This is a genomic window from Nonomuraea sp. NPDC049400, from assembly GCF_044466425.1.
Lineage (GTDB): Bacteria > Actinomycetota > Actinomycetes > Streptosporangiales > Streptosporangiaceae > Nonomuraea.
Genome location: NZ_JBITMP010000005.1, coordinates 1 through 56319, shown reverse-complemented (window position 1 = coordinate 56319; position 56319 = coordinate 1). Strand labels below are relative to the sequence as shown.

The window sequence follows — 56319 nt, the reverse complement described above, 5'->3', positions numbered from 1 at the left end:
CCCCATTGACACGACCGAGCGCCAGCGAGGACCGCGCCCTTGCGGGGTCGAAGGGGCGGAGCCCTTGGGGGGCAGGGCCCGAGTGCTCGCATGGCGCGTAGCGCCCCCTGGTGCGAGGACCATGCTTTCCGCCCCGGAGCCCCCCCGGAAGCCCCTAGGAGCCCCGGGAGCCTCCGGGGCTCGGGGAGTTCTGGGTCAGCGGGTGTCGGAGTCGGTTTCGGTCAGGGCGGCGCGGCCGGCTTCCAGGCGGGCGACCGGGATGCGGAAGGGTGAGCAGGAGACGTAGTCCAGGCCGACCTCGTGGCAGAAGTGCACCGAGTCCGGGTCTCCGCCGTGCTCGCCGCAGATGCCCAGGTGCAGGTCGGGCCGGGCCGACCGGCCCTCCTCCACCGCGATCCTGATCAGGCGGCCCACGCCCTCCCTGTCCAGGGTCTCGAACGGGGAGACGCCGAAGATGCCCAGGTCCAGGTAGCGCGAGAAGAACGCCGACTCCACGTCGTCCCGGGAGAAGCCCCACGCCATCTGGGTGAGGTCGTTGGTGCCGAACGAGAAGAACTCCGCCGCCTCCGCTATCTGGGCCGCCGTCAGGGCTGCCCGCGGGACCTCGATCATGGTGCCGATCAGGGCTTCCACGCCGGTCTCCGCGAGGATCTTCTCCGCCTCCTCGCGTACCGACTCCAACTCCTGTACGGCCGCCACCAGCGGGATCATGATCTCCGGCCGGGCGCCGGGCACCTCCTTGGCCGCCTGGGCGATCGCCCTCACCTGCATCGCGAACAGGCCCGGGATCACCAGGCCCAGGCGCACGCCCCTGAGGCCCAGCATCGGGTTCTGCTCGTGGAGGCGCTTCACCGCGGCCAGGAGCCGGCGGTCCTTCTCGGTGGCCGCGTCCGTGGCGGCCTTGACCGAAAGGTCCACGATGTCGGGGAGGAATTCATGGAGGGGCGGGTCGATGAGACGGATCGTCACGGGAGCGCCGTCCATCGCCTGAAATATCTGGACGAAGTCGGCCTTCTGGAGCGGCTCCAGCGCGTCCAGCGCCGTCTGGCGCTCCTCGTCCGTCGCGGCCAGGACCAGGTCCTCCACCAGCTGCCTGCGCTCGCCCAGGAACATGTGCTCGGTGCGGCACAGCCCGATGCCCTCCGCGCCGAAGCGGCGAGCGCGGGCCGCGTCCTCCGGGGTGTCGGCGTTCGCCCGCACGCCCAGCCGCCGCATCGAGTCCGCGTGGCGCATGATCCGGTCCACGGCCTTGACCAGCTCGTCCTCCGGCGGCGCGCCCTCGAAGTACTCGACCACCGCCGAGTCCACGACCGGCACCTCACCGAGGAAGATCTCCCCGGAGGTCCCGTCGATGGAGATGACGTCCCCCTCGGACACCACCACCCCGCCGGGCGCGGTGAAGCGGCGCTCGCGGGTGGAGACCTCCAGCTCCTCCGCCCCGCACACGCACGTCTTGCCCATCCCCCTGGCAACCACGGCGGCGTGGGAGGTCTTGCCGCCACGGCTGGTCAGGATGCCCTTGGCGGCGATCATGCCGGCCAGGTCGTCGGGGTTGGTCTCGCGGCGGACCAGGATGACGTCCTCGCCCTGCTCCGACAGCTCCACCGCCCGCTCGGAGGAGAAGACGGCCTTGCCCACGGCGGCGCCGGGGGAGGCGTTCATGCCCTTGGCGATCTTCTTCTTGTCGGCGCCGCCGTCGAAGCGGGGGAACATGAGCTGCGCCAGCTGACCCCCGGTGACCCGGGTGACGGCCTCGTCGAGCGTGATCAGGCCCTGGTCCACGAGCTGCGTGGCGATGCAGAACGCGGCCGCCGCCGTGCGCTTGCCGACCCGCGTCTGCAGCATCCAGAGCTTGCCGCGCTCGATCGTGAACTCGATGTCGCACAAGTCCTTGTAGTGGTTCTCGAGGGTCTCCATGATCCCGAGCAGCTCGTCGTACGAGGTCTTGTCGAGGCGTTCGAGCTCCTCCAGCGGGATCGTGTTGCGGATGCCGGCCACCACGTCCTCGCCCTGGGCGTTCTGCAGGTAGTCGCCGTAGATGCCCTGCCTGCCGCTGCCCGGGTCGCGGGTGAAGGCGACGCCGGTGCCGGAGTCGTTGCCGAGGTTGCCGAAGACCATGGCCACGATGTTGACGGCGGTGCCGAGGTCGGCGGGGATGCGTTCCTGGCGGCGGTAGAGGATGGCTCGGGGAGCGTTCCACGAGTCGAAGACCGCCATGACGGCCAGGCGCATCTGCTCACGCGGGTCGGTGGGGAAGTCCTTGCCGGTCTGCTCGCGCACGATGCCCTTGAACGTCTCCACGAGCCGCTGCAGCTCGCCCGCGTCGAGGTCGGTGTCCTGACGCCTGCCCTTCAGCTCGTCGAGCGCGTGCTCGAACAGCTCGCCGTCGATCCCGAGCACCGTCTTGCCGAACATCTGGATGAGCCTGCGGTACGAGTCCCACGCGAAGCGGTCGTTGCCCCCCGCCTGCTTGGCCAGGCCCCGCACCGACTCGTCGTTGAGCCCGATGTTGAGGACGGTCTCCATCATGCCCGGCATGGAGAACTTCGCCCCCGACCGCACGCTCACGAGCAGCGGGTCGTCGGCCTGCCCGAGCCGCCGGCCCATCCGCTTCTCGAGCGCCTCGAGGTGCTCGGCGACCTCGTGATCCAGGCCGTCCGGTACGACGCCCGCCGCCAGGTAGTGGCGGCAGGCGTCGGTGGTGATCGTGAATCCGGGGGGAACGGGGAGCCCGAGGTTGGTCATTTCGGCAAGATTCGCACCCTTGCCGCCGAGAAGATCCTTGAGATTCCGGTTGCCCTCGGTGAAGTCGTAAACGTACTTGGCCACCACACGCTCCAATCAACGCCTCTGCCCGGACTCTACCGGCGAAATTGATGATGAAACTGCACTCCTCGGATAAGTTGTCGTTTGTGCAGGTAAACGGCCTGGGAGAGGTCTAATCCAATTATAGTTCTGGAAGTGGCAAAATTGGATTAGACCAATTGGTTTACACCAATTCTTGGGAAAAGTGGAAGGCGGGTGCAGAATCAGATCACCCGCCATCAGGAGGCGCCCATGGCCACTTCTGCCAAGCCCAAGTCGCCCGCGCCGTCTGCCGCGGACGCGCAGGCTAGAGCCGTGCCCTCACAGGGGGTTGGTCTCGGGCGGCGAGCCGGGCACGCCGTCCCGCGGCGGCAGCCAGAGCACGAACGTGGCCCCCTCCCCGAGGCGCGAGAACACCGCCACCCGGCCCCCGTGCGACTCCACGATCTGGCGCACGATGGCCAGGCCGAGGCCCGTGTGGCGGTCGCGGCGGCTGGACTCGCCGCGCCAGAAACGGTCGAACACCCGCGCCTGGTCGGCCGCCTCGATCCCGGGGCCGTCGTCGCGGACCGCCGCCCACAACCAGCCCTCCGACCTGCCTGCCGCGACCCGGATCGTGCCGCCGGGCGGCGAGAGGCGTACGGCGTTGGAGAGCAGATTGGCCACGGAGCGGCGCAGCGCGTCGGCGTCGCCGGTCATCTCCAGGCCCCGCCCCAGAGCACGGGTGATCGTCAGGTCGCGGGCGGCGGCCGGGGTCGCGTACTCCTCGCACGCCTCACCCACCACCCTGGCGAGGTCGAGGTCGGCGTCGGCGAACGCGCCCCCCTGCCGCCTGGCGCTGGCCAGCAGGTCCTCGACGAGCCTGGTCATGCGCGTGGTCGCGCGGTCCACGATGGCCACGGCCCTGGCCCGCTCCTCGTCGCTGGCCTCGGGCGCGGCGAGCACGGCGTCCACGTTCGCCCGGATGATCGTCAGCGGGCTGCGCAGCTCGTGCGAGGCGTCGTCGATGAGCTGGCGCTGCGCGCTGAACGCCTCCTCCAGCCGGTCCAGCATGGTGTCGATGGTGTCGGCCAGGTCCTTGAGCTCGTCGCGCGGGCCGTTCAGCTTGATGCGCCGCTTGAGGTCGGTGGCCTGGATCTCCTCCGTCGTACGCGTGATCGACCTCACCGGGCGCAGCACGCGGCCCGCGAGCACCCACCCGATGCCCAGGCTGGCCACGTAGAGGCCGGCCAGCGTGATCAACGAGTAGTCGCGCAGCGTCGCCATCGTCCGGACGTTGACCGCGTTCTCGACCTCCTCGGCGAAGACCACCTCGCGTTTGCCGAGGTACGTGGTGCCGCTGTAGGTCTTGGCGTACTCCGTGGTGATCGGGCGCTGCTCGGTGGTCTTCGAGACGGCGAAGTAGATGCCGCCGAGCACGAGAGCGGCCAGGACGAAGAGCAGCCCCGAGTAGAGCACCGTGAGCCGGAAGCGGATGGTGTGGATCACGTGGGCTCCTTGAGCCGGTAACCCCGGCTGATCACGGTCTCGATCAGGCCCTCCTCCTGGAGCTTGCGGCGCAGGTTGCCGACCGTGACGCGTACGGTGCTGGTGAACGGGTCGGCGTGCTCGTCCCAGACGTGCTCGAGCAGCTCCTCGGAGGAGACCACGTGGCCGGGGCGGCGCATGAGGTAGTGCAGCACGCCGTACTCCTTGGGGGTGAGCGCCAGTGACCTGCCGTGCAGCGACACCTCCAGCCTGGCCGTGTCGATCCGCAGCCCACCCACCTCGAGCACGGACGTGCCGCTGCCGGAGTCCCTGCGCAGCAGCGCCCGCACCCTCGCCAGCAGCTCAGGGAACGCGAACGGCTTGACCAGGTAGTCGTCGGCCCCCTCGTCGAGCCCGCGCACCCGGTCGTCCAGCCGGTCGCGGGCGGTCACCATGATGATCCGCACGCCCTGCCCGGCGGCCCGCACGCTGCGGCACAGCTGGAAGCCGTCCCCGCCGGGCAGGTTCAGGTCGAGCAGAACCAGGTCGTACGCGTTGACCTGCAACTTCTCGTGCGCGGAAGGCGCGTCGAAAGCGACGTCCACCGCGTACCCCGCGCGAACGAGGCCCACGCGCAACGCGTCGACCAGGTCCTCCTCGTCCTCCACCACAAGCAGCCGCATGCCCTGCACCCTAATTCGGGACCCTAGTTCCGGATGATTCGTTCCGCGATCGGCGCGGCCCTGTCGATGGGGATGGCGAAGCCGATGCCGATGTTGCCGCCGCCCCGGCCCGCCGCGATCGCGGTGTTCACCCCCACGACCTCGCCCCGGGCATTGACCAGCGGGCCGCCCGAGTTGCCGGGGTTGATGGACGCGTCCGTCTGCACGGCCGTGCGCCTCGACCCGCCCAGGCGGACCTCCCGGTCCAGGGCGCTGACGATGCCGGCGGTGACCGTGCCCGACAGGCCGAGCGGCGAGCCGATCGCCAGCACCTGGTCGCCGACGGCCAGGTCGCCGGACCTGCCGAGGGTGGCGGGCGTCAGGTCCCCAGGGTAGTCCACCTCCAGCACGGCCAGATCCTCGCCGTCGTCCTCGCCGATCACGCGGGCGCTGATCCTGCGGCCGTCGTTCAGCACCACGGTCACCTGGTCGTTGCCGCTGATGACGTGCGCGTTGGTGACGATGTGGCCGCGGCCGTCCACCACGAACCCCGAGCCGCCCCCGCGGTCCGTCTCCACCGAGACCACGCTGGGCAGCACGCGGGCCGCCGTCGCGCTGAGCCCGGTGAGGCCCGCGGGCGGCGCGGGCGCCACCCGGGGGAGGGCCGTGGCGGGGGCCGGCCCTTCGTCAAGCCGCGCCGCCGCCACGCCCGCCGCCGCCCCGGTGAGCGCCGCGACGAGCGCGGCGGTCACCAGCAGGCGTGCCTTCGGCGCTTTCCGCGGCGCATGCACGGTCTTCGGCGGCACGGCCTGCGAGGCCGGGGCAGTGGCGCCGAGCGGCGGCGTGACGAACTCGGGGCCGCGCGGGCCGAGCGGCGGCGTGACGAACTCCGGGCCGCGCGGGCTGCCCAGGCCCCTCATGGCAGCCTCGAGAACCACAACATCGACGTCACCGCCGCGATCAGCGCGAAGACCAGCCCCGCCGCCACGAACCACTGCCATACCTCCTGCCGCTCGGTCCGGTAGCCGACCGACGTGCCGATGTCCTCGTAGACCGCCTGCAGCTCGTCGCCGCTGGCCGCCTCGTAGAAGCCGCCTCCCGCCGTCTCGGCCAGGCCGCGCAGCGCCGGGCCGTCCACCGGCACAGGCACCTCGCGCCCGGAGATGTCGATCGTGCCGCCCGGCGTGCCGTACGCGATGGTCGTGACCGGGACGCCACGGGCGGACGCCTGCCTGGCCGCGTCGTCCACCGTGCGGCCCGTGGTGCTGGAGCCGTCGGAGAGCAGCACGATGTGCGCGGGCGGCGCCTCCTCCTGCGTGTCGAGCGCGGCGATGGCCTCCAGCGAGGAGTAGACGGCCTCGCCGATGGCGGTGCCCGAGGCGGTGCTGAGCCGGTCGATCGCGCTCAGCACCGCCTGCCGGTCGGTGGTGGGCGGCACGGCCACGGACGCCGTCGAGGAGAACGACACCAGGCCCAGGTTGAACCGCTCCGGCAGGCCCGCAACGAACTGCCTGGCCGCCTGCTTGGCCGCCTCGAAGCGGTTGGGCTGGACGTCGGTGGCGCCCATGGACGCGGACACGTCGAACGCCACCATGATCGTCGCCCGCTCCCTCGGCACCTGGACCTCGGCCGTCGGCCTGGCGAAGCCGATCACGAGCAGCGCGAACATCAGCAGCAGCGCCGCCGCGGGAACGTGCCTGCGCCAGCCCGGTCGCCTTGGTGCGACCTTGTCGAGCAGGTCGAGGTTGGTGAACCTGACGGCGTACGCGGTCCTGCTCCGCAATGCCATGACCACGTACGTGAGGGCGAGCAGGGCCACGGGGACGAGCAGCAGCAACCACAGGGGCGCGATCAGCGTCACGCCGCATCACCTCCTCCCGCAGGGGGACGGACCGGGCCGGCCAGGGCGGCCAGGCGGCGCTGTCTCATGACGTGCTGGACCAGGTCGCGTACCCAGTCCCGGTCCGTACGCAGCCGCAGGTGGGTGACCCCCGCCCGGCGCAGCGCCCGCCCGATCGCCTCGCGCTGCCCGGCGGCCGCCTCCGCGTACCTGCGGCGCAGCCGCGCGCTCCCCGTGGCGACCTCGCGCCGCCGCCCCGTCTCGGGGTCGACCAGCGTCAGGATCCCCACGTCGGGCAGCGTCAGCTCACGTGGGTCGACCACCTCCACGGCCAGCACCTGGTGCCTGGCGGTGAGCTTGCGCAGCGGCAGCTCCCAGGTCTCGGGCGTGTCGAGGAAGTCCGACACGACCACGACCAGGCCGCGGCGCCGCACCACCCGGCCGAGCTGCTCGGCCGCCACGCCCAGCAGCGGCTCCGCCACCCCCGGCGGGGTGCGGGGCAGCGCGAACGCCGCCTGCAGCAGCGCCATCAGGTGCGGCCGGCCCGTCCTGGCGGGCAGCGTCCTGACGCCGCCGCCGTGCAGCAGGTGGACGCCGATCCTGTTGCCGGTGCGCTGCGTGAGGAAACCGGCCGCCGCCAGCGCGGACAGGGCCAGCTCCCGCTTCTCCATCGCGGCGGTGCCGAAGTCCATGCTGGCGGTGGCGTCGAGCAGCGCCCAGATCTCCAGCTCCCGGTCGGCGACCAGGTCCCGGACGTGCGGCTCGTTGGTGCGGGCCGTGACGTTCCAGTCCATCCGCCGCACGTCGTCGCCCACCTGGTACGGCCTGGTCTCCGCCGGTTCGCTCCCCGGACCCGGCACCAGTCCCAGGTGTTCCCCCTGCAACAGTCCATCCAGTCTCCTGGTGATCGTCAGCTCGAGCCTGCGCAGCGCGGGCTCGGCGATCAGGTACGGCCTCATGCCACGGCCTCGTTCTGCTGCGCCTGCTGCTGGGGAGCGATGGCGGGCAGCGGCACGGCCGCCAGCACCCTGTCCACGATCTGCCTGGGCGCCACCCCGTCGGCCAGCGCGTCGAAGGAGAGCACCAGCCGGTGCGCCATGACGTCGTGCGCCAGGTCCCGTACGTCCTCCGGCAGCACGTAGTCGCGCCCCCGCATGAGAGCCAGCGCCCGCCCGGCCGCAAGCAGGCCGAGCGTCGCCCTCGGGCTCGCGCCGAACGCCAGCAGCCGCCGCACGTCCGCCACCCCGAACCGCTCCGGGTCGCGGGTGGCGTACACGAGGCGGACCGCGTACTCGGCGACCGAGTGGTGCACGAACACCTGCTCGGCCCGCCGCTGGAGCGCGACGACCTGAGCGGGGTCCAGAACGGCTCGGGGCGCGGGCGGGTCCACGCTCATGCGGTAGACGATCGCCAGCTCCTCCGATTCGCTGGGATAGTCCACGTCGATCTTCATGAGGAAGCGGTCGCGCTGCGCCTCGGGCAGGTGGTAGACGCCTTCGGACTCGATCGGGTTCTGCGTGGCCAGCACCAGGAACGGCCTCGGCACGTCATGCGAGACGCCGCCGATGCTGACCTGCCGCTCGGCCATGATCTCCAACAGCGCCGACTGCACCTTCGCCGGCGCCCTGTTGATCTCGTCGGCGAGCAGCAAGTTGACCATGACAGGGCCGAGCTCGATGTCGAAGCTCTCGGTCGACGGCCGGTAGATCCTGGTGCCGACGATGTCGGACGGCACCAGGTCGGGCGTGAACTGGATGCGGGCGAACGTACCGCCGACCACGGTGGCCATGGTCTCGGCGGCCAGCGTCTTGGCGATGCCCGGCACGCCTTCCAAGAGGCAGTGGCCCTTGGCGAGCACCGCCACGAGCAGCCGCTCGACCATGTGATCCTGGCCGACGATCACCCGCTTGACCTCGAACAACGCGCGTTCGAGCAGTGCGGGTTCCGTCATGGCTGCACGACCTTGTGCTCGCAGTCGTCCACGACCACCCGCAGCTCCAGCGCGGTCGGCTCGGGATCGGCGAACGCGGCACTCCCTGTCATGAGCACGGCGCCCGCGGCCAGCAGCACAAGAGCGAAACGTGATGTACGCATTGGTCCCCTCGTCCCATCGGGTCGGCCTTCCTAGCGGCCTGGGACGCATGTCATCAAGGGACCGCGAAAACCCGCGTAACTCCCGCCTTTACACGATTTTTCGGTCTCACCCCTCTGGCTAGTCAGCCTCCTCCGGATCGGTGCTCTTGGACTCCAGGAGGTCCAGGTCCGGGGGCACGAGAGTCGTCGACTCCACCAGGCCTCTGAGGAGGTTGTGCAGCAGGTTGTTGTCGTAGGGGCGGCCTTCCGCCTTGTCGTGGCGCAGCGGATACGGGAACCCGGCGGCGTGGAGCCGGTAGCGGACGGCCTCGACCCGGTCCTCGATGATGCTCGGCCGCCAGTCGTCATCCTTGCGGAGGTAGGCCAGCCGGGCCGCCGCCTGCTTGTAGGTCAGCGGCCGAGGGGCCTCCTCGTACAGCAGGTAGCGTTCGCCCAGGACCACCAGAAGCAGCCGCTCCGTCTCGTTGATCTCCCAGATCTTGGGCGGGATGGTCTCGGCCTCGTGCCGGTCCGCCTGGATGTCGCCGTAGGGGCCGGTGACGAAGAGCTCCACCAGGTGCTGCCGGTAGCCCGAGCCCCTGATGAACAGCGGGGTGTAGCCCGCCGCCAGCGGTATGGGGTCGGATGACTGGTGCATCAGCTGGCCGTGTGGCAGGCGCATGAGCTGCTGGCCCAGGTTGCGCAGCCACCAATAGTTGTCCTCGTACTTCACCTCGGCGTGCAGGCGGCTCACCGACTGGTCGTCCCCGCCCACAGTCAGGTCGACGGTCGGACGCTTTTCCCGGCCGAAGCGGACTTGGCGGCCTGGCTGTGGCCGGACCCTGATGCCCCCGGTGATGGTGCGGGCGTGGAGTGTGCCGGGAACGGCCGCCTCCACTCCATGCGCGAGGCTGTTGGCGACGCTCATCTACTCGCCTCCTTCGTGCTAGTCGTACGCGCGCCCTCGTATGGTGCCCCAACCTCTCCGGGACCCTTCCCGGCCCGCTCGGCGAAGGGTCACGGGCCGCGTAGCCGGGTGGTGGCGGAGCGGGCGAGATCGGTGGCCATCTGGCACTTCTGGCGCATCGGACGCGAGCCCTCGACCACGACGCGCACCGTCTCGATCGCCGTGCGCCCGTCCTGGTCGGTGTACGAGCGATAGACCACCTGGACCAGGCAGGACCATTCGTTGTCCTCCTTCGGCTGCACGAAGGCGCGGTAGCCGTTGAGCATGGTAACCGTTCCGTCGTCCTCCGCGTTCGGCCGCTGGTCGCGGTCGAACCTCAGCCGCACGTACGTCTTACTGGTGGTGCTGCGCCACGAGCACGCCCAGTGGCCGAACTCGATGCCCGGATCGGTGGCGTCGATCCCCGGGACGACTTCGAGTGCCTTGGCGGAGAGCAGGGTGCACGCGTCCTTGTGCGCCAGCGAGTTCGCCGGGAGTGGCGGGCGAGTGGGCCCTGGCTGAGCACCTTTGCTGCGACGGCGGTGGCGGCGTCGCCGATCTCGCACAGGTCGGCTTTGCCGGGCTCTTCCCATTCCGTGTCGACGTACACGACGGTGTTGGCCACGCCGGGCAGCACGATGGTGCGATCGCAACTTCCGCTCTCCGCCGGGGACTCGACGACCGAGACCTTGCCGAGGGTCTTGAGCTTGGCGAGTTCGGGCGGCTCCTCGCGGGCGAAGGCCGCCTTGACGTCCACCACGCCGCCATCGGGCGGGAACACGATGACGTCGCACCGGTCGAAGTTGCCGTAGTCGATGTCGAGCTCCGTCCTGCCGAACCGGCCGAGCGCGGTGGGGCTGAGCAACGCGCAGGGATCGGCCGTACGGGGCTCGCCGATCACGGGCGATGCCGCCGCCTGGGAGGAGCCGGGCGTGGACGCGCTGAGGCGCCCGTCGACCGGCTGGTCTCTCGGAGTGGACAGCACGATGGGGACGGCGACGGCCGCTGACGCCGCTCCCGCCATGACGAGCGCCAAGGGCCACCTCCTCCGCAGAAAAGCCAGTGCCCGCCGCCGGCCGCCGGCGGCTCCGGCCGGGATGGCCTCGGCTCGCGGCGGGACGGCCTCGCCGGCGCGGGGCAGACCGGCGATCTCCGCCAGCCGCGCCTGGACCTGCCCGATCCCCGGCCGGTCCCGGGGATCCCGCCGCAGCATCTCCCGCAGCAGCCCGTCCAGCGGCCCCACGTCCGCCGTCAGCGCGACCTCCGCCCAGGCGGCCTCCCACGCCGTGACGTCCGCATCCGACTCACCGTCCTCGGCCCCCCGGCCCGGCGGACGGCCGGCGACCAGTGCGTAGACGGTGGCCCCGAGGGAGAACACGTCCGACTTCGGACCGGGCTGCCCCAGGACGACCTCGGGAGCGGCGTAGGCGACGGTGTAGCTGATGGCGCCGTTGACCGTCAGCGTGTCCCGGTCCCCGACCCGGTACGCGGCGCCGAAGTCGGCCAGCTTCACGTCACCGTCGCCGGTGTCGACGATGTTGGCCGGCTTCACGTCGAGGTGCACGATGCCCTTGGCGTGCAGGGCGGCCAGCGCGCCGGCGATCTGCGTCCCGACGCGCGCCGCCTGCCGCGGCGACATGTCGAGCCGGTCGGCCAGGCTCCCATGGGCCACGTGCTCCATCACGAGCCAGTCGCCCTCGGTGCCGTAGAGAGTGACGACGTGCGGGTGGTTGAACGAGGCGAGGGCGCGCGCCTCGGCGAGCAACCGGCTGGACTCGGCGCTGTCGGAGAGCAGGCGCTTGAGGACCACCTTCCGGTTCAGCGGGACCTCGAGGGCGAGCCAGACCTCGGTCGTGGTGCTGCTGACCAGGCACTTGACCAGCTGGTAACGCCCACCGACCATCGTGCCCTGGCGCACCGCGCTTCCCCCTCACCGGTCAACGGAACACCGCGCGCTCCGAATCTACTGGGTGAGGAAGGAAATACACAGAGTTTCGATCACAGTTCTGACGCCTTGCCGCCCGTCTCTCCCCCCTTGAGCCGCCGCTCAGTTCCATGGAAACCCTTGCCGCATCCGGATCGTAGTCGTACCGTCACGGATAGCGTTTTCACGGGTGCGGAGGTGAGCTGTGGGCTGGCACGACTACGGGCATCCTTTCGGGAACGGGGAGACGTGATGTTGCCGCACCTCGCATGGCGGCTGGACGCCATGATCGCGGCCATCACCGAGCACCGCCCACCCCTCACCCGCCCGATCGAGCAGGCGTTGCGGGCGGTTCCCCGCCACTGGTTCGTGCCACCCGTGGGCGAGTCCCTCGAGCGCGACGGGCGTCGCGTGCCGATCGACCGGGACGCCGACCCGCCGGCCTGGTGGGACGCCGTCTACGCGGGCCGGCCGGTCCTGGCCGGCAACGGGTGCTCCTGCCCCGCGCCCGGCGCGGTCGCCGACCTGCTCGAGCTGCTCGGGCCCGTGTCCGGGCAGCGGATCCTGGAGGTGGGCACGGGCACGGGGTGGACCGCCACGCTGCTCGGCCGCCTGGTCGGCCAGCTGGGAAGCGTGACGTCGGTCGAGGCGGACGCCGCCGTGGCCGAGCAGGCCGCCAAGAACCTGGCGGCCGCTGGGGCCCTGCCGCACCTGGTCGTGGGGGACGGCGCGGCGGGCTGCGCCGAGCGGGCGCCGTATGACGGGGTGCATGTGACGTACGCCGTGCGCACCGTGCCGTACGCGTGGATCGCGCAGGCCCGACCCGGGGCGGTGATCGTCTGCGGGTTCGGCGACGATCACGCCCTGCGGCTGGTGGCAGGGCCGGACGGCACGGCGAGCGGCCGGTTCGCGCGGCTCACGACGATGTGCGCCCGGCCGGACGACCCGCGGGGCGCGGCCCTGGCCGTCGACGTCCTCGGAGAGCGGCGTGCGGCCCACCTGACGTGGGCGAAGTGGGGCGAGCCGGAGCTGGAGCGGTTCGGCATGACGGTCACGCCCGAGGGGCAGCGGATCTGGCTGGACAGCCCCGAGCACGTGATCGGGGGGTAATTCGTTTGCCCGGGTGAGGAGCCGATGAGCAGGATGCGGGGATGCGCATCGAGTTCGCGAGGTTCTCCCTCGACGACGCCGACCTGCTCGTCGACTTCCTGACCCGGCAGGAGTGGCCCTTCCACGCGAGCACCCAGGACCCCGAGGCCGTCAGGAGCCGCGCCGCCGACGGCCTTTACGACAACGAGGAGACCAGGACGTTCTGGGTGCTCGCCGACGGGCAGCGCGCCGGCCTGATCAGGCTGCAGGACCTCGCCGACGACACACCCCTGTTCGACCTGCGGATCGGGCAGGAGTGGCGGGGCCGGGGCCTCGGCACGAAGGCGGTCACCTGGCTGACCGGCCACCTGTTCACCGAGCTGCCGCACATCAACCGGATCGAGGGCACGACCCGCCAGGACAACCACGCGATGCGAGCGGTCTTCCGCAAGAGCGGGTACGCCAAGGAGGCGCACTACCGCGAGTCGTGGCCAGGCCAGGACGGCAGGCCCTATGACGCCGTCGGCTACGCGATACTCCGCCGCGACTGGCTCTCCGGCACGGTCACACCCCCGGACTGGCACGACGACTGACGCCTCACGGCAGCCGCGTCATGAGGCCCTGAGGGGGCGGTGGTGCGCCACGGCGCGGGCGTGGGCCTCGGACAGGAGGGGGCGGGCCTGCTCGCCCGGGTTCAGGATCGCGACCCAGCCCTGGCGCGCGTACACGGGGTGCGGGATGACGCGGTCCTCGACCGTGTAGTCGGTGCCGGCGTGGTGCTCGGCGTGCTCCTTCGGCGGGTAGCCGACGAGCCGCTGGAACTCGCCGCTCCCGATGGCGATGTTCAGCCGGAACACGCCCGTTCTGTTCAGGTCGGAGGCGGTGTCGTAGCCGTCGTAGTCCTTGGTGACGATGGTCGCGAACGGCTGACGGGGGCGGGCCTCAAGAGTGCCCTCCGGGTCGTAGTAGAAGAACGTGTCTCCCCAGGCGATCTCCGGCGCTCCGCTGTCCTCGGTGACGGTCATGGCCACGACTCCGGGGAAGCCGGACACGAATGCAATGATCTCGTTCTCGGTCATACCTTCGAGTGTTTCATTGAACCACCCTGTGAGACTTTCCGCGGCATTCAGGCGGTAGGCCGCACGAAAGCTTCAAAGCGCGGACGCGTCTGGCAGGCTGGGGGCCATGTCCGAGACACACCTTCCCGGGGGTTTCGTCAACACCGTCGTCCGCGTCGGCGACACCGTCCGGCGCACGCCCGGGCAGCGGGCCGCGTACGTGCACGAGCTGCTGCGCCACTTCGAGCGGCGCGGGTGGGCGGGCGCGCCCCGGTTCCTGGGCCTCGACGAGCAGGGCCGCGAGATCCTGAGCTTCGTGGACGGCCACGTGGCCTGGGCGGACGCCCAGCCTGACGGCGTCGCCTCGGACGAGAGCCTGGCGCGCGCCGCCGAGCTGGTGCGGGAGTTCCACGACCTGACCGCCGGCACGCCGCTGGCCGGCGAGGAGGAGGTCGTCTGCCACAACGACCTGTCGCCCAAGAACACCGTCTACCGGGGCGAGCGGCTGCGGCCGGTCGCGTTCATCGACTGGGACATCGCCGGGCCGGGCCGGCGCATCCACGACGTGGCACACGTCTGCTGGCAGTACGCGGGCCTCGGCCCCGCGGTCGAGGACCCGGCCGGCGCGGCCCGGCGGGTGCGGCTGATCTGCGACGCCTACGGGCTACGGGAGCGCGGCGAGGTGGTCGAGGCGGTCCTGTGGTGGCAGGACCGGTGCTGGCGCGGCATCGAGGCCGACGCGGCGGCCGGGATGCCGCACGCGGTCAGACTGCGCGAGGGCGGGGTGGTGGCACAGGTGCGCGCCTGCCATGACTGGGTCGCCGAACGCCGCGCCGAGTTCGAGCGGGCGCTGCGCTAGGTGTTCTGTCCCGTGGGGACCGGAGCCCCGGGGGAGGCGGGGGAGGCGGGAGAAGCGGGGGAGGGGTCCTCGACGGGGACGTAGTCGGCGCGCATGCCGTGGTCGCCCAGCCACTGCCGGAGGCCGGGCACGGCCGCCGGGTCGGCCGCCACCTGCGCGGCGTACTCCGACAGCGCCACCTCCTCGCCGTCGTCGTACAGCAGCCGCGCCGGCCCCGACCACGACAGGGTCCACTTGGCCTGCCCGAGCTGGATCAGCACCGCCTCCAGCGCCTGCCCCAGCACCCCCGCCAGCAGGGTGTCCGACGGGCTCCAGCCCAGCTCGCGCAGCGCGGCCTCGAGCTCCGCCTGCCGTCCCCGCGCGATCGCCTCGAAGGCGGCGTCCAGGTACGGCCGCGCGGCACCCATCACCCGCTGCCCGGCCACCGCCAGGTCGCGCAGGGCCTCGGCGTTGCGGCCCGCGTACATGCCGTGCGACACCAGCTCCTCCCACGGCACCGGCCGCAGCCCCGTCAGCGCCTCCGGCGTCCACATGGACTGCTCCACCGCCTGCACCGCCACGTTCGCGTCGCGCAGCAGCGTCAGCGCGGAGCGCGGATCCGGCACGTGCGGCGGCTCCGGCAGGTGCTCGATGGCGGCCAGGCGCTCGGCCAGGCTGGGATGGGAGTCGTACGGCGAGACCTCCTCCGGCTCCTCGCCCAGCTTGGCGATCTCGGACTGCCGGTCGGGGTCGCTCATGAGCGCGTGGAAGCCCCCGAACACCGAGGCCGGCCTGGTGCCGCCCGCGCCGGTCAGCGACAGGTAATCGTTGACGTACAGGTCCCAGCCCATCGCGGTGGCGTGGATCTTGCGCAGGGCGCCCGCCATGGCCTGCCGGCCGCTGATCGCGACCGCGAACTGGTCGGCCTCCAGCTCCTGCTTGCGCGAGACGGCCTGCGAGACCCGGAAGTAGAGCTTGGCGTACCAGGTGAACAGGCGCTGGATGAACGGGTGGTTGCCCAGCCCCTGGATGGTGGCGAGGAGCGAGACCCGCCCCCGGTAGACCGGCGCGCCGAGGCGCGTGTGGGCGCCGCTGTAGTGGCCGAGCTCGTGCCCGAGCACCGCGCGCATCTCGTCCACCGTGAGCGTCTGCAGCAGCGGCAGGCCGATGAACATCCGCCGTCGCGTCGCCTTCATGCCCAGCCAGCGCGTGTCCTCGGAGACGGCCGCGTTCACCTCCGCCACCAGCCGGATCTCGTCCGGCGGAGCCGTGCGCACGCGCTGCGCGAGCTCCTCGACCGTCTGCCACAGCATCGGCTCGTGCTCGCGGCTGACCGCCACTCCTGGCTGCTCGCCGCCCTGGCGGCGGCTCACCATGAACAGCGCCCGTACGAGCGCGCCCGCGGCCAGGGTGAGGACGATCGCGACCTTGAGGGTGTTGGCGTGGAAGTCCACGAGGAGCAGGACGTCGAAGAAGATGGCCGCCACCAGGATGAGGCCGACCAGAACGTAGAAGCCGGCGAGCAGGGTGAAGGCCAGCACCGCTCGGAACGCTGTCGTCATGGAGGAGGGCTCCCGGGGAATGGTTCTCGCGAGGCTCGACATTAGCGGAGTCCGGAAACTGGATAAAATCACCGAAGCAATGCCGTACTACGACCAGCACGATCAGGAGCGTTGGATTCCGGAACCTCCCGGCAATCCTGAGCGGTCCGCGTTCGAGCGTGATCGGGCACGGGTGCTGCACAGTGCCGCGCTGCGCAGGCTGGCCGCGAAAACGCAGGTCGTGGGCCCTGGCGAGACGCTCGGGGGCGGCCAGCACATCCCGCGCACCAGGCTCACGCACTCCCTCGAATGCGGCCAGGTCGGCAGGGAGATGGGCGCCACGCTCGGCGTCGATCCCGACCTGGTGGAGACCGCCTGTCTGGCGCACGACCTGGGGCACCCGCCGTTCGGGCACAACGGGGAGGTGGCGCTCAACGCGCTGGCGGCCTCGTGCGGCGGCTTCGAGGGCAACGCGCAGAGCCTGCGCCTGCTGACCAGGCTGGAGGCCAAGGTGCTCACCGAGGACGGCCGCAGCGCCGGGCTCAACCTGACGCGGGCGGCCCTCGACGCTTCCATCAAATATCCCTGGACATCCGCCAAATCTCCAAAATTCGGTGTCTATGACGATGATCTGCCCGTGTTCCGGTGGATCAGGGACGGCGCGCCGGAAGGGCGGGTGAGCTTCGAAGCCCAGATCATGGACTGGGCCGACGACGTCGCCTACTCCGTGCACGACCTCGAGGACGCCCTGCACTCCGGCCACGTCACGCCCGAGGTGCTCCGCTCGCCCGTCGAGCGCACGCAGGTGTGCGAGACCACCCAGACCTGGTACGCCCCGTACGCCGACCTCAACGAGCTGGAAGAGATCTTCGCCAAGCTGATCACCGACCCGCTCTGGCCGCGCCGCTTCGAGGCCACGCTCGCCGACCTGGCCGGCCTCAAGGCCCTCACCAGCGGGCTCATCGGCCGCTTCTGCCGCTCCGCCCAGACGGCCACCAAAGAGGTGTACGGCTCCCGCCACCGCGCCGACCTCGTCGTCCCCCACGCCACCCGGCTGGAGTGCGCCCTGCTCAAAGGCGTGACCGCCCACTACGTCATGACCACCAGGGACCACAACGTCAACCAGGCCAGGCAGCGCGAGCTCATCAGCGAACTGGCCGCCCAGATCACGCTGGGCGCGCCGGGCACGCTGGAGCCCGCCTTCCGGCCCGCGTACCTGGAGGCGCCCGACGACGCGGCCCGCGTCCGCGTGGTGATCGACCAGATCGCCTCACTCACCGACACCTCGGCGGTGGCCTGGCACCGTAGGCTTTCCCGCTGACCAAGCTTTATCCATGAGCCTGGCCACCAGCCTTTTCCCATGACCCCAGTCGGCGGATACTGCGCCCATGGCCACATTTGTGATCGTCGGCGCCGGACTCGCGGGAGCCAAGGCCGCGCAGACACTGCGCGAGGAAGGCTTCGACGGCGAGATCGTGCTGATCGGCGCCGAGCCCGAACGGCCCTACGAGCGACCGCCCCTGTCCAAGGAGTACCTCCAGGGCAAGAGCGAACGAAAGAAGATCTTCGTCCACGCCCCTGAGTGGTACGCGGACAACGGCGTCGATCTGCGGCTCGGCACCCGCGTCACGCGCATCGAGCCCGAGCACCACCTGGTCAGGCTCGACGGCGGGGTGCGCCAGCCGTACGACAAACTGCTCATCGCGACCGGCGCCACCCCGAGACGCCTGCCTGGACCCGCTCACTACCTGCGTACCGTCCAGGACAGCGAGGCGCTCAAGGAGCGCTTCGCCACCGCCGGCAGCGTGCTCATCGTCGGCGCGTCCTGGATCGGGCTGGAGACCGCGGCGGCCGCCCGCGGGGCGGGCTGCGAGGTCACCGTCGTCGAGCCGGAGCCCACCGCGCTCAACCGGACGCTCGGTAACGAGCTCGGCGACCTGTTCGCCCGCCTGCACGCCGGCAAGGGCGTGGACCTGCGCTTCGGCACCGCCGCCGCCGAGATCACCGACAGCGGCGTGCGGCTCAGCTCGGGCGAGCGGCTCGCCGCCGACTTCGTCGTGGTCGGCATCGGCGCCGTGCCCGAGATCGGGCTCGCCCGCGAGGCCGGGCTCGACGTCGGCCAGGGCATACTCACCGACGCGGCCCTGCGCACCTCGCACCCCGACGTGTTCGCCGCCGGCGACGTGGCCGAGCCCTTCCACCCCCTCTACGGGCGCCGCCTGCGCGTCGAACACTGGGCCAACGCCCTGCACGGCGGCCCGGCGGCCGCCAGATCCATGCTCGGCCAGGACGTGGTCTACGACCGGATCCCGTACTTCTACACCGACCAGTACGAGCTGAGCATGGAGTTCTCCGGCGACATCGAGGGCTACGACGAGATCGTCTATCGTGGCGAGCCGGAGAGCCTGGAGTTCATCGCGTACTGGCTGCGCGGCGGCCGGGTGATCGCCGGCATGAACGTCAACACCTGGGACGTCGTGGACGAGATCCAGGAGCTCATCAGGTCAGGCGTCGTCATTGACCAAAAGGAGCTATCGACGGGGTCACGGTGACCGTGCCGTCGTCGCGCTTCGGGCCCTGCGTCTTCCCGGCCTGCGGGGTCTTCTTCGACGCGCACTGCACCGCGCAGCGCGGCGTCTCGCCCAGCTTGCCGCGCAGCGCCAGCGTCTCCTCCCTGGGCGAGTACGTGCGGTTGCCGGACTGCCAGGCGTCGAGGTAGTCCCACGGCTTGACCATGCCCCTGCGCACCCACCAGAAGGCCGGGCCCGTCTTCCACGAGATCGCGAAGTAGAGATTGGCCCCGGTGTCGCGGGCGTTGCCCGACTTGCCCACCCGCCCGAGCAGCTGGCCCGCCTTGACGCGGACGCCCGGCTTGATGCCCTCGGCGACCGAGTCGAGGTGGCCGCCGAGGTAACGCACGCCGTCGTCACCGATGATCGTGACGAACCGGCCCTCGCGGTCGGCCCCCGCATCCGTGGTCGGGCGCCACTTGTTCTGGATGTTCACCTCGTCCACGACGCCGCCGATCGGCGCCACGAACGCGCACCCCTGCTGGGCCCAGATCGTCGTCTTGGGCAGCACGAGCAGCTTGCGCTGGTAGGTCGTCTTGCAGCCCTTGACCGGGAACGTGTACTCGTACTTCGACAACTTCGGCGGCGGCACCCTGACCGGGTCGTCACCCTTGGGCGGCTGCTCGGCCGCCTGGTGCTCCGCCGTCTGGCTGGGGGGCGCGGAGGCCGCCGGGCTCGTCGAGGCCGCTGCCGGGGCGGTGGAGGGCGGGGCGGTGGCGGGCGACTGGGCGCTGACCCCGGCCAGCCCGGTGGCCTGGGAGCAGGCAGCAGTCAGCAGCACGGCGCCCGTGACGGCCGCCCATCGTCCGAGATGCCCCGATCGCATGATCTCCACCCGTGTCACCGTTTCCACCGACAACCTTTACCTTTGTAGCCGACGAAAGAGCCTCGCAGAGCCGCTTTCCCCCTATCGCGACTCACAGGTAATGCCCACCTATCCCGTACCGCACCCGTAGTGGCCGGAAGTGTCGGTGGGGCGGAATAGACTCACCGGCGTGGCTGGCCGGATCCGTGATGTCGACATCGCGCTCGTACGCGAGCGTTCACCCATCGCCGACGTGATCGGCGAACACATCCAGTTGCGCAACGCGGGGGGCGGCAATCTCAAGGGCCTGTGCCCCTTCCACGACGAGAAGAGCCCGTCCTTCAACGTCACCCCCGAGCGCGGCATGTTCTTCTGCTTCGGCTGCTCCGAGGGCGGCGACGTGATCACGTTCGTCGAGAAGATCGAGCACCTGTCGTTCGGCGAGGCGGTCGAGCGGCTGGCGCAGCGGGCCGGGATCCAGCTGCAGTACGAGCAGGGCGGCTACGTGCCGAGGCGCGACCACGGCGAGCGGGCCAGGCTGATCGAGGCGCACAAGGCGGCGGCCGAGTTCTACGCGGAGAAGTTGTTCGGGCCCGACGCGGCGGCCGGGCGGCGGTTCCTGTCGGAGCGGGGGTTCGAGCGGGCCGACGCCGAGATGTTCGGGGTGGGGTACGCGCCCGCCGAGTGGGAGGCGCTCACGCGGCATCTCCTGGGGCGCGGGTTCACCGCCGAGGAGCTGGTCAAGGGCGGGCTGGCCAAGGAGGGGCGGCGGGGGCCCATGGACCGGTTCAGGGGGCGGCTGATCTGGCCGATCAGGGACGCCACCGGGGACGTGATCGGATTTGGGGCGCGAAAGTTGCTCGATTCCGATGACGGTCCGAAATATCTCAATACGCCTGACTCGCCGCTTTACAAGAAGAGCCAGGTGCTTTATGGGATTGATCTCGCCAAACGAGAGATCTCCAAGCGGTCTCAGGCGGTGATCGTCGAGGGCTATACCGATGTGATGGCCTGCCATCTGGCCGGAGTGCCGACGGCGGTGGCCACGTGCGGCACGTCGTTCGGCGAGGAGCACATCAAGATCCTGCGCAGGTTCCTGCTCGACCAGGCCGAGTTCCGGGGTGAGGTGATCTTCACCTTCGACGGTGACGCGGCGGGGCAGAAGGCGGCGCTGCGGGCGTTCGCCGACGAGCAGAAGTTCGTCACGCAGACCTACGTCGCGGTGCAGGGTGACGGGCTCGACCCGTGCGACCTGCGCGTCAAGCAGGGCGACGCGGCCGTGCGGGATCTGATCGCGAGCAGGGAGCCGCTCTTCCAGTTCGCGATCAGGAGCACGATCTCGCGTTACGACCTGCGCAGCAACGAAGGCAAGATCGCCGCTCTGGACGCCGCCGCGCCGATCGTGGCCGGGATCAAGGACGTGGGGCTGCGCAAGCGGTACGCCATCGACCTCGACCGGTGGCTGGGGTTCATGGACGAGCGGTTCGTCATGCAGCGCATCGCCGAGGCGGCGGGGGCGCAGCAGGGCCGCCCGCAGCGCGCGCCCAAGGCCGCGCCCGTCGATCCGAGCGTGCGGGTGGAGGGCGAGCTGCTCAAGCTGGCCGTGCAGCGTCCCGCGCTGCTCGGGCCGCGCTTCGACGCGCTCGACCCGCAGGCGTTCACGGCTCCCGACCATGTGCTGCTGCACAAGGTCATCGTGGCCGCCGGTGGTGTGGCCGCGGGCGCCTACGGCGGTCGCGAGTGGGTCGACCTGCTGCTCGAGCACGCGCACGAGGAGGGCGCCCGGGCGCTGGTGACCCGCTTCGCGGTGGAGCCGATCCAGGCCGACGCGCACGCCGAGGAGCGCTACGCCGGGGCCATGCTGGCGGCGATCGAGGCCATCGCGGTGGACCGGGCGATCGCGCAGGTGAAGTCGCGCATCCAGCGGCTCAATCCGGTGGAGGAGCAGCAGGAGTACAACAAGCTGTTCGGGGAGCTGGTGGCCCTGGAGCAGCAGCGCCGCGTGCTCCGCGACCGCGCCGCCGGGAGCTGACCCCGGCCGTTGTGATCCGTTCGTGATCAACCTTTGCGGCAGCGGGGTGGTCTAACCGGGCGTGAGAGTCAAGATCATCACCGCCCTGGCGGCGCTGGCGGTGGCCGGGGCCGCGCCCGCGGCAGCAGGCGAGTCCGCGGCGGCAGGCGCGCGCGTGGCAGCAGGTGCGTCCGCCGCGGAAGTTGCGGCGAAGGACCCGGTCATCAGGACCGCCGACCTGCCCAACTGCGGGGGCGACTACTTCATGCCGTGCAAGGGCGCCCCCTGGTACCTCTACCTCCGTGACGGCCGCTGGGTGAAGTTCCCCGACGCCGCCAGGTACGCCACCGAGGCCGACGGCAGCAGGGCCGACGAGGTCGAGGACGGTCCCGCACCGTTCGCGGTCAGCGGGGACGGCAGCACGATCGCCTACGTCAGGGCCCGCGACGGCCGGGTGGTCGTCAAGCGGTGGCCCGGCGGCAAGGCGACCGTCCTGCCCGCCTACGGCAAGGGCGTGGGCACCAAGTACGTCGAGCTGCAGCTGTCGACCGACGGCAGCCGCCTGCTGGTCGCCTACCCCGAGGCGGCCAAGAAGCGGCCGGGGCTGGTGGTGGACGCGGCCGACGGCACGACGCTGGCGACGATCCCGGCGGGCGACGTGCCCATGGGGTTCAGTGCCGACGGCGACGAGGTGCTCGCGACGAGGCAGAAGTCCGACAACACGGTCCAGCTGATCGCCCATCCCCTCGACGGCGAGCCCATCGTCGACACGCCGCCCCAGGTGGCGGTCTCCACCCACGCCAGCCTCGCGCTGGCGGCGGACGGCCACACGGTGCTGGTGCTGCTGCCGACGACGGACAAGCGGCCCGAGCAGGTGCGCGCCTACGACCTCCAGGCCCGCCGCTGGGCGGGGAAGGCCAAGGCGATCAAGCTCAAGCCGAGCGCGCTGGGCCTGGGCTGGGGGCCGCGCGGGCGGCTGGAGCTGTATCGGGGGGACGGCTCCGACGAGGAGGGCCGGTGGACCACCTGGGTCTACGCTCTCGACGCCGCCACGGGCGCCATCAGGCAGCTGGACAAATACACGATCTTCGCAGGGGTGCCGAAAAAGCGATGAGTATGCGCATTGCCGTTGCGGCCGGGCTTTTGCTGCCGTTCGCGATCATTCCCGCCGCCCAGGCCCAGAGCGACCCGATCCGGTACGCCGTACCGCTCAAGCACGGAAAGCTGCGGGTGGTGCTGCGGAGCGGGGCCACGAGGACGCTCAAGGCGCTGGGCGAAGGCGCGACGCCGGTCGCGGTGAGCGCGGACGGGACCCGGGCGGCGTACTTCAGGCCCAAGGACAGAGCGCTCGTCACCTACCCCGCGGGCCGGCGCATGGGGTCGTTCGGCCAGCCTGGGAACAAGGTCGGCGTGGACGAGACGCGGCTGATGTTGTCGCCGGACGGCAGGCGGCTGGCGTATTTCGACAACGACGGGACCCATCGGGCGCGGGTCTTCGACACCGGCACGGGCAAGAAGATCGGCACGCTCCCGGCCCCCATCCACCTGTGGGCCACCGGGTTCAGCGGCGACGGCGGTGAGGTGCTGCTGGTCAAGAACAGCGGCCCGACCACCGACGTCATCGTCACCGACCTGCGTGGCCGCGTGCTCCGCCGGGACACCCCGCCCCAGATCGTGGGCCACAACCTGCCCGAGGACGACAGCGAGGGCACGGTCGCGGCGCTGGCGGCGGACGGGCGCAGGATCGTCGTGTACGTGCCGGGCGAGGCCCCGGGCCTGGTGGTGTACGACCTGGCGACCCGGAAGACCGGCCGGCTGCTCCCGCTGAAACAGCGGCCCGCCGCCGCCACCTGGACGGGAGAGCATGAGGTGACGCTCCGCGTGACCGACGGGAAACGGACACAGCGGCTCAGGATCGACGTGGACAGCGGCGCGAGCGAGGTCGCGGACGCCTACCGGACCCCCACGAGCCGGGCTTATCACGCCGGTGGTTGATAACAGTTTGGCCGCGGTCGCAAGCGGCACACCAGGGTGGTTGACCGGGGAACTTGGCGCGGTCCACTACGTGACAAAGGCGCTGAAGAACGACGTCAGGGCAGCGAAAGAGTTGCGTCCGGCCGGGGGGTGTCGCCGGGCGCCTGAATCCAGACCGCGTAATTGACTTTACTTTCCTGATCAAACTCCGGCCAAACCTAAAAGCGATCTCAATTCGGTAAGCACGATCGTCTTACCTTCGGTGACAAAAATGGGTCTGCCATTTGATGGAACCAATACTGCAGACTGTCTCCCGTGGGTGCATCGGTGCTGCCAAGCAGTCCGCCATCGGTAGATCAGGTGGCGGACCTCGTCGCGAAGGGAAGGGAGCGCGGGAGCGTAACCGTCGATGACGTCGCCGCCGCGCTTGACCGGTCCGAGCTGCCGTCCGACGCGCTTGAACGCGTCGTGCGGATGCTCGCCGAGAACGGCGTGGAGGTCCTCGAGCCCCAGGGCGACGAGGAGACCACCCGCGCCGATGAAGAAGACGTTGGCAAGCGAGCGCCGACCAGCGATCTGGTCCGTATATATCTACGGGAGATCGGCCGTGTGCCGCTGCTGACCGCTGAGGAGGAGGTGGAGCTCGCCAAGTCGATCGAAGCCGGCCTGTTCGCCGAGGACAAGCTGGCCAACGGGGTCTCGCGTCTGGCCTTCCCGGAGTTCAGGGAGCTCGTCTGGCAGGGCACCAGAGCCAAACAGCGGCTCATCGAAGCCAACCTCAGGCTCGTGGTGTCGATCGCCAAGCGGTACGTCGGCCGCGGCATGCTGTTCCTGGACCTGATCCAGGAGGGCAACCTCGGGCTCATCAGGGCAGTCGAGAAGTTCGACTACACGAAGGGCTACAAGTTCTCCACCTATGCGACCTGGTGGATCAGGCAGGCGATCACCAGGGCCATCGCCGACCAGGCTCGGACGATCCGCATCCCCGTGCACATGGTGGAGACGATCAACAAGCTCGTACGCGTGCAACGCCAGCTCCACCAGGACCTCGGCCGCGAGCCGATCCCCGAGGAGATCGCCAAGGAGATGGACCTCCCCGTCGATCGCGTGGTGGAGATCCAGCGCATCGCCCAGGAGCCCGTGTCGCTGCAGTCGCCGATCGGTGAGGAGGACTCCGACCTCGGCGACTTCATCGAGGACGCCGACGCTGTCGTGCCCATGGAGGCCGCGGCCTTCATCATGCTGCAGGACCAGCTCGACGACATCCTGGCCACGCTCTCCGATCGCGAGCAGCGCATCATCCAGCTCCGCTTCGGCCTGGCCGACGGGCATCCGCGCACGCTGGAGGAGGTGGGCAGGGAGTTCGGCGTCACGCGGGAGCGCATCCGGCAGATCGAGTCGAAGACCCTGGCCAAGCTCCGCCACCCGACGCGCGCGCAGATGCTCAGGGACTACCTGGACTGATCCGAGGGAACGGGCCCGGGCGAGTGCCGCCCGGGCCTGTCCCATGCTCGCAAGCAGCCCTCGAACCTCAGGAACAGCCCTCGAACTGCGGCACCGCGACGGTCGACAGGTCCAGCCCCGACGTGCCGAACCACCGGTGCAGCAGCCTGCTCGCCGTCCCGTCCTGGTACATCTCGGTGATCGCCCGGTTGACCGCCTCGCACCCCGGCACGTCGCTCCTGCGCATGCCCACGCCGGTGCGCTGCTCGTTGAAATGCGCGTTGGCCAGCTTCAGCCCCGTGCCGTCCTGGTTGGCCAGCCCCGCCAGGATGACGTCGTTGGTGGTGACGGCGTCCACCCGGTTGCTCTTCAGCGCCGCCAGGCACGTCTTGTAGTCGTCGAACGGCACGAGCTGCGCCGCCACCTCCCGCTCCTTGACGACCCGGTCGGCCGCGTTCGAGCCCTTGACGTTGCAGATCCTGCGGCCCTTGAGGTCGCGCACGTTCTTGATCGTCTCGTCGGGCCGCTGCAGGATGTCCTGGTAGGAGATGTGGTACGGCCCCGCGAAGAGCACCTCCTTCTTGCGCTCCTGGTCGATCGTGAACGTGGCCAGCACCAGGTCGGCCCTGCCGTCGGTGATCGCCTTCTGCCGGTCGGCGGCCAGCACGGGGATGTAGGTCGCCTCCTTGCCCAGCTTGCGGGCGATGTAGGCGGCCACGTCCACGTCGAACCCCTCGAACCTGCCGTCGGGCCGGCGGAACCCGACCGACGGCAGGTCGGGGCGTACCGCCACGACGATCTTCTCCTTGTCCAGGACCGACTCCTGCCCGTCCGTCCCGCAGCCCGCGGCCACCGTCGCGACCAGGGCCAGCACCACCACCAGCGCCCGCTTCACCGGTACTCCTTGAGTCGTGGCCACACGCCCGCCATGACCAGCAGGCCGATCCCGCCGATGGCGAACGGCAGCAGCCGCCACAGGTTGTCCAGCGCGCTCTCGCCGCTCGCGATCGCCCGCGTGAACTGGGCCTGGTGCCTGGCGGACAGCGACAGCAGCGCGCGGTCGTACGCGTCGAACGCCGTGGTCACCGGGCCGAGCCGCTCGGCGACCGCCTCGTTGGTCTTGCCGCTCGCCACCAGCTCCCGGAACTTCGTGTCGGAGGCCTGGAAGGCCCGGTACGCCTCCAGCGCGTCGTTGCCCTCCTTGCCGACGAGCTCGGGTCCCAGCATGCCGAGGAAGCGCCTGGAGCCCGTGGCGACCTGCTCGTGGTAGGTCCGCAGGTTGCCCGCCTTGAAGTAGACGACCGACATCGCCTTGTCCAGGAACGTGTGCTCGTAGGTGTCGGCCCACTCCTTGTCCAGCAGGTAGCGGCTCTGGTCGCCCTGCATGCTGTTGCTGATCGAGCGCGCCTTGGCGAGCGTCAGCACCGAGTCGAACCCGGCCGACTTGGCCTCACGCAGCGCCGCCTCGTCCGTGCTGAGCACGTTCATTCCGGAGATCAGCGCGACCGCGGTCGTCACGGTGGCGACCAGCAGCGCCGGCCCGAAGACCCGGCGGAAGCGACGCGCCAGGAAGATCTGCAGCCAGACCAGGCAGCCCAGGGCCAGCAGCCCGGCCAGCACCACCGCGACCCGCAGGAGCGGCACCATGACCGCCTTCTCGTCATAGGTGGCGCGCACGATCGTGCCGCTCTCCAGGGTCAGGTTGTACGCCTGGGGCAGCAGCTCGACCCGCATCAGCTTGGTGGCCTCGCGGTAGGTCAGCACCACCTCCTGGGGAGGCGGCCCGGGCGCGTGCTTGGACCGCTCGTCGAGCAGCAGCGCCTGGCCGGCCAGCCGTTCGTAGCGGCCCAGCTTGTCGAGCACCGACCGCACGGTCTCCCGCTCGGCCTTGGTGTCGGCCAGGGAGAGCGCCTGCATCAGCGCCTCGTTGGCCTTGGACCGCTGCTGCTCGTAGCGGTCGAGCGCCTGCTTGCGCTGCGGCGCGTACTGGTCGCCCATCACCAGCACGTTGGCCACCTGCGCGTCCATGTCGCTCAGCCCCAGGTAGAGATCGGCGGTGGCGACCACCTGCGGTCCCGCGTCGCGCCCGATGACCTGCAGGCCGTCGCGGGCGCTCATGCTGCCGACCGCGAGCGCCGCGAAGAGCAGGGCCAGCGAGGCGACGGTGACGCCGGTGATGACCCGGATCCTGCCGGGCACGCTCCGGCGCGCAGGCGCCGGAGCGGCCTGCGCGACGGGCGCCTTGGGCTGGGGCTGCACCAGGGTCACGGCGTGCCCTCCCTGATGGTGATGACGGTCCACGCGCCCAGGTGGATCTTGTCGCCTGGGCCGATCCTGACCGGCACGTTCACCTTGACGGCCTTGCCGTTCACCTGGGTGCCGTTGGAGGAGCCCGGGTCGACCAGCGTCCACGAGCCGTCCGGCTGGGCGAGCAGCACGGCGTGCAGGTGGGAGACGCCCGGGTCCTCGGGCGGCCCGGTCAGGTCGATCTCGGGGGCCAGGTTCCTGGCCCTGCTGCGCCGTCCGATGCGTACCTGCTCGCCGACCAGCGCGAACGAGCGCTCCGGGCAGTACGGCGGGAACGCCATCGCGGCGGCGTCGGGACCGCCCTCGGCGACGACCTTCTCGTAGTACGTCCGGTCGGCGGCGGTGACGGCCTCCCACTGGGCCCCGCTCAGGGGGACGGAGACGGGGGCGCTGCCGCCGGTGTAGTCGTGGCCGCACACCTCGCAGAACTGCCCGGCGCGCGGCGCCTGGCAGACCGGGCACGACTCGGCCGCCGGCGCCGCGGCCTGGGCCTGGGGTCGAGGTGCGGGCGCGCCGGTCATCTGGGCGCCGCAGACGTCGCAGTATTCGTCGTCGCCCGACGCGTGGCCCTGAGGGCAAGTGGCCATCAGCTTCCTTCCTTGCGCAACCGGCTGGTACGGACGGAGCCGGTGTCGAGCTCGAGCTCGTCCGCCTTGTCCACGCTCCTGCGCAGCCTGGCCGTGCCGGTGGCCGGATCGACCTCGACCACCTTCTCCAGCAGCCTGGCGGTGTCCTCGCGCCCCGAGTGTGCGGCCAGCTCCTTGGCCTTGGCCAGGCGGGCCGTCGCGGTGTCGACGTCGCCCATCGCCCTGGCGCTGAGCCCGTCCTGGATGAGCTCGTGCAGCTCGGCCTGGCCGGTGTAGTGGGCGACCTTGTTGTTGATCCGGGTGGACGCCGCCAGGTCGTCGGTCCACTGGGCGAGCACGTTCCCGCTGGCCAGGACCTCCTGGGTGTCAGGGCGTACGAGCTTGACCCAGCCGGCCCTGATCTCGTGGCCGATCTGACCCGGCGGCACCTCCACGCAGATGTGGTACTCGCGCTCCTCGGCGCCCCACGAGCCGGTCGGGTAGTCGCCGGTCAGCGGGTTCACGTCGGTGCGCTTGCCGGTGAGGTCGAGCAGCGTGGGGGAGACCTGCTTGACGAACTTGAGCGTGGCGGTCTGCGGCACCCACACCCGCAGCGACAGTTCGGCCACGGTCTTGCTCATCGACGCCTGCGTCAGCCTGCGGAAGTACTCGGACAGATCCCCTTGGTTCCGTACGAAGTCAAACGTGCCGAGCATCGCCTCGGAGACCTTCCGCAGCTCCCCGGGCACCCAGTCCTGGCCGATCCCCAGCGAGTCGCACACGAACTTGCCGCTCCAGGCCGCCAGCACGGACGCGAACACGTCGGTGCGCTCGTTGTTCTGGCCATCGGTCATCAGCAACGCGTGCCTGATCGCCGACGGGTGCGCCGACAACAGGTGGCCCGCCAGCTTCAGCCACTCACCCATGGCGGTGCCGCCGTGCGCGGACAACCGGCTGATCGCCCGCTCGGCCTCGGCCCTGGTGGCCGGGCCGGCCTTGACCAGGTTGGCGTTGCCGCCCGGGTAGACCACCTTGGCCCGCTCCGTGCCGGCGATCACCGCGAAGTGGACCCCGTCACGCAGGGTCCGCACGGCGGTCACGGCCGCCTGCCTGGCCTCGCGGATCTTGCCACCGCTCATGGAGCCGGACGTGTCAATGATGATCACTTCGGCGGCCTGCGCGGTCACGGACTGCGTGGTCACGCCGCCCGTGGAGCCGACCGTGAGGATGGCGTGCACCTCGCGGCCGTCGGTCGGGAGGTACTTGTTCTGGTCGATGGTCAGGGTGAAAGTGGGCTGGTCACCCATGCGTTACTCCTAGGGGGATCAAGGCGATGGTCACGTTGTCCTGGCCGCCGGAGTCCAGCGCGTGGCGGAGCATCTCGCGGGCCATCTCGATGGGGGTCCCGGTGCTGGGGAAGGCGTAGCCGTCCAGGTAGCGCCACAGGCCGTCGCTGCAGACGAGCAGCAGGCCGGGCTCCTCCGGGGTGAGGGTGCGTACGTGGAGCGCGACGTCGACGGCGTCGGCGCCGAGCCAGGCGGTGATCTCGCCGGTCTCGACCGCGTCATCCTCGGTCAGCAGGGTGGGTCCTTGCGCGGAGTGCGGCAGCCAGTAGGCCCGGGTGTCGCCGGCCCAGCCGAGCGTGATCCGGCCGCCCTCGACGACCGCGGCGATGTACGTGCTGGCGGGCGCGTCGTCCACGGACGTGGCGAGCTTGGCCACCGCCCGCCCGGCCAGGTCGAACGCCTCCTCCGGCGGCAGCCTCCTGGCCAGCGCGGCGGAGGCGGTCTCGACGGCCACCGCGGAGGCCTCGTCGGCCCTGGGCGAGCTGCCCACGCCGTCGCAGATCACGGTCACGATCGCAGCACCGGACGCGAGCAGGGCCATCGCGTCCTCGTTGCGGCTGCGGCGCAGCCCCTTGTCGGTGAGTGCCGCCGCGCCGCCGTCGAGCACGATCTCCGCGTGGTCCCTGCCGGTGGGCTGGCGCAGGCCGCACCGCTCGCAGTAGCCCTCCGCGTCCACGGCGTGCGCGCCGCACGACGCGCAGGCCGGCGCGCCGAGGGCGTGGCCGCACGCCTCACAGTAGGTGTCGCCCTCCAGCACGGGCGCCTCGCACACAGGACAGTTCACAGCCAGGTCCTCGGTCGTACGGCGTTCGCCTGGTCGATGAGCGCGTGGCGCTCCTGGCGTGACTCGGCCGCGACCGCCAGCTTGCGGTAGATCGACTCGAGCCGCTTGCGCAGCCCCGTCTCGGTGAACGGCGCGCCGGCCAGTTGCGCGCCCTTCGGCGGCGAGCCGGTCCCGAGCCAGGTCAGCGCCGACGTGAGCAGCTCGGCGGTGAGCACGTCGCGGCGGCGCGGGTCGAGGTCGGCCTGCCTGGCCAGCCGGTCGGCCGCGCCCACCAGGTCGTCCGTGACGAGCGCGGCCAGGTCGGGCCGCCGGACGACGGAGATCGCCTGCGCCACCTGCGCCGACACCCGGTAGATCGAGTGGGCGGGCACCTCGTCCAGCACGCTCATCCTGCCTGACCTGGCCAGCCCGAACGCCGCGCTCACGTAGGAGTGATCGGTCCGCCAGACGGCTTCGTACCAGGTGGCCGCCGGCTTGCCCGCGCATTCCAGCGCGAACGCCAGCGCCAGCTTCGGCGCCAGCTCGCCGGGCAGCGCCGACAGGCACCAGTCGAACATCGACACGGCCTGGTCGGTCTGCCCCGCGGCCAGCGCCAGCACCCCGCGGTACCAGGTCACCCGCCAGTCGCCGGGCAGCTCCTGCTCCAGCTCGCTCAGCGCGACCGGAGCCTCGGCCGCGCCCTCCTCCGCCAGCAGCCTGGCCCGCATCAGCTTCGTCTCGGGTGTCTGCGGCATCGCGGCGAGCTGGCCGATCAGCTCCTTGCTGTCGCGGCCGAGCAGCCCGGCCAGCGCGCCCGCCGCCGGGTCGGCCGGATCGACCAGCGGCACCGGCAGCGCGCCCGCGACCGCCGCCGGGTCGAGCGGCCCGAACACCTTGTCGCCCTCCTGCGACAGCGCCGTGCCCACCGCGGACCGCTCGGGCCCGAACATCGGCGAGGGCGCCGGGTACGGCACGCCGTCCTCGAGGGCGCTCACCTCCCGCAGCACCCCGATGAGCTGCTCCTCCATCTCCTCCGCGCTCTGGAACCTGTGAGCGGGATTGACGGCGGTCGCCTTGCGCAGCAGCCGGGTGAACGACGGGTGCCCGCAGTCGTCGGGCAGCGGCGTGGCCACGCCGTTCGCGTACGGGACGAAGCCCGGGATGGCCAGCACCGCCAGCGTCCTGGCCACGGTGTAGAGGTCGGCGGTGGCCGCGGCGGAATGGGTCTCCACCTCGGGGGCGTGATAGCCGGGCGTCGCCCACCCGGAGCCCGGCGGCGCGCCGATGGGCAGCACCGCGCCCAGGTCGATGAGCTTGAGCCGCTTGCCGACCCTGATCACGTTGGCCGGCTTGAGGTCGCAGTAGACCATGCCGTGCTCGTGCAGGTACGCGAACGCCTGCAGGATCTCCCGGCCGTACATGAGGGTCTCGCGCAGCGGCAGCGGGCCCTGGCGGCGCAGCTCGTGCAGCGACTGGCCGCCCACGTACTCCATGACGATGTAGCCGAAGCCGCCGGAGCGCTGGAAGTTCAGGATCTTGACGATGTTGGGGTGGTCGACCGTGGTGAGGAACTTCCGCTCCGCCTCCGCCGCCGCCAGCGCCTCGGCGTCGTTGGTGTTGAGCAGGCCCTTGAGCACCACCCACATGCCGTCGAGGTTCTCGTCGGAGGCCAGGTAGATCCAGCCCAGCCCGCCGTGCGCCAGGCAGCCCAGCACCCGGTACTGGTCCGCCACCAGGTCGTCCTTGCCCAGCTTGGGGGTGAAGGAGAACTGGGTGCGGCAGTGCGGGCAGAACCCGTCCGTCAGCCCGGGCCGCCCCTCCCTGGACCGGCCGACCTCCTTGTTGCACGCCGGGTTGGCGCAGTACCGCTTGTCCTCCGGCACCATGGGGTTCGACATGACGGCCGTGGCCGGGTCGCGGTAGGGCACCGACGGCAGGTCGGCGATGGTGGCCAGCCTGCCCGCCCGCGACCTGCCGCTGCTCACCGGCGAGGTGACCGACCTGCTCACCGGCTGTGTCTGGAGCGGCACGGAGGCGACCGGGGCGGAGGGCTGGGAGACAGGTGCGGGCGCGCTCGCCGAGTGGCCGCACAGGTCGCAATAACCGTCCTCGATCGTGCCCGTGCAGCCGGGCTGCGCGCAGCGGGTCATCCCTTACCTCCGTGAATCGCGCGCTGGTACGTCTCGACGGCCGCCGCCGCCTTCGTCAGGTCGCAGGGCGCGCTCCACAGCAGCACGCGCGCCCGTTCGTACAGCTCGGCCGCCGCGGGGTCCTCCGCCAGGCCCTTGCGCACCGCCATCACCTGGCAGGCGCCGAGCCGCCCGCGCAGCTCGTCACGCCTGCCGACCAGGCCGTAGAGCGCCTTGGCCGTGGCCAGCGACTGCTCGGCGGCCTTGCGGGCCTCCTCCTCCAGCCCCGCCAGCCGCTTTGCCCGCAGCACCCAGGTGTCGGCGGAGGCGTCGAGCGCGTCCAGCTCGGCGGCCAGCGGCTCGGCCCGGCTCCGCGGCTGGGCCTGGGGCGGCAGGGCTATCTTGACGACGACCGCGCCGTGGGCCAGCCGGGCCTCGCTCTCCGCCGCCCGGACCCGGTCGAGCGCGGCCACCAGGTCCTCCCTGCGCCTGCCGTACTCGGCCTTGACGGTGAGCGCCAGCTCCAGCTCCGTCCGGGAGCCGGCCAGCAGCCGGGCCAGCCGGTCGAGGTCCTGCTCGACGGGCGTGCCGAGGGGGTCTTCGAGGACGGAGGCCCGCAGGCGCCGCAGCTCGGCCTCCTGCGCCGCCAGGTCGGCGCTCTCGCCTAACTCGCGTTCGAGGTCGCGGATGCGGCGCAGGTCGCTGTCGGCTCCGTCCAGGCGGGGCAGCACGGTGTTCCACACCGCGTCGATGTCATTGAGGGCGGAGGTGACCTCGCGGAAGGCGGCGTCCATCCGCGTCACGGTCTGGTCGAGGGTCAGCCGCTCGTCCTTCTGGGGGAGCAGCGAGCGCTGCTCGACCGGCTTGGCCGCGGCCCGCAGCACCACGGACGTGCCCGCGAGCAGCTCGGTCAGCTGTTCCAGCTGCTCCGCGCCCGGCCTGGAGCGCGCGGCCCTGATCTGCTCGGCGTCGCGCAACACGGCCCGGTACGCGTCGTTCAGCGACCACAGCGTGGCCAGCGACTCCTGCGCCGCGGCCCATCTCCGCTGGGTCGCCCCGCGTAAGGAGGCTCCCTTGAGCAGCTGGTAGGTGGTGTGGGATTCGAGATCGAGCAGGTCGCCGGAGATGCGGTCGCGTTCGTCGGCGCGAGCGCGCAGGGCGTGCTCGACGCCCTCCCTGCTCATAGGTGGTCCCAGGCTCATCACGCTCCCCGTGAAGCGGGCCCCCGATGCCCCCTTGGTCCTACCGGCTAAACGGGGGATTCGGCCGGTTGGTTCCAAGGGTCGGGGTCACCCCTGACTTGTCCCTGATTCAACCCTGCCTCGCCTGCAATCCGCTTAAAGGATCTCTTACCGTTGCAGACATGGGACGAATTCTGCTGATTGTCGCGGCGATCGTGGCCGCGCTCGTACTCCTCGGCCCCCTCGTGGGCTTCGCCCTCACGCTGCTCAAGTGGGGCCTCATCATCGGCGCCGTGGCGTTCGGCGCCATGCTCCTGACGAAGTGGGCCAGAAGAACATAGCTTCCTGCGGCATCCGCGGGCATAGTTGGGTGATGGAGGCGCGGCCGGCGGTCGACGATGCCGCGCTCGGGCGCGAGGCGCTGGCCGTGCTCGAGGCGAACTGGACGGGCAGTGGCACCGTGCCCGCGCCAGGTCTCTATCCGCACCAATGGAGCTGGGACTCCGCGTTCGTCGTCATCGGCCTGGCCAGGCACCGGCCCGAGCGGGCCCGCGACGAGCTGCTCAGCCTGCTGCGGGGGCAGTGGGCCACCGGAATGCTGCCGCACATCGTCTTCCACACGCGCGAGGCGTACTTCCCCGGTCCCTCCGTGTGGCGCTCGCAGGAGCACGCTGCCGCGCCACACGTGCTCACCTCGGGGCTCACCTCACCACCGCTGCACGCGCTGGCCCTGTGGTGGCTCTACCGGCACACCGGCGACGTCGCCTTCGTCAGGAAGACCTACCCGGCGCTGGTCGCCCAGCACGCCTACCTGGCCACGGCCCGCGACCTCGGCGGCGCGGGCCTGGCCGCGATCGTGCACCCCTGGGAGTCGGGCATGGACGACAGCCCCTCCTGGGACGACGCGCTGGCCGCACTGCCCGTGATCAGGTACGGCTACCGCAACGTCGAGCTGGAGGAGCGCCACCCGGACAGCGACCACGACCGATACGTCTGGCTCGCCATGCGTTACCGGGACGCCGGATACCGGGCCGAGTACCTGCGGGACGAGCACCCGTTCGCGATCGAGGACCCGATGTTCAACGGGATCTGGCTGGCCTCCTGCCAGGCCCTGGCCGAGCTGGCGCCCCTGGTGGGCGCCGACCCCGTGCCCCACGTCGAGCAGGCCGACCGCATCAGGCAGGCCATGCTCGACCGCCTCTGGGACGGCTGCTTCTACGCCCGCGACCTGCGGACCGACCGGCTGATCCGGGTGTGCACGGTGGGCGCCTTCGGGCCGCTGCTGGATCCGGGGCTGCCCAGCGACCGCCTGCAGGCGGCCGTGGAGGTGCTGGAGTCGGCCAGGTTCATGGGGGCCACCGGCTATCCGGTGCCGAGCTGCGAGATCCGCGCCGCCCAGTTCGACCGTACGCGCTACTGGCGCGGCCCCTCCTGGGTGAACACCAACTGGCTGCTGCGCAGGGCCGCGGCCGTGCACTCGCTCGACCAGCTCGGCCAGCAGCTCACCAACTGCACGCTGCGCCTGGTGCGGCAGGCCGGCTTCCGCGAGTGCTTCGACCCCTTCGACGGCAGCGGGCGCGGGTGCAGGGACTTCTCGTGGAGTGCGGCGCTCACCCTCGATCTGCTCGCCGATAACGTGGTGGAATGAGCTTTTTCCGCCGCCTGCCCGCCGATGTGCGCAAGTCCCTGGACACCGAGCCGGGGGAGCGGGTGCTGACCTTCGCCGCCGGCGCGGCCTCCGGCTACGTGGTCGCCACGAACCTCGCCCTCTACCTGACGGACGGGACGCGGCTGCCGTACGAGGAGATCGACAAGGCGTCGTGGGACGAACAGGGCGTGCGGGTGCTCACCATGGACGGCGCGTGGCACGTCGCGCAGGTCTCCGAGCCGCGGCTGGTGCCCGAGACCGTGCGGGAGCGCGTCAACTCCACGATCGTGGTCAACAAGCACGTCAAGCTGCCGGGGAGGGGCGGCGTGCGGCTGGTGGCCAGGCGCCGGCCCGGCGGGGAGGTGCTCGGCTGGACCTTCGTCTTCGACGACGGCCTCGACCCCGCGGACCCCGGCCTGCGCGCGCAGGCCGAACAGGCCCTTGAGGGGCTGCGGCGCAGCATGGGCGTCTGAGGCGCCCATGCTCCGCGCGTGAGATCAGTACGGGATGCCGCTCTCGCGGGCCTTCCTGTCCACGATGTCCTCATCCGGCCATCCCGTGCCCGTGTCCGGCTTGTGCCGGTCGGAGCTGAGGAAGGGGATGCGGTGCTGCAGCGTGTCACCCACTCTCGACCTCGCCATCCCCGCCAGCTTCGACGCCTGCGCGCCCACCACCCCGGCGGCCTCCTGGACCCGTGGGTTGTCGGCCACGCGCTGCGCCGTCCGCCTGATCTGCTCGTACCGTTCGCGACCCGCCCGGCTGCCCAGCACGTAGCCGATCGCCAGACCAGCAGCGAATGTCATCCGATAACGCATCTTGCACCTCCGCTGTCTCCGGCCCTACCCCGCTTACGATGCGACACGCACTCCAGGAGTGCGCTAATCTATTCCTGCGCACGGCGAAGGGGCCCAAGCCCCGGCGAAGTGCGCAGATGCACGATCCCGCGTAGCTCAACGGCAGAGCAGCCGGCTGTTAACCGGCAGGTTATAGGTTCGAGTCCTATCGCGGGAGCTCTGGTAGAGCTGAGAAGCACACGGTTCAGGCCCCCTTCCTAGATCAAGGATAGGGGGCCTGAGTCGTTTCGAGAGCCCGCTACCCGGATCGGTCTGCCGTTGCCGAAGACAGCGTCCATGCTCTCGGCCTCATGGACGATGACGGGCCTGATCTGATGCCGGTAGACGGCTGGCGTGGTTTCAGGCGTCGAGTGCTGATGATATTCCGCCTTCCTTGATCGCTGACGATGCAGTCCTGCAGGGCTGGGTCCGCGGCCTTTGCATGCCTGAGGGGATCCCGTGTTAGATTCTGGGCATACGTCCAAGACGAATGCCCAGGGCGATCGACCAGGAGTGTGAACGATGAGTGCGACGGCGGCGGAACGGGGACGCGAGGCGCGTCAGCGGCTGCTGGGTGTGGCGGCCGAGCTGATCGCGGAGCGAGGCTGGTCGGCGGTCAGCACCCGGATGCTGGCCGAGCGGGCCGGGGTGGCCCCTGGCGTGGTGCACTATCACTTCGCCTCGGTGCAGGCACTGCTGGCCGAGGCCGCGCTCGGCGTGATGCGCGCGCTGATCGAACAGCTCGGCGCGGGACTGGAACAGGCGCACACGCCCGACGAAGCGCTCAAGCTGATGGTGGGTTTCCTGAAGGACTATGACGGGCGGGATCCGACCTCGCTGCTGTTCGCCGAGACGTATCTGGCCGCCGGCCGTGACGAAGGCCTGCGCCGCTCACTGGGTGAAGTCGTCGCCGAGTTCCGGCGGCGGTTGGCCGACCGGCTGGCCGAGCACGGGCTGGCCGCACCCGAGGCGACCGCCGCGGTGCTGGCTGCCGCAATCGACGGCATCATGCTGCACCGCGCGCTCGGCCCAGGTCCGGACGCCGCGGACCTGACAACCGTCCTGGACCGGCTCATCACGCCCGCCGGCTTCGGACGCCCGTCCGCGCGCGAAAGGACTGCCGACACCCCATGAAAGTGGTCATCTGCGGGGCAGGCATCGCCGGACTGGCCCTGGCCCAGCGCCTCGATGCCTTCGGGGTCGAGGTCGTGGTCGTGGAAAAGGCGCCAGGCCCTCGTACTCAGGGCTACATGATCGACTTCTTCGGTCCCGGCTACGACGCCGCCGAGGCCATGGGCGTGCTGCCGCGCATCCGCGAGCTGGGATACCACGTCGAGGAGATGACCTACCGGGATCACCACGGCCGCCGGCGCTCCCGCATGCGCTTCGCCCAGTTCGCCAAGATCGTGAACGGCCGGCTGGTCAGCATCATGCGCCCCGACCTGGAACGTGCTCTGCGCGAACACCTCCCTGACCGGGTCGATGTGCGCCACGCCACCAAGCTCACCGGCATCGACAACCGCACCGACGGCGTCACCGTCACGCTGAGCGACGACAGCACAATCGAAGCCGACCTCCTGGTGGGCGCTGACGGCATCCACTCCACCGTTCGCAGCCAGGTTTTCGGACCCGAGCCGGAGTTCCTGCGCTATCTGGGATTCCACACCGCCGCATACTCGTTCGACGACGCCGACATCCACGCCCAGGTAGCCGGACAGTTCTGCTTGACGGATACCGTCAACCGGCAGATGGGCTTCTACGCGCTGCGGGACCAGCGTGTGGCGGTCTTCACCGTGCATCGCACACCCGACCCCGCACTGCCGGCCGATCCACGCGCGGCGATCCGCCACGAATACGCGGCCCTCGGCTGGGCCGCACCGCGTGCCTTGGACGCCTGCCCGCCACCAGAGCAGGTTTACTACGATCAGGTCGCCCAGATCGACATGCCGACCTGGAGCCGGGACCGCGTCGTGCTCATCGGCGATGCCGCCCACGCGGTGTCCCTGCTGGCCGGCCAGGGCGCGTCCTTGGGCATCACCGGCGCCTATGTCCTGGCAGAGCACCTGTCCCGCACCGACACCATCGAGACCGCGCTGCGACGCTATGAGCAGACGCTGCGACCGGTGGTCACCGACAGGCAGCAGGCAGCCCGCAACGGGACGCGCTGGTTCATCCCCGCCACCACTCGCCAGCTTCGCCTCCGGCGGGCAGCCCTCAAGCTCGCCCGGTTCCCGGTCATCGACCGGTACGTGGCCGCTGCCCTGGTCGGCAAATCCACCGCCGTCATCACCAACCTGCACACGACCAGTCGGCAGGCGCCCCTCACCAACGCCACGTGATCCCCAGACCCTCCGCCCACGCCGTACCTGAAGATCACTTCGGCTGTCTTAAGCCCCGCTTCAGGTGCGGCGGGCCACCCTCGGGCTGTCTTATCGACTCGGGGAAGGAGACCCCATGTTCAAGCGACGCGCCGCCGTGGTCGTCACGGCCGCCGTGCTCGGGCTGGCCGCAATGGCCGGATCCGCGCTGGCCGACGACGGCTCGCTCAAGGTGCGCGACGACGGGCCGGCCAAGGTGCACGACGACGGGCCGGTCAGGGCGCACGTCGAGCCGGGCTTCCGCGGCGGCAGGCTGACCTGCCGGCTGCGTGACGGCAAGGTCGTCAAGTTCTCCAAGGCGAAGGTGGCCGAGCTCATCGACGAGGAGTTCATCGACCGTGAGCTCGCCGAGCCCGTCACCGTTGACGGCGTGACGACCGTGCCCGCCGACCGGCTGTCGATCAGCGTTCCGGCCAGGGAACTGCCGCGCAAGGTCAAGCTGGGCAAGCGCTGGCACCGCGGCCGCGTCGTCCACCTCACCTGCGTGTGGGACGACCGCGTGGGCCGGTAGCCCTCTGCGTCGCGCCCCTGGGCCGTCCCAGGGGCGCGGCGGCGTCACAGGGGCGGGAAGTTGGGTGGGCGGCGCTCCAGGAAGCTCGAGACGCCCTCCGCGAAGTCCGGACGGCCGAAGGAGGCGACCATCTCCTGGACGGCCGTCGCGGTGGAGGCCTCCAGGGTGGCGTTCCAGTCGTGCCACACCTGCCGCTTGATCACCGCCATCGACGCGGGAGAGCTGTAGGCCGCCAGTTCCCGCGCGTACGCCTGAGCCTCCGAAACCACCGACTCGCCCGTCACCGCCCGGTTCACCAGCCCCAGCTCGTACGCCTCGGCCCCGGTGAACACCCGTCCGGACAGCAGGATGTCCATGGCCCGCTGCTGCCCCATGATCCTGGGCAGCACCCAGGACAGCCCGTACTCCGCGATCAGCCCGCGACGCGGGAAGGCCGTGGTCCACTTGGCGTCCGCGGCCGTGAAGACGAGGTCGCAGACCAGAGCGTGCACCATGCCCAGCCCGGCGCAGGCCCCGTTGACTGCGGCGATGATCGGCTTGCCGATGGTCGTCGGGAACGTGTTCGGCCGGGGGTCGGGCTCCTCGTCATATGAGCCGCTCCTGATCGCGGCCAGCGCCTTGAAGTCCGCCCCCGAGCAGAACCCCTTGCCCGCGCCCGTGACCACCACGGCCCGCACCTCCGGGTCCTTCTCCGCCTCCGCCAGCAGGTCGAAGTAGCGCCGCCCCATGGCGACCGTCCACGCGTTCAGCGTGTCGGGCCGGTTGAAGGTCAGCGTGAGTACGCCCTGGTCGAGGGCTGAGAGCACGAGTTCTGCCATGCCCTAACCGAACCATGTTCTGGGCGGGGAAGGCAAGGATCGATCAACGGTGGTGGACGAAGGCGGGGGTGAGGACGCTGGTGTCGTAGTAGCGGTGGAAGACCGGGGTGACGCTGCCCGACAGCGGTGGCACGATCCACGACCAGTCGGCAGGGCAGACACGCCCGGCCTGCTCCTCGCGGGCCAAATGGGTGAGGAAGCGGCGCGACTCGGTGTGGTGGTCGGTCATCGTGACGCCCGCCCGCTCGAACGAGTACAGCACCGCCACGTTCAGCTCCACCAGCGCGTGGTCGCGCCACAGTGTCCGCTCGGTGGAGGTGTCCAGGCCCAGCCGGTCGGCGACCACCTCGAGCTGGTCGTACCTGCCGGTGTCGGCGAGGTTGCGGGCGCCGATCTCGGTGCCCATGTACCAGCCGTTGAAGGGCGCGCACGGGTAGCAGATGCCGCCGATCTCCAGGCACATATCCGAAATAGCCGGTACGGCGTGCCAGCGCAGGCCCAGCTCCTCGAACCACGGGTATTCGGGGTGAACCAGCGGCACCTCCAGCACGGCGTCCCCTGGCAGGTTGCACAGGAGCGGATCACCCATGCTCGGCTGGATGATCACTGGCAGCACGTCGAACCGCCCGAACCTGCCGGACCAGCCCAGCGCCTTGGCCATCTCGGTGAGCTCCACGTTGCGCGGGTCGCCGACGATGCTCCCGTCGCGGTTGCGGTAGCCCGCGTACCGGACGAGCTGGTCGTTCAGTATCCGTGGCCCTGGGCGGGCGGGCGTGTCGGGGGCCAGGACGGTGACGGTGGGCCTGATCTTGCCGTTCCCGGTGGCCTCGCGCAGGTGGGCGACGCACTCGAGGGCCACCCCCTCGGCTGTGGTCACCTGCCGGCGGTCACGTACCTTCAGCGAGCGCCAGTAGAGCCGCCCGATGCACCGGTTGCTGTTGCGCCAGGCCACCCGGGCGCCGAACTCCAGCTCCTCGTACGTGTGCGTGTAGGTCCCGTGGCGGGCCACATCTCTGGCGACGTCGCGCAGGCGGGCGTTCATGCCTCCGGCTTTGGGGTTCTCGTCGTGGAAGAGCCTGATGAAACGCTCCGCCTCGCGAAGGTCGGTGGTTCGCTCGAGCACCGCCTGTACGGCGAGGGCATCGAAAGGACGCAGGTTCGTAATCCAGGTACGCACGCGGCAACCAGCACTTCTCCGTCATCGGATCGCCCCGCCGATTCCGGGTCGGCGGCACGGTCCTGGTGGCGGCGCCCTCTCCTCGCCACCGTCATCACGACTTACCCGCGGCTACCGGCCCCTGATGACCGATAGCCCCATCTTTACTCGCGGCCGGTCCTTTGTCCCGCCAAACCGGGAAATGCACGCGCGCCCTGACACCTCGCCCCACACGTCCGACGGCATCGGCCGTCCTCCGCCGCCGTACATGGCTGAGCACCGTCCAGGGCGCCGGGCTCCGCCACACACCGTCCCGCCGACGCGGCGCTCGGTGGGTGCCGAGGGTGTGACGGGTGGCGGATGGCGGGTGGCGCCTCAGGTCGGGAGGCGTCCCACGTCGCGGGGCGCCTCAGGTCGCGGGGCGTCCAACGTTGCGGGTCGCCTCACGTCACGGGGTGGCTCACACCAGGCGGTGGGCGCCGGGGGCGGGGGTGGCGGGGAGGAAGCGGGGGGACTGGAAGCCGTGCTCGGCGAACGCGTTCGACACCGACTCCTCGACACTGGACAGGCGGTCCACCGGCACCAGGGCGATGGCGGAGCCGCCGAAGCCGCCGCCCGTCATCCGGGCGCCCCGCGCCCCGCCCCGGATGGCGGCATCCACTGCCACGTCCAGCTCCGGCGACGACACCTCGTACTGGTCACGGAGCGACAGGTGGGAGGCGTTCAGGATGGCGCCGATCTCGGTGACGGCTCCGGCGCGCAGGAGGCCGATGAGGGCCTCCACGCGGTGGTTCTCCGTGACCACGTGCATCGTGCGCTTGCGCTCGTCCCCCTGCAGCTGGTCGAGGGCCGCCGCCAGGTCCGTGACGTCGCGCAGGGCGGGAACGCCGAGCTTGCGGGCCGCCGACTCGCACTCCGCGCGGCGCTTGGCGTACTCGCCGCTCGCGTGCTCGTGGTGCGCCTGCGTGTCGATGATGAGCATGCTCAGCCCGTGGGAGGCCAGGTCGAGCGGGATGTTCCTGGAGCCGAGTGAGCGGCAGTCGAGGAACAGCGCGTGGCCCTCCTTGCCCAGCGCCGAGGCGGCCTGGTCCATGATGCCGCAGGGCATGCCGACGAAGTCGTTCTCGGCCTTCTGGCTGAGCAGGGCGATCTCCATGGGTGTCATGCCCAGGTCGTGCAGGTCGTTGAGCGCCGAGGCGACGGCCACCTCGAGGGCGGCGCTGGAGCTGAGGCCCGCGCCGGCCGGGACGTCGCCGTCGATGGCGATGTCCGCGCCCGGCACCCGGTCGCCCAGCATGGCGAGGACGCCGACGACGTAGCGGGTCCAGCCCTTCGATTCCTCGTGGCTCGCGATGGTGACGGGCTCGCCGGAGGACTGGAGGGACAGGAGCCGGATGGTCCGGTCCGCGCGCGGGGTGATCGCGGCCGTGACGCCCCACGGCACGGCGAAGGGGAGTACGAAGCCGTCGTTGTAGTCGGTGTGCTCGCCGATCAGATTGACCCGGCCGGGCGCACGCCAGACGGTCTGCGGGGACGTACCGTAGGCGGTAGCAAAAGCTTCAACAACGCGCATAATCGAACACTCCTCAACAAAGGCCCGACCGTAGACTAGCGCCATGGAGGAACTCCCGAATCCAGGGCCTGGGCAGGTCCGGGTGTTCCTGGTGCACGACGACAACAAACCGCGCAAACTCAAGTACAACCTGGGCCATTCCCGGCTGCTGACCTTCGGCGGCGCGTACTCCAACCACATCAGGGCCGTGGCCGAGGCGGGGCGGCGGCACGGGATCGAGACCATCGGGGTCATCCGGGGCGAGGAGCATCTGCCGCTGAACCCGTCGCTCGCCCACGCGAGGGCGTGCGGGATGACCCTCACTTATATGGACAGGGCCACCTACCGGCTCAAGCACACCGAGCCCGTGCTGGCCGGGCTGCGGGCGCGGTGGGGGGACGACGTGCTGATCCTGCCCGAGGGCGGGAGCAACGCGGCGGCCGTGCGCGGGTGCGCCGAGCTGCCGGGGGAGATCACCGAGGAGTACGACGTCATCTGCTGCCCGGTCGGGACCGGCGGGACGCTGGCCGGGATCTCTGCCGGGCTGCCGGAGGGCAAGCGGGCGATCGGGTTCGCGGTGCTGAAGGGGGCGGGGTTCCTCGCCGGCGAGGTGGCCAGGCTCCAGCGCGAGGCGTACGGGCGCACCTGGTCGAACTGGGAGATCCGCCTGGACTATCACTTCGGCGGATACGCCAAATCAACACCCGCCTTGGACGCATTTATCGCGAAATATCGGGTCGAGGGCATCTACGTGGCCAAGATGCTCTACGGGATCCTGGATCTCGCACGGCAAGGCGCCTTCCCCCAAGGCACCCGCATCGCCGCTGTGATCACCGGTCAGCCCTCCACGCCCGTGGCCGTGTGAGGCGCCCCGACCGGCTTCGACTCGGGCGAGCCCCGCTGCCGCAGGTAGATCGAGAGCACGACCATCGACAGCACCGCCAGCAGCTCCGACTGCCAGTTCTGCAGCGTGCGGTCCCAGAACTCGGGCGAGGTCACGTACGACCACCAGGACACCGGATCGCGTAGGTCACCGAGCCGCTCCGAGTTGTACGACGCCTGCCCCGCCACCGACTGCGCCAGCCACGACAGCACGAAGGCGGCGCCCATCACCAGCCCCAGCGAGTTGCTGAACAGCCACAGCCTCAGCCCGCCGACCCTGGCCCACCGGGGGGACCCGGAGCCGGCATGCGCCCCGATCCGCTGCTTCTCGTCGGACTCCGACCCTGCCTGGTCCACCTTCTTCGACTCGGGCGACCCCTTCTGCACGAGCCAGACGGTCAGCATGATGAACAGGAAGAACTGCAGGTACTCCGACTGCCAGTTCTCCGCCACGTCCACCGCGAACGAGGACGACGTCACGTACTGCAGGAACGAGACCTGCTCGGCGCCCTCGGCCAGCTGCTGGTCGTTGTACTGCAGCAGCCCGGCCACCGCCTGCCCGCCCAGCGCCAGGAAGAACATGATCATGAACGCGAGGGCCAGAGAGTTCTCCTTGAGCCACCTCACAGCCGCGACCACCCCACCGCGAAGAAGAACGCCAGGCCGACCACGATGATCAACATGGTCAGCGTGAACATCACGCGCATCAGTCCTCCACCTCGCACTCGTAGGGAAGGTCAGCCACGGGCTCGCACCCGGCGGCCCTGACCCGCCAGCCGTCGGAGAAACGGTGCAGGAAGAGCGTGTCGCCGGCCAGCCGTACCTGCGCGTCCTCGCCCCACACGCTGACGGATGTGACGGAGCCGCCAGGACCGAGCCCCACCTCGCGCAGCGCCTCGGCGCAGCTCTGGCCGGGGTCGGGGAGCTTCTCGGCAGTCTTGCGCGTGAGCATCGCGCACGCGGCGTCCTCGCGGTGCGCGGAGACGGCCGCGTGGAAGCGCTCGGCCGCCTGTGCCGGAGCGGCCATGTCCGGGGCGCAGCCGGCGGCGAGCGCGAGCGCCGGCACCACGATGAGCAGGGTCCTCATGGATCTCTGCTACCCGCGGATCAAGGGCGCATGCTAGCCGCCGAGCTGGTCGAGCACCGGTGACACCAGCGCGTTGAGCTCGCGGGTCAGCACCACGACCGCCCGGTGCGCGCGCTGCTCGACCTCGTCGTGCGGCCCCTCGGGCTCGGGCGGCAGGTCGTCGAGGGGCACGGGCGCCTCCAGCAGCAGGGTGGTCCGCAGGAACGGGTGCCTGGCCAGGTCCTGCTGGGTCGGCTCGACGTACTGGCCGAAGGTCTCCTGCCAGCCCAGCCACCCGCGGTCGCGCCACCAGGCCCGCGACCGGGTCAGCTCCTCGGGCAGCGGCGAGACCACCCTGACCCGCGCGTAGAGCGAGCCGTCCCAGGTGTTGCGGTGGCAGGTCGCGTCCAGGATGCGCCGGTCCCACCGCACGTAGCCGGGGGTCAGCGACGGCGGCGTGGCCAGTCGCCACGCCGCGCACGCGAACCTGACGGGCGCGATGTCGCCCCACTCGAACTCTTCGAGGTTCTTGCGGACGTGTACGGCATAGCGCCCGTCACGGTCTCTGTCGAACTCTTGATCGATCCAGAACGCTCTGCCCATGGGGACTACGCTACGGCCTCCCCTGCCTCCCGGTGCGAGGGAGCGCCGTTGCCCGGACCCGCGACGGCTTTCCGGCGGCAGAGGCGAGATCTTCGAATGCCCTGTGACAGAGGTGGCAGATGTGTAGCTTTTTCACATTGTTGGATGACTTTGGAGTGAGCGATGGCGTCAGAACAGCTCGACGCGGCCATGAGCTACTGGAAAACGGGAGATCTCGATGCGGCCGCCGCGCTGTTCAGGCAGATCGCGGCCACGGGGGATCCGGAAGCGTCCCATCTGCTGGCCGGGCTGCTGCAGGAGCAGGGGGACCTGGACGGCGCCGAGGCGGCGCACAGGTCGGTGATCCAGTCGGGCGACCCGGTGTTCGGGCAGCGCTCGGCCATCGCCATGGGGATGATGCTGGTCGACGCCGAGGAGTGGCCCGCGGCGCACCGGGTGCTGACGATCGCGTCGGACGGGGCCGACTTCGAGGTGGCCGCGCTCGCCGACACGGCGCTGGTGCTGGTGCTCACGCAGCTGGGCGACGCGGAGGGCGCGCAGGCGGCGCTGGCGCGGGCGCGCAGGTGCGACAGTTCCGCCGTGGCGGAGCTGGCCGACCAGCTGGAGCTGCCCGCGTTCCACCAGGACCCGGCCTCGGCTCGCGACCTCTATGAGGAGGCGGAGGACGAGGACGACTACCGGGCGCTGCTGACCTGCGGCGATCCGGACGTGGTGGCGTTGTCGGCGTTCCGGCTGTACCAGATCTACGCGGAAGAAGGGGAGTTCGAGCAGGCCAGGGAGGTGTGCGAGCACGCCATCGCCGTCGGGCACCCCGACCACCTGACCATGGCGCACAAGCTGCTCGGCGCCGTGCTGGTGGACCTGGGCGAGTACGCCGAGTCCGCCGCCGCCTACCGCGTGGCCGCCGAGGACCCAAGACCGGAGATCCGGCTGCCCTCGCTGATCGAGCTGGCCAAGGTGACCGCGTCGCTCGGCGACGAGGAGGAGACGAAGGCGATCTTCCGCCGGGTGGTCGCCAGCGGCCAGCGCGAGTACGTCGTGCAGGCCCAGGCGTGCCTGGCCCAGATGCACACAGAGGCGGGCGAGCCGGCCGAGGCGCTGGCCGCGCTGCGTGCCGTGCTGGAGGCGGGGGAGGACGAGTGGGCCCCGATCTGCGTCACGATGCTCGGCCTGCTGCTCGACCAGCATCCGGAGGCGTACGACGAGGCCCTGGAGCTGGCGCGGTTCGCGGCCGAGCACGAGGACCCCGACACCGCGTTCAAGGCGGCGCTGCTGCTGGAGCACGCGGCCAGGCAGCAGCCGCTGCCCGACCCCGTCGACGAGCAGGCGCTCCAGGACACCGACGAGGGGCTGGCCCGCATGAAGGCCGGCGACCTCGCCGAGGCCAGGCGGCTGCTGCGCGGGGCCGTCGACTCGGGCGCGCCGACGCAGTCGCTCAGGGCCATGGTGACGCTGGCCCAGCTGGAGATCGGCGAGGGCGACCGGGAGCAGGCCGACGAGCTGCTGGCGTACGTGGCCGAGGGCGACGCCCTGCTCCAGGGCTTCAACGCGGCCTTCCTGCTGCACCTGCTGCGCGAGTCGGGCGAGCAGCCGCATCCCGTGCTGCAGGCCATCCTCGACCACCAGCGGCTGGGCAGGGAGGAGGGCCTGGTCCGCTACCACGCGACCATGGAACATCCGGATCCGGCCGTCGCCGCGATCGGCACCGCCGTGTTCGCGCAGGTGCTGGCCTCGATCGGGTACGACGTGTCGGAGGCGGCCAAGCTGTTCCAGTCGGCGGCCGACTCCGGGGACCCGCTGGCGCTGTCGTACACGGCCCTGATCTGCAAGGAAGTGCTGTCCGACGAGGACGAGGCGGTCGCGCTGCTGCGCCGGGCCAGGGCGGAGGGCCATCCGGTGCTGGCGCCGTGGGTGGGGTACGCGCTCGGCGGCCTCGTCATGGAGCACGACCTGGCCGAGGCGCGGGCCGCGTACACGACGGCTCTGGAGAGCGACAACCGCGGGCTGTGGATGGAGGCGGCAGGCCAGCTGTTCACGGTGTACGACCGGCAGGGCGACCTGCTGGCGATCTGCCGGATGCAGGAGAGGCGCATCCAGGACGAGGACACCGAGGACGGTCGCGGGCGCAATGCCTGGCTGCTCGGGCTGCACCGGGTCAAGGTCGACGATCTCGCCGCCGCGCGGGCGGCCTTCGAGCTGGCCAGGGCGGAGCCGGAGGGGTTGGGGCGATTCGCCCGGTGCCTGCTCGACCGGGACTTCGAGGGCGCGGCGGTGGCGTTCGAGGAGGTCGGCGACGAGGGCAACGTTCTCATGTCGAGCATGCTGGCCATGGCGACCGCGCACGCCTGGCAGCGGCGCGGCGAGATCGCCGCCGCCGACGGGGCGCTCTCGCTGGTGCTCGCCGCCGGCCACCCCAGCTACCGGCAGGAAGCGGGGTGCTACCTCGGCGCGCTGCGTAACGAAGCGGGCGACAAGCGCGGGGCGCTGGAGGCGTGGGAACAGGTCGCGGACGGCGACAACGAGCGGCTGGCCGCCATGACGCGGTGGGACATCGGGCGGGTGCGGCAGGAGCTCGGGCTGCTTGACGAGGCGGCCGCGGCCTACCGGGCGGCGCTCGAGGGGCTCGACGACAGGCGCAGGAAGGACGCGACCGTGCGGCTCGCCGAGGTGCTCGTGGCGCTCGGCGCGACGGACGAGGCGGGGGAGCTGCTGGCCGGGGAGTTCGGCGAGGCGGGACGGCTCCAGCTCGTGTGCGTGCTGCGCGACCACGGTGACCTGACCGCGGCCCTGTCCCTTCTCACCCGGGACTCCCAGGACGCGTGGGAGGCGCAGCTGCTCGGTGAGCTGCTCGCCAGGACCGGCGACGCGGCGGGGGCGCGGGAGGCGTTCGAGCGGGCCGTGGCCGCCGACCCGGCGTCCGCGTCCGGCACGCTGGTCGCGGCCGGCAGGCTGCTGGCCGAGGCGGGCGACGCCGAGTACGCCCGCTCCGCTTACGAGCGGGTCGTCGCGCTGGACGACGACGAATGGTTCACGGCCGTCGCCCGGGTCCGGCTCGGCACGGCCTCGGCCAAGGAACGCGGATGGGTGCTGGCCGACGACGGGGACCGGCAGGGCGCGGTCGCGGCGCTGACCGAGTTCGCCGGGTCGGAGCTGATGGCCGAGGTGCTGCTCGCGCTCAACGACGACGACGCCCGGAGCGTGCGCCGCCTGCTCGCCGCCGCGGACCCGGAGGCCCGGCGGGAACCCCTCGCCGAGACCCTCGAGCGGGCTCGCGGGCTGGACGATCACCGTGTGGCCGCGGCACTCTGCCGGATCGTCATCGAGCTGGGCGAGCCCGCCCTCGCCGCGCAGGCCGCGCTGGACCTCGGCGTGATCCACGCCGAGCGCGACGACCACTGCCAGGCCGAACTGGCCACCCTCCCCGCCACCGAGCACCCGGAGACGGCCGCGAACGCCTGGCAGAACATCGCCATCGTCCGCCACCGCCGCGGCGACCTCGATGGGGCGATCGAGGCCGCGCGTGCCGCGATGCCCGCCACCGCCGTCGTGCTGGCAGACCTGCTCAACACGCGGGGCGACAGTGCGGGCGTACGCGAGGCGCTGACCGCCGGGGCGGCGGCCGGTGACCTCGAGAGCCTGCGCCACCTGCTCGCCCACCTGCTCATGGAGCAGGACCACGACGCCGTGGCCAAGGAGGCCGAGCAGGCCGTCGGGACCGGCGACCCCGAGACGGTGTCGATGGGCTACTGGGCGTGGGGCGACGCGTACAAGGCCCGGGGCGACCTGGAGAACGCGGCCCGCATGTTCGGGCGGGGCGTGGACACCGGCTTCCCCGCCACCGAGGCGGGCATCCGGGTGGACCTGGCCAAGGCCATGCGAGAGCTGGGCGACGCGGCCGGGGCCGAGCGGGAGGTGCGGCTTGCCATGGAGTCCGGCGTGCCGGACGCGGTGGAGCGGGGCGGCCTGCAGCTCGGCCTCTGGCTGCATGAGGAGGGCGACCAGCTCGGCGCCGCGCGGGCGTTCGCCGCCGCCGCGGGCGCCGGATCCGACCTGGCGACGAACAACCTCCGCGTGCTCGCCCACCAGGCCGCCGACCGCGGCGAGCACGCCCTGGCCGTGCAGGTCCTTCAGCTGATGGGCGACGAGGCCGGCGGCGTGGCGCGCGAGCTGGCCGGGCAGTGCGAGGACCCGGCGGCCGTACGGGCCTACCACGAGCTGACCGGGCGAGGGCCGTTCACGGAGCTGGAGATCGCCGACCGGCTGGCCGAGCTGGGCCGGACGGCCGAGGCGCGGGCGCTCTACGAGCGCCTCAGCGAGCACGACGACCCGGACGTACGGTTCGTCGCCGGTGGCAGGCTCCTGGACCTGCTCGACGGCGAAGGGGACGACGACGCGTTCTTCGACCTGGCCGAGCGGGCGGCGGCCGACGCCGACAGCCCCATCCGGGGCGTGTTCGGGAGCCTGCTCGGCATGCTGCAGAGCAACCGGGGCGACATGGAGGCGTCGCTGGACACGCTCAGGGAGGCGGCCGCCGGCGGCGCGCCCATCGCGCTGTCCACGCTCGCGCAGACGCTGGTCGAGGCTGGGAAGGTGGACGAGGGGCGGGAGGCGTACCTGCGGGTGCTCGACGCGGGCGACGCCGACCTCGCCGCCCGCGCCATGATCGCGCTCGGGCAGACGTACCACGAGGAGGACGAGGCGCGGGCCCGATCGTGGTACCTGCGAGGGGTCGAGGAGGGCGAGGGGCACATCAGCGCGCTCGCCGCGATGTACCTGGGCGCGCTGGCCAAGCGGAACCGGGACTTCCCCGAGGCGCTCACCTGGTACCAGCGGGTCATCGACGCGGGGGACACGGAGTCGGGGCTGGCCGCGGCGCACCTCGGCGAGCTGTGCTACTGGCTCGGCGACCGCGACGGGGCCCTGCGCTACTACGAGCTGACGCTGGGACTGACCGAGCAGGCCGACCTCGTGGCCGAGGCCGCCTGCCGGCTGGGCGAGATCCGGTACGAGCGAGGCGACCTGGAGCGGGCCCGGCAGTTGCTGATGACCGCCGTGTCGACCGGCGACCCCTCGTTCGCGCCGTCAGCGGAGTCGTTGCTGGCGAAGCTCGGGTGAACTTGCTCTTAATTAAATGACCAATTAGTCTCACCTAGTCAAACAAATGGGGTGAGACTGGCATGGTCAGGGCAGGACGGCCCCCACAGGATCCGGCGCGCCGGCTGGAGCGGGCGCACCGGATCCTCGACGCCGCCACCGAGCTGGTTCTGCGCTGGGGCTACGACAAGACCACGATCGACGACGTGTCCAAGCGGGCAGGTGTCGCCAAGGGCACCATCTACCTGCACTGGAAGACACGCGACGACCTCTTCGCCGCGCTGCTGCGCCGCGAGCGCGTGCGCATGCTCGCCGACGTGCGCGCCCGCGGCCCGGCCACGCTGAGCGGGCTGTACGGCGAGTTCGCCCGCGCCCTGCTCGGCCGGCCGCTGCTCAGCGCGTTCATGCGGGGCGACTCCGAGGTGCTCGGCAAGTTCGCCCGCCAGAAACAGCAGGCCGGGAGCCCGCCGGGGCTGGAGGAGCCCCTGGACGCGTACGTGGCCGAGCTGGTCAAGCGCGGCGCGGTGCGCGAGGAGATGGGGGACCACGTCCGGGTCGCCAACTCCGTCCTGTACGGCTTCCTGTTCCTGCCGGACCGGCGGCCCGACGAGCCGCGGCCGTCCGACGACCGGATCGCGGAGCTGGTCGCCGACACCATCGAGCGGGCCATGAGCACGGGCCGCACCCTGTCCGGCGACGACGCCGACGCCGTCGCCCGGGCCACCCTCGACCTCCTCGACGCCGTGGAGGAGATCGCTCAGCGGAGGCTGGCGGCCTCCATGGGCGATTCGAAGAGCTCAAGGAGCGTATGACGTGAAGGCCGTACTCCCTCTCGACGACGCGGCGGCCGACCTCGCGACCGTGGGCGGCAAGGGCGCGTCGCTGGCCAGGCTGACCAGGGCCGGGCTGTCCGTTCCAGGCGGTTTCCACATCACGACCGAGGCCTACCGGGCGTTCGTGTCGGCGTTCCGCGACGAGATCCCGCACGCTCAGGACGCGCGGCGGCTGTTCGCCGAGCACGACATGCCCGCCGAGATCGCCGCGGACATCCGCCGGGCGTACGAGGCGCTCGGCGACGACGTGCCGGTGGCCGTGCGCTCGTCGGCCACCGCCGAGGACCTGCCGGACATGTCGTTCGCCGGCCAGCAGGACACCTATCTCAACGTCAGAGGCGACGCCCTGCTGGACGCGGTCAAGCGCTGCTGGGCCTCGCTGTGGAACCCGCGCGCCATCGCCTACCGCGAGCAGAACGGCGTCCCCCACGACGACGTGGCGCTGGCCGTGGTGGTCCAGGAGCTGGTGGACGCGGACGCGGCAGGAATCATGTTCACCGCGAACCCGGTCACCGGCGCCCGCGACGAGACCGTCATCAACGCCTCCTGGGGGCTCGGCGAGGCGGTCGTCGGCGGCCAGGTCACCCCCGACACGATCGTGGTGTCCGGCGGCGCCGTCACCCAGTCGCAGGTCGGCGACAAGACGGTCATGACCGTCCGCACCCCCGACGGCACCCGCGAGCAGCCCGTGCCGGAGGAGCTGCGCGGCAAGGCGGTGCTCGAGGCGGCGCAGGCCGTGGAGCTCGCCGCGCTCGGCACGCGCATCCAGGCCCTGTACGGCACGCCGATGGACGTCGAGTGGGCCAGGCGCGGCAGCGCGTTCGCCGTCGTCCAGGCCCGCCCCATCACCGGCATCAAGCCGCAGGTCGAGGAGTGGAACGACAGCCTCAAGGGCGAATACCTGTGGACCGGCGGCAACCTGGGCGAGGCCATCCCCGACGTGATGACGCCGATCACGTGGTCGCTCGTGCGCCTGTTCATCAACGAGGCGATGTCCGCCTCGACCCTGCCCGGCTTCGACCTGGTCGGCAACATCGGCGGCCGCTTCTACATGAACCTGAGCGTCGTCCACTCCATCGCCGGGGCACTGGGCATGCGCGGCAGGCTGAGCGCGGTCGAGCAGGTCTTCGGCAAGCTGCCGCCGGCGCTGGACGTGCCGCAGGTGCCGGTGTCGCGGTGGGAGATCATCAGACGCGTCCTGCCCATGGCGATCGGCCTCCAGCGCCGCGTACGCCACAACCTCAAGGGCATGCGCGCGTTCCTGGCCACCTCGCAGCGGCGGTGCGAGGAGCTGCGCGCCACGATCGCCGCCACCGGCTCCGACCCCGAACTGGCCGACTTGTGGGAGCGCGAGATCAAGCCCCACATGGTCGCCTCCTGCCGCATGCTCGAGGCCGCCGGCCGCCAGGGCGGCGCCACCCTGGTCTGGACCCGTGACCGGCTGCGCAGGATGATGGGCGAGGTCGACGCCGAGGCCATGCTGACCGGCGTGAACTCCGACGGCGAGCTGGCCAGCCTGGGCCCGGTGATGGGCCTGTCCAGGCTCGCCCGCGGGGAGATCACCAGGGACGAGTTCGCCCGCACGTACGGGCATCGCGGCCCCCACGAGTTCGAGGTGTCGATCCCGCGGCCCGGGGAGGACCCCGGCTGGATCGACGCCCAGCTCGCGGGCCTGCGCGACCTGCGCGCCGGCACCGAGGCACTGCTCGCGCGGCAAGGTAAGGCCAGGGAGGAGGCGTGGGCCCGCTTCGCCGAGCGCCATCCGCGCCAGGAGGCCAGGATGCGCGCCAGGGTCCAGCGCTGGAACGCGGTCGTGCGCGACCGCGAGTCCACCCGCTCGGAGAACATGCGGGCGTTCTGGGTGCTGCGGGCGTTCGCCGTACGGGCGGGGGAGCTGTCGGGCCAGGGCGACGAGGTGTTCTTCCTCTACCTGGACGAGCTGCTGGCGCTGCTGCGCGGCGACCGGTCCGTGCTGGCGAAGGTGCCGGTACGGCGGGCCACCTACGAGCAGTACGCCGCACTGCCGGCCTACCCCGCGCTGATCGTCGGCCACTTCGACCCCGTGCGCTGGGCCGCCGACCCCGACCGGCGCAACGACGTCTACGACGCGCGCGGCGCCGGCGTGCCCGTGAGCGACACCGTGACGGGCTTCCCCGGCGCCCCGGGCATCGTGGAGGGCATCGCCCGCGTGATCTCAGGGCCGGAGGAGGGCGATCGGCTCAAGCCGGGCGAGATCCTCGTCACGACGCTGACGAACGTGGGCTGGACCCCGATGTTCCCGCGTGCCGCCGCCGTGGTGACCGACATGGGCGCACCGCTGTCCCACGCCTCGATCGTGGCGCGCGAGCTGGGCATCCCCGCCGTGGTCGGCACCGGCAACGCCACCATGCGCCTGCACGACGGCGACCGGATCAGGGTGGACGGCGAGCGGGGCACGGTCGAGTTGCTCGGGTGAAAAGACTCCGCCAAGTCGATCGCATTCATCCGCGACGTGCGATGACCTTGATGCCCATGATCGAATGGTGGACTCCGGAGGACGAACGCGAGCTCGAGGCGCGCTGCGCCCGATTCAGGATCGCCAAGCTGGCGCTCGATCGCGGCGGCGAGGGCGAGCTGGACGGGGAGGACGAGCACGACCCGGCGGCGTGACTCCGCCGAGCCGCCGCCGTCCCTCGCCGCGGGCGTCCGCTGGGGATGAGGCCGGCTAGCCGCCGACGTGGATGCCCGGCCGCTTGGCGGGGTCGGGTTCGCCCTTGCGGATGATCTCGCGTACGACCGGCGCCGTGTCGCCGCGCCCGAGGATGAGGTAGCGGAAGAGGTGCATCAGCGGCGAGCCCTCCGCCCACTCGAAGTAGCAGTGCGGCCGGACGCCGGTGGCGTCGCGCAGGGCCAGCAGGACGGCGGCGATGGCGTTGGGCGCCGCGGGGCTCTCCGCGCGCAGCACGCGGTGCCCGTCCACCTCGACGCCGCGCACGTGGAGCGCGTTGCTGAAGTCGGACGGGTCGATGACGTCGACCTCCAGGAAGAGGATGTCGGCCCGCCCGGGGACCGGGTTCATACCGCGCTGCTCGCTCTCCTTGGCCTCGTACTCGGCCTTGTCGCCGCTCTGGCGGCGGTTGGCGATGATGTTGAGCGTGCCGTCGTACTCGATCGAGTCGGCGATGAACCGCCGCGCCGCCTCGTCGAACTCGATCCGGTCCGCCCGCAGCTCGGTCGTGCGGGAGACGCGCGAGACCAGCGAGATGGCGATGACGCCCAGGATGAACAGCGCCGAGATGGCGATGCCGTCCGGCTTCTCCCTGATGTTCTCCGCCAGCGCGTAGAGCAGCACCAGGGTGAGCACGGAGAAGCCCGCGACGGCCCGCCGCTGGCCCTTGCGGATGGCCGAGATCGTCACCGCGAACGCGCCGGAGACCATCATGGCCAGGATGCCCGTGGCGTACGCGCCGGCTTGGGCGTCCACGTCGGCGTCGAACGCGATGGTGAGCATCACGCAGACGCCGGTGTAGACGAGCACCACGGGCCGCACCGCGCGGCCCCAGTCGGGCGCCATGCCGTAGGAGGGCAGGTAGCGCGGCACGATGTTGATCAGGCCGGCCATCGCGGACGCACCGGCGAACCACAGGATGAGGATGGTGCTGATGTCGTACACCGTGCCGAAAACCTCGCCGAGCCGCTCGTGCGCGAGGTACGCGAGCGCCCTGCCGTTGGCCTCGCCGCCCGGCTTGAACTGCTCGGCGGGGATGAGCACCGTGGTCACGAAGCTGGTCGCGATGAGGTAGACGCTCATGATGAGCGCGGCAGACGTCAGCAGCTTGCGCGTGTTGGCGATGCGCGAGCTCAGCCGCCGCTCGGGGGTCTCGCCCTCGGCGGCCACCAGCGGCATCATGCTGACGCCCGTCTCGAACCCCGACAGCCCCAGCACCAGCAGCGGGAAGGCCAGGATGGCGGGTCCGATGAGGCCGCCGAAGCCGCCCGTCCCGCTGGTCAGCGCCTCGGTCCACCGGGAGATCGCGTCAGGGGAGGAGATGACCTCCGTCAGCCCGACGGCGACGACGACGGCGTTCAGGATCAGGAAGACGGCGACGAGCGGGATCGCCACGCCGACCGCTTCGCTGAAGCCGAGCAGGAACACGCCGCCCAGGATCAGCAGCAGCACCACGGTCAGGATGACCTCGTGACCGTGCAGGAAGCTCGGGAAGTACGGGTTCTCCACGACGTGCACGGACGCGTCCGCCGCCGACAGGGTGATCGTGATGATCCACGACGTCGCCACGAACCCCAGCAGCACGAGCACGAACACCTTGCCCCGCCAGAACGGCAGCAGCCGCTCCAGCATCGCCACGGACCCCTGCCCGTGCGGGCTCTCCCGCGCCACCCTCCGGTACATCGGCAGCATGCCGAGCAGCGTCAGCGCCACGATGAGCAGCGTGGCCAGCGGCGACAGCGCCCCGGCCGCCAGGGCGGCGATGCCGGGGAGGTAGGCCAGCGTGGAGAAGTAGTCGACGCCGGTCAGGCACATGACCTTCCACCAGGCCTGCGGCTCCGCGTGCGCCTCGGTCGTCTCGGGGCCCGTCGGCTGCACGCGAAGCTGCAGCAGCCAGCGGGCCAGGGGGTTGGACGGAGGCGCAGGACGAGTCGGGGTCTCCACGACCGCCGGGACCGTAAGCCCACCGGTACCGCTCACCGGATCTTCCTCTCTCAGCAAAGGACGGTGACCACCCTAGGGGGTCGCGCGCAGGACGACGCGGCTGGCGTGACGATTCCGGCCACATCGGCGCGAACCGGCCTCGGCGGGGAGGGCCGTTGGGGCAGGCGGGCGTACCAGGTCGATTCGCCGTAGAGGCTGAACCCCTCCACATCGATCTCGCCGTCCGGGCCGTACAGGCGCCACTGGCCATCGACGCGGGCCAGGCACACGTCGGTGTCGTCCCGCGCATTGATCGGGTCGGCCGCCGCGTCCGCAGCGGCCAGTCCCAGCCGTGGCTCGGCGGCCGGCCGGCCGATCACCTACGCCTGGCGTACCGCCACGTCCCACGCCAGCGGAAACGACCTTGGGACAACTCTTTCCGCAGCGGTGTCGGCGCCTGCCGAGAGGGCGGTCTCAGTCGGTTTTGACCTGGGTGTTCTGGGCGGCGGCGATCTTCCATGCGCCGTCCTGTTTGGCCAGCACGTACAGGGGCCGGCCTTCGGGCACGTCGGGCAGCGGGCGGCCGTCCAGGTCGATCGGTCGCTGGTGGACGTTGACGGCGGCCACGTCGGGGCGGATGAACAGGATGCGGACGACCTCGTAGGAGGCGGTCGAGTCCTTCATCGCTCCGGGCAGCACCTTGTGGGTGAACGCGCTGATCGTCTCCCAGCCCGACAGGCGCATGCCGTGGGCGGTGGTCCAGACGGGGTCCTGCTTGCTGAACAGTTCCATGAACGCATCCGGCAGCTCGTTCTGCTGGGCGTGTTGGACTGCGGCGACCAGCGCGACGATCGCGTCGATGTCGGCCTGCTGGTCGGCGGAGGCGCCGAAGATCTCGATGCTCATGTCGGGCTCCTTGATGTGCTCGGTGTGATCAGGTGGTCGATGTCAGGGAGGGCGGGCTTAGTGGTAGGAGC

51 protein-coding genes and 1 tRNA gene are annotated in these 56319 nt (G+C 71.1%); 21 read left to right on the top strand and 31 right to left on the bottom strand.

The window, feature by feature from the left end; translation table 11 throughout:
* Positions 1 to 195 precede the first annotated feature (195 nt).
* The 11 genes from ppdK to ACIBVN_RS08285 form a co-directional block, all read right to left on the bottom strand.
* Positions 196 to 2829: a pyruvate, phosphate dikinase gene (gene ppdK, locus ACIBVN_RS08335; RefSeq protein ID WP_397134014.1), complete on the bottom strand. Its 2634-nt coding sequence runs from the start codon at positions 2827 to 2829 to the stop codon at positions 196 to 198.
* 297 nt (positions 2830 to 3126) lie between these two features.
* Positions 3127 to 4293: an ATP-binding protein gene (locus ACIBVN_RS08330; RefSeq protein WP_397134012.1), complete on the bottom strand. Its 1167-nt coding sequence runs from the start codon at positions 4291 to 4293 to the stop codon at positions 3127 to 3129.
* Positions 4290 to 4955, bottom strand: a complete 666-nt coding sequence (locus ACIBVN_RS08325) for a response regulator transcription factor (RefSeq protein WP_349455711.1) — start codon at positions 4953 to 4955, stop codon at positions 4290 to 4292. Before ACIBVN_RS08325 ends, ACIBVN_RS08330 begins: the two co-directional genes overlap by 4 nt.
* A gap of 23 nt (positions 4956 to 4978) precedes the next feature.
* On the bottom strand, positions 4979 to 5872 hold the full coding sequence (locus ACIBVN_RS08320) for a S1C family serine protease (RefSeq protein ID WP_397134010.1): 894 nt from the start codon (positions 5870 to 5872) through the stop codon (positions 4979 to 4981).
* Positions 5851 to 6795: a VWA domain-containing protein gene (locus tag ACIBVN_RS08315; protein ID WP_397134008.1), complete on the bottom strand. Its 945-nt coding sequence runs from the start codon at positions 6793 to 6795 to the stop codon at positions 5851 to 5853. Before ACIBVN_RS08315 ends, ACIBVN_RS08320 begins: the two co-directional genes overlap by 22 nt.
* Positions 6792 to 7733 carry a DUF58 domain-containing protein gene (locus tag ACIBVN_RS08310; protein ID WP_397134006.1) on the bottom strand — a complete coding sequence of 314 codons (942 nt, stop codon included), beginning with the start codon at positions 7731 to 7733 and terminating at the stop codon, positions 6792 to 6794. Before ACIBVN_RS08310 ends, ACIBVN_RS08315 begins: the two co-directional genes overlap by 4 nt.
* Positions 7730 to 8725: an AAA family ATPase gene (locus ACIBVN_RS08305; RefSeq protein ID WP_397134005.1), complete on the bottom strand. Its 996-nt coding sequence runs from the start codon at positions 8723 to 8725 to the stop codon at positions 7730 to 7732. The genes ACIBVN_RS08310 and ACIBVN_RS08305 overlap by 4 nt, the downstream gene beginning before the upstream one ends.
* A complete protein-coding gene (locus tag ACIBVN_RS08300; protein ID WP_349455716.1) occupies positions 8722 to 8868 on the bottom strand; it encodes a hypothetical protein in 147 nt (48 codons plus the stop codon). Before ACIBVN_RS08300 ends, ACIBVN_RS08305 begins: the two co-directional genes overlap by 4 nt.
* Before the next feature lie 118 nt (positions 8869 to 8986).
* Positions 8987 to 9775 carry an FHA domain-containing protein gene (locus ACIBVN_RS08295; protein WP_397134003.1) on the bottom strand — a complete coding sequence of 263 codons (789 nt, stop codon included), beginning with the start codon at positions 9773 to 9775 and terminating at the stop codon, positions 8987 to 8989.
* A gap of 89 nt (positions 9776 to 9864) precedes the next feature.
* Positions 9865 to 10140 carry a hypothetical protein gene (locus tag ACIBVN_RS08290; RefSeq protein ID WP_397134001.1) on the bottom strand — a complete coding sequence of 92 codons (276 nt, stop codon included), beginning with the start codon at positions 10138 to 10140 and terminating at the stop codon, positions 9865 to 9867.
* Positions 10131 to 11711, bottom strand: a complete 1581-nt coding sequence (locus ACIBVN_RS08285) for a serine/threonine-protein kinase (protein WP_397133999.1) — start codon at positions 11709 to 11711, stop codon at positions 10131 to 10133. The genes ACIBVN_RS08290 and ACIBVN_RS08285 overlap by 10 nt, the downstream gene beginning before the upstream one ends.
* A gap of 258 nt (positions 11712 to 11969) precedes the next feature.
* On the opposite strand from ACIBVN_RS08285, the gene ACIBVN_RS08280 reads away from it, so the two are divergent.
* Positions 11970 to 12827 carry a methyltransferase domain-containing protein gene (locus ACIBVN_RS08280; RefSeq protein ID WP_397133997.1) on the top strand — a complete coding sequence of 286 codons (858 nt, stop codon included), beginning with the start codon at positions 11970 to 11972 and terminating at the stop codon, positions 12825 to 12827.
* 41 nt (positions 12828 to 12868) lie between these two features.
* Entirely contained in the window at positions 12869 to 13399 is a 531-nt protein-coding gene (locus ACIBVN_RS08275) for a GNAT family N-acetyltransferase (protein WP_397133996.1), read from the top strand.
* A gap of 18 nt (positions 13400 to 13417) precedes the next feature.
* On the opposite strand, the gene ACIBVN_RS08270 is transcribed toward ACIBVN_RS08275, so the two are convergent.
* Positions 13418 to 13885 carry a DUF6194 family protein gene (locus ACIBVN_RS08270; protein WP_397133994.1) on the bottom strand — a complete coding sequence of 156 codons (468 nt, stop codon included), beginning with the start codon at positions 13883 to 13885 and terminating at the stop codon, positions 13418 to 13420.
* Between the two features lie 106 nt (positions 13886 to 13991).
* Here ACIBVN_RS08270 and ACIBVN_RS08265 point away from each other — a divergent pair, with 106 nt between their 5' ends.
* Complete coding sequence (locus ACIBVN_RS08265; protein WP_397133992.1) at positions 13992 to 14723, top strand: phosphotransferase; 732 nt, start codon at positions 13992 to 13994, stop codon at positions 14721 to 14723.
* Here ACIBVN_RS08265 and ACIBVN_RS08260 read toward each other — a convergent pair.
* Positions 14720 to 16264 carry a M48 family metallopeptidase gene (locus ACIBVN_RS08260; RefSeq protein ID WP_397133991.1) on the bottom strand — a complete coding sequence of 515 codons (1545 nt, stop codon included), beginning with the start codon at positions 16262 to 16264 and terminating at the stop codon, positions 14720 to 14722. The two genes, ACIBVN_RS08265 and ACIBVN_RS08260, sit on opposite strands and share 4 nt — an antisense overlap.
* Before the next feature lie 79 nt (positions 16265 to 16343).
* On the opposite strand from ACIBVN_RS08260, the gene ACIBVN_RS08255 reads away from it, so the two are divergent.
* Both ACIBVN_RS08255 and ACIBVN_RS08250 read left to right on the top strand, forming a co-directional pair.
* Entirely contained in the window at positions 16344 to 17564 is a 1221-nt protein-coding gene (locus ACIBVN_RS08255; RefSeq protein ID WP_397133989.1) for a deoxyguanosinetriphosphate triphosphohydrolase, read from the top strand.
* 67 nt (positions 17565 to 17631) lie between these two features.
* Complete coding sequence (locus ACIBVN_RS08250; RefSeq protein ID WP_397133987.1) at positions 17632 to 18795, top strand: NAD(P)/FAD-dependent oxidoreductase; 1164 nt, start codon at positions 17632 to 17634, stop codon at positions 18793 to 18795.
* Here the strand turns inward: ACIBVN_RS08250 and ACIBVN_RS08245 are convergent.
* Entirely contained in the window at positions 18758 to 19666 is a 909-nt protein-coding gene (locus tag ACIBVN_RS08245) for a M23 family metallopeptidase (RefSeq protein WP_397133985.1), read from the bottom strand. The two genes, ACIBVN_RS08250 and ACIBVN_RS08245, sit on opposite strands and share 38 nt — an antisense overlap.
* A 142-nt stretch (positions 19667 to 19808) precedes the next feature.
* On the opposite strand from ACIBVN_RS08245, the gene dnaG reads away from it, so the two are divergent.
* From dnaG to rpoD, 4 genes are all read left to right on the top strand, one after another.
* A complete protein-coding gene (dnaG, locus tag ACIBVN_RS08240) occupies positions 19809 to 21650 on the top strand; it encodes a DNA primase (RefSeq protein ID WP_397133983.1) in 1842 nt (613 codons plus the stop codon).
* A 61-nt stretch (positions 21651 to 21711) separates the two neighbouring features.
* Positions 21712 to 22743: a hypothetical protein gene (locus ACIBVN_RS08235; RefSeq protein WP_397133981.1), complete on the top strand. Its 1032-nt coding sequence runs from the start codon at positions 21712 to 21714 to the stop codon at positions 22741 to 22743.
* Positions 22740 to 23624 carry a WD40 repeat domain-containing protein gene (locus ACIBVN_RS08230; RefSeq protein WP_397133979.1) on the top strand — a complete coding sequence of 295 codons (885 nt, stop codon included), beginning with the start codon at positions 22740 to 22742 and terminating at the stop codon, positions 23622 to 23624. The genes ACIBVN_RS08235 and ACIBVN_RS08230 overlap by 4 nt, the downstream gene beginning before the upstream one ends.
* 339 nt (positions 23625 to 23963) lie before the next feature.
* Positions 23964 to 25067, top strand: coding sequence for an RNA polymerase sigma factor RpoD (gene rpoD, locus ACIBVN_RS08225; protein WP_240779826.1), 1104 nt, complete (start codon positions 23964 to 23966; stop codon positions 25065 to 25067).
* A gap of 67 nt (positions 25068 to 25134) precedes the next feature.
* Here rpoD and ACIBVN_RS08220 read toward each other — a convergent pair whose 3' ends face one another.
* From ACIBVN_RS08220 to ACIBVN_RS08190, 7 genes are read right to left on the bottom strand one after another with little or no spacing between them, the layout of a single operon-like run.
* Complete coding sequence (locus tag ACIBVN_RS08220) at positions 25135 to 25941, bottom strand: transporter substrate-binding domain-containing protein (RefSeq protein ID WP_397133977.1); 807 nt, start codon at positions 25939 to 25941, stop codon at positions 25135 to 25137.
* Entirely contained in the window at positions 25938 to 27314 is a 1377-nt protein-coding gene (locus ACIBVN_RS08215; protein ID WP_397133975.1) for a hypothetical protein, read from the bottom strand. The genes ACIBVN_RS08220 and ACIBVN_RS08215 overlap by 4 nt, the downstream gene beginning before the upstream one ends.
* Positions 27311 to 27940: an FHA domain-containing protein gene (locus ACIBVN_RS08210; RefSeq protein ID WP_397133973.1), complete on the bottom strand. Its 630-nt coding sequence runs from the start codon at positions 27938 to 27940 to the stop codon at positions 27311 to 27313. Before ACIBVN_RS08210 ends, ACIBVN_RS08215 begins: the two co-directional genes overlap by 4 nt.
* Complete coding sequence (locus ACIBVN_RS08205; protein WP_397133971.1) at positions 27940 to 29226, bottom strand: VWA domain-containing protein; 1287 nt, start codon at positions 29224 to 29226, stop codon at positions 27940 to 27942. Before ACIBVN_RS08205 ends, ACIBVN_RS08210 begins: the two co-directional genes overlap by 1 nt.
* Positions 29219 to 30049 carry a PP2C family serine/threonine-protein phosphatase gene (locus ACIBVN_RS08200; RefSeq protein ID WP_397133969.1) on the bottom strand — a complete coding sequence of 277 codons (831 nt, stop codon included), beginning with the start codon at positions 30047 to 30049 and terminating at the stop codon, positions 29219 to 29221. The genes ACIBVN_RS08205 and ACIBVN_RS08200 overlap by 8 nt, the downstream gene beginning before the upstream one ends.
* Complete coding sequence (locus tag ACIBVN_RS08195) at positions 30046 to 32178, bottom strand: tetratricopeptide repeat protein (RefSeq protein ID WP_397133967.1); 2133 nt, start codon at positions 32176 to 32178, stop codon at positions 30046 to 30048. Before ACIBVN_RS08195 ends, ACIBVN_RS08200 begins: the two co-directional genes overlap by 4 nt.
* Entirely contained in the window at positions 32175 to 33341 is a 1167-nt protein-coding gene (locus ACIBVN_RS08190; RefSeq protein WP_397133965.1) for a hypothetical protein, read from the bottom strand. Before ACIBVN_RS08190 ends, ACIBVN_RS08195 begins: the two co-directional genes overlap by 4 nt.
* A gap of 179 nt (positions 33342 to 33520) precedes the next feature.
* Between ACIBVN_RS08190 and ACIBVN_RS08185 the strand changes: the two genes are divergently transcribed.
* From ACIBVN_RS08185 to ACIBVN_RS08175, 3 genes are read left to right on the top strand one after another with little or no spacing between them, the layout of a single operon-like run.
* Entirely contained in the window at positions 33521 to 33679 is a 159-nt protein-coding gene (locus ACIBVN_RS08185) for a hypothetical protein (protein WP_397133963.1), read from the top strand.
* A 32-nt stretch (positions 33680 to 33711) separates the two neighbouring features.
* Positions 33712 to 34986: an amylo-alpha-1,6-glucosidase gene (locus ACIBVN_RS08180; RefSeq protein WP_397133961.1), complete on the top strand. Its 1275-nt coding sequence runs from the start codon at positions 33712 to 33714 to the stop codon at positions 34984 to 34986.
* Positions 34983 to 35459 (top strand): hypothetical protein, encoded by a 477-nt coding sequence (locus ACIBVN_RS08175; protein ID WP_349455742.1) that lies wholly within the window; start codon positions 34983 to 34985, stop codon positions 35457 to 35459. The genes ACIBVN_RS08180 and ACIBVN_RS08175 overlap by 4 nt, the downstream gene beginning before the upstream one ends.
* 24 nt (positions 35460 to 35483) lie before the next feature.
* On the opposite strand, the gene ACIBVN_RS08170 is transcribed toward ACIBVN_RS08175, so the two are convergent.
* The gene (locus ACIBVN_RS08170) at positions 35484 to 35801 is read right to left on the bottom strand and encodes a YtxH domain-containing protein (RefSeq protein ID WP_397133959.1); all 318 of its coding nucleotides are present in this window, start codon (positions 35799 to 35801) and stop codon (positions 35484 to 35486) included.
* Between the two features lie 124 nt (positions 35802 to 35925).
* On the opposite strand from ACIBVN_RS08170, the gene ACIBVN_RS08165 reads away from it, so the two are divergent.
* The 4 genes from ACIBVN_RS08165 to ACIBVN_RS08150 all read left to right on the top strand — a co-directional run bounded on the left by ACIBVN_RS08165 (position 35926) and on the right by ACIBVN_RS08150 (position 38708).
* Positions 35926 to 35997, top strand: a tRNA-Asn gene (locus ACIBVN_RS08165).
* 344 nt (positions 35998 to 36341) lie between these two features.
* Positions 36342 to 36953 carry a TetR/AcrR family transcriptional regulator gene (locus ACIBVN_RS08160; protein WP_397133957.1) on the top strand — a complete coding sequence of 204 codons (612 nt, stop codon included), beginning with the start codon at positions 36342 to 36344 and terminating at the stop codon, positions 36951 to 36953.
* Positions 36950 to 38158 carry an FAD-dependent monooxygenase gene (locus tag ACIBVN_RS08155; protein ID WP_397133955.1) on the top strand — a complete coding sequence of 403 codons (1209 nt, stop codon included), beginning with the start codon at positions 36950 to 36952 and terminating at the stop codon, positions 38156 to 38158. Before ACIBVN_RS08160 ends, ACIBVN_RS08155 begins: the two co-directional genes overlap by 4 nt.
* A gap of 115 nt (positions 38159 to 38273) precedes the next feature.
* Positions 38274 to 38708, top strand: a complete 435-nt coding sequence (locus ACIBVN_RS08150) for a hypothetical protein (protein ID WP_397133953.1) — start codon at positions 38274 to 38276, stop codon at positions 38706 to 38708.
* 44 nt (positions 38709 to 38752) lie between these two features.
* Here the strand turns inward: ACIBVN_RS08150 and ACIBVN_RS08145 are convergent, their stop codons facing one another.
* The 3 genes from ACIBVN_RS08145 to galK form a co-directional block, all read right to left on the bottom strand.
* Complete coding sequence (locus ACIBVN_RS08145) at positions 38753 to 39526, bottom strand: enoyl-CoA hydratase-related protein (RefSeq protein ID WP_397133951.1); 774 nt, start codon at positions 39524 to 39526, stop codon at positions 38753 to 38755.
* A 43-nt stretch (positions 39527 to 39569) separates the two neighbouring features.
* Positions 39570 to 40703, bottom strand: a complete 1134-nt coding sequence (locus ACIBVN_RS08140) for a nitric oxide synthase oxygenase (RefSeq protein WP_397133949.1) — start codon at positions 40701 to 40703, stop codon at positions 39570 to 39572.
* Between the two features lie 439 nt (positions 40704 to 41142).
* Complete coding sequence (gene galK, locus ACIBVN_RS08135; RefSeq protein WP_397133947.1) at positions 41143 to 42255, bottom strand: galactokinase; 1113 nt, start codon at positions 42253 to 42255, stop codon at positions 41143 to 41145.
* 43 nt (positions 42256 to 42298) lie between these two features.
* On the opposite strand from galK, the gene ACIBVN_RS08130 reads away from it, so the two are divergent.
* A complete protein-coding gene (locus ACIBVN_RS08130; protein WP_397133945.1) occupies positions 42299 to 43099 on the top strand; it encodes a 1-aminocyclopropane-1-carboxylate deaminase/D-cysteine desulfhydrase in 801 nt (266 codons plus the stop codon).
* Here the strand turns inward: ACIBVN_RS08130 and ACIBVN_RS08125 are convergent.
* The 3 genes from ACIBVN_RS08125 to ACIBVN_RS08115 all read right to left on the bottom strand — a co-directional run bounded on the left by ACIBVN_RS08125 (position 43072) and on the right by ACIBVN_RS08115 (position 44785).
* Positions 43072 to 43743 carry a DUF6766 family protein gene (locus ACIBVN_RS08125; RefSeq protein ID WP_397133943.1) on the bottom strand — a complete coding sequence of 224 codons (672 nt, stop codon included), beginning with the start codon at positions 43741 to 43743 and terminating at the stop codon, positions 43072 to 43074. The genes ACIBVN_RS08130 and ACIBVN_RS08125 overlap by 28 nt on opposite strands.
* Before the next feature lie 79 nt (positions 43744 to 43822).
* Complete coding sequence (locus tag ACIBVN_RS08120) at positions 43823 to 44203, bottom strand: hypothetical protein (protein WP_397133941.1); 381 nt, start codon at positions 44201 to 44203, stop codon at positions 43823 to 43825.
* Positions 44204 to 44236: 33 nt separating this feature from the next.
* Positions 44237 to 44785, bottom strand: coding sequence for a hypothetical protein (locus tag ACIBVN_RS08115; protein ID WP_397133939.1), 549 nt, complete (start codon positions 44783 to 44785; stop codon positions 44237 to 44239).
* A gap of 162 nt (positions 44786 to 44947) precedes the next feature.
* On the opposite strand from ACIBVN_RS08115, the gene ACIBVN_RS08110 reads away from it, so the two are divergent.
* The 4 genes from ACIBVN_RS08110 (at position 44948) to ACIBVN_RS08095 (ending at position 53361) form a co-directional block, all read left to right on the top strand.
* A complete protein-coding gene (locus ACIBVN_RS08110) occupies positions 44948 to 49900 on the top strand; it encodes a tetratricopeptide repeat protein (protein ID WP_397133937.1) in 4953 nt (1650 codons plus the stop codon).
* A gap of 62 nt (positions 49901 to 49962) precedes the next feature.
* Positions 49963 to 50691, top strand: coding sequence for a TetR/AcrR family transcriptional regulator (locus tag ACIBVN_RS08105; protein ID WP_397133935.1), 729 nt, complete (start codon positions 49963 to 49965; stop codon positions 50689 to 50691).
* A 1-nt stretch (position 50692) separates the two neighbouring features.
* The gene (locus ACIBVN_RS08100; protein WP_397133933.1) at positions 50693 to 53167 is read left to right on the top strand and encodes a PEP/pyruvate-binding domain-containing protein; all 2475 of its coding nucleotides are present in this window, start codon (positions 50693 to 50695) and stop codon (positions 53165 to 53167) included.
* Between the two features lie 56 nt (positions 53168 to 53223).
* Positions 53224 to 53361: a hypothetical protein gene (locus ACIBVN_RS08095; protein ID WP_397133931.1), complete on the top strand. Its 138-nt coding sequence runs from the start codon at positions 53224 to 53226 to the stop codon at positions 53359 to 53361.
* Between the two features lie 55 nt (positions 53362 to 53416).
* Here the strand turns inward: ACIBVN_RS08095 and ACIBVN_RS08090 are convergent, their stop codons facing one another.
* From ACIBVN_RS08090 to ACIBVN_RS08080, 3 genes are all read right to left on the bottom strand, one after another.
* Entirely contained in the window at positions 53417 to 55399 is a 1983-nt protein-coding gene (locus ACIBVN_RS08090; RefSeq protein ID WP_397133929.1) for an amino acid transporter, read from the bottom strand.
* A 14-nt stretch (positions 55400 to 55413) separates the two neighbouring features.
* Positions 55414 to 55722, bottom strand: coding sequence for a hypothetical protein (locus ACIBVN_RS08085; protein WP_397133927.1), 309 nt, complete (start codon positions 55720 to 55722; stop codon positions 55414 to 55416).
* A 94-nt stretch (positions 55723 to 55816) separates the two neighbouring features.
* Complete coding sequence (locus tag ACIBVN_RS08080) at positions 55817 to 56248, bottom strand: SgcJ/EcaC family oxidoreductase (protein WP_397133925.1); 432 nt, start codon at positions 56246 to 56248, stop codon at positions 55817 to 55819.
* Positions 56249 to 56319: the final 71 nt, after the last annotated feature.

What these genes read in the sequence shown, in the direction of transcription:
- ACIBVN_RS08325 (WP_349455711.1), bottom strand. Translation starts at nt 4,955, where the DNA reads ATGCGGCTGCTTGTGGTGGAGGACGAGGAGGACCTGGTCGACGCGTTG.
- ACIBVN_RS08310 (WP_397134006.1), bottom strand. Translation starts at nt 7,733, where the DNA reads ATGAGGCCGTACCTGATCGCCGAGCCCGCGCTGCGCAGGCTCGAGCTG.
- ACIBVN_RS08305 (WP_397134005.1), bottom strand. Translation starts at nt 8,725, where the DNA reads ATGACGGAACCCGCACTGCTCGAACGCGCGTTGTTCGAGGTCAAGCGG.
- ACIBVN_RS08300 (WP_349455716.1), bottom strand. Translation starts at nt 8,868, where the DNA reads ATGCGTACATCACGTTTCGCTCTTGTGCTGCTGGCCGCGGGCGCCGTG.
- ACIBVN_RS08295 (WP_397134003.1), bottom strand. Translation starts at nt 9,775, where the DNA reads ATGAGCGTCGCCAACAGCCTCGCGCATGGAGTGGAGGCGGCCGTTCCC.
- ACIBVN_RS08280 (WP_397133997.1), top strand. Translation starts at nt 11,970, where the DNA reads ATGTTGCCGCACCTCGCATGGCGGCTGGACGCCATGATCGCGGCCATC.
- ACIBVN_RS08275 (WP_397133996.1), top strand. Translation starts at nt 12,869, where the DNA reads ATGCGCATCGAGTTCGCGAGGTTCTCCCTCGACGACGCCGACCTGCTC.
- ACIBVN_RS08270 (WP_397133994.1), bottom strand. Translation starts at nt 13,885, where the DNA reads ATGACCGAGAACGAGATCATTGCATTCGTGTCCGGCTTCCCCGGAGTC.
- ACIBVN_RS08265 (WP_397133992.1), top strand. Translation starts at nt 13,992, where the DNA reads ATGTCCGAGACACACCTTCCCGGGGGTTTCGTCAACACCGTCGTCCGC.
- ACIBVN_RS08260 (WP_397133991.1), bottom strand. Translation starts at nt 16,264, where the DNA reads ATGACGACAGCGTTCCGAGCGGTGCTGGCCTTCACCCTGCTCGCCGGC.
- ACIBVN_RS08255 (WP_397133989.1), top strand. Translation starts at nt 16,344, where the DNA reads ATGCCGTACTACGACCAGCACGATCAGGAGCGTTGGATTCCGGAACCT.
- ACIBVN_RS08250 (WP_397133987.1), top strand. Translation starts at nt 17,632, where the DNA reads ATGGCCACATTTGTGATCGTCGGCGCCGGACTCGCGGGAGCCAAGGCC.
- ACIBVN_RS08230 (WP_397133979.1), top strand. Translation starts at nt 22,740, where the DNA reads ATGAGTATGCGCATTGCCGTTGCGGCCGGGCTTTTGCTGCCGTTCGCG.
- ACIBVN_RS08210 (WP_397133973.1), bottom strand. Translation starts at nt 27,940, where the DNA reads ATGGCCACTTGCCCTCAGGGCCACGCGTCGGGCGACGACGAATACTGC.
- ACIBVN_RS08205 (WP_397133971.1), bottom strand. Translation starts at nt 29,226, where the DNA reads ATGGGTGACCAGCCCACTTTCACCCTGACCATCGACCAGAACAAGTAC.
- ACIBVN_RS08195 (WP_397133967.1), bottom strand. Translation starts at nt 32,178, where the DNA reads ATGACCCGCTGCGCGCAGCCCGGCTGCACGGGCACGATCGAGGACGGT.
- ACIBVN_RS08190 (WP_397133965.1), bottom strand. Translation starts at nt 33,341, where the DNA reads ATGAGCAGGGAGGGCGTCGAGCACGCCCTGCGCGCTCGCGCCGACGAA.
- ACIBVN_RS08185 (WP_397133963.1), top strand. Translation starts at nt 33,521, where the DNA reads ATGGGACGAATTCTGCTGATTGTCGCGGCGATCGTGGCCGCGCTCGTA.
- ACIBVN_RS08180 (WP_397133961.1), top strand. Translation starts at nt 33,712, where the DNA reads ATGGAGGCGCGGCCGGCGGTCGACGATGCCGCGCTCGGGCGCGAGGCG.
- ACIBVN_RS08175 (WP_349455742.1), top strand. Translation starts at nt 34,983, where the DNA reads ATGAGCTTTTTCCGCCGCCTGCCCGCCGATGTGCGCAAGTCCCTGGAC.
- ACIBVN_RS08170 (WP_397133959.1), bottom strand. Translation starts at nt 35,801, where the DNA reads ATGCGTTATCGGATGACATTCGCTGCTGGTCTGGCGATCGGCTACGTG.
- ACIBVN_RS08160 (WP_397133957.1), top strand. Translation starts at nt 36,342, where the DNA reads ATGAGTGCGACGGCGGCGGAACGGGGACGCGAGGCGCGTCAGCGGCTG.
- ACIBVN_RS08155 (WP_397133955.1), top strand. Translation starts at nt 36,950, where the DNA reads ATGAAAGTGGTCATCTGCGGGGCAGGCATCGCCGGACTGGCCCTGGCC.
- ACIBVN_RS08150 (WP_397133953.1), top strand. Translation starts at nt 38,274, where the DNA reads ATGTTCAAGCGACGCGCCGCCGTGGTCGTCACGGCCGCCGTGCTCGGG.
- ACIBVN_RS08145 (WP_397133951.1), bottom strand. Translation starts at nt 39,526, where the DNA reads ATGGCAGAACTCGTGCTCTCAGCCCTCGACCAGGGCGTACTCACGCTG.
- galK (WP_397133947.1), bottom strand. Translation starts at nt 42,255, where the DNA reads ATGCGCGTTGTTGAAGCTTTTGCTACCGCCTACGGTACGTCCCCGCAG.
- ACIBVN_RS08130 (WP_397133945.1), top strand. Translation starts at nt 42,299, where the DNA reads ATGGAGGAACTCCCGAATCCAGGGCCTGGGCAGGTCCGGGTGTTCCTG.
- ACIBVN_RS08120 (WP_397133941.1), bottom strand. Translation starts at nt 44,203, where the DNA reads ATGAGGACCCTGCTCATCGTGGTGCCGGCGCTCGCGCTCGCCGCCGGC.
- ACIBVN_RS08115 (WP_397133939.1), bottom strand. Translation starts at nt 44,785, where the DNA reads ATGGGCAGAGCGTTCTGGATCGATCAAGAGTTCGACAGAGACCGTGAC.
- ACIBVN_RS08110 (WP_397133937.1), top strand. Translation starts at nt 44,948, where the DNA reads ATGGCGTCAGAACAGCTCGACGCGGCCATGAGCTACTGGAAAACGGGA.
- ACIBVN_RS08105 (WP_397133935.1), top strand. Translation starts at nt 49,963, where the DNA reads ATGGTCAGGGCAGGACGGCCCCCACAGGATCCGGCGCGCCGGCTGGAG.
- ACIBVN_RS08095 (WP_397133931.1), top strand. Translation starts at nt 53,224, where the DNA reads ATGATCGAATGGTGGACTCCGGAGGACGAACGCGAGCTCGAGGCGCGC.
- ACIBVN_RS08080 (WP_397133925.1), bottom strand. Translation starts at nt 56,248, where the DNA reads ATGAGCATCGAGATCTTCGGCGCCTCCGCCGACCAGCAGGCCGACATC.